We start from the raw sequence: 57,671 nt of genomic DNA on the forward strand, positions 1-57,671 counted from the left end.
TTCACCTTCTCATACAGCCCGTACAGACCCGGGAACTCGGCAACGAACGCCCGCCCACCCTTGATCTGCAACGCATCCAGCAGGTTGGTCAGCCGAATGGCACCTTCGGAGTAATCGCACTGCCCCTCCTGCACCGCATGGGCAATGACCCGCACGCTATCGAGAATCCGCTCGTTGCGAGCGGTTATCGATTGCCACTGCATCGCTTGCTGTCGCCTCAGTCTGGCCAGCAGCATGCCTGCGTAGATGGCCAATCCTGACAAAATCAGGCCGCCCAACAGGGCGGCCAGCATCCATCCACTCATCACTTTTTCTTCGGCTCAGGCTTGGGTTCCGGCTTGAAATCGACCTGGTTGAAACGGTCCCACAACTCCTCTTCGGAGGCTGGTTTCTGCTCGTCGAACTCGGCGTCATCGCCATCATCAAACGGCAGCTCGTCATCTTCATCATCGTCGTTGTCGATGATGCCCAGCTCATCCATCAGCTCCTGATAACGGTCGACGCGCTGATCAACCCAGGCCTGCTCGGCCGCTTCCAGGGTTTCACCGGCATCCAGACGATCCAGCAAATCATTCAAACGGTCATCGTTTTCGATGGAAGCCAGCTCCTGCTCGGGCGTCATCACCAGCTTCTTCTCTTTCACCACCTTGGGTGCTGCCGGCTTCTTCTGTTTGTCATCCACCACCAGTACCACCGGCTTGCGGGAACCGATACGCGGATCTTTGGACTGGCTGTTGCCAGACTTGTTGTTCGATTGTTCAACTTGCTGACGAGAACCAGCCTTCAGGCCCTTGCGCTTGGCAGCCCGTTTACGCTCACGACCTTCCTGAGCACTGACATCAGATTCTTTGCGCTTGCCAGTAGGCTTGCGAGTGGGTTGTTTGGCAGACATGAATGGCTAACTCCGAAAAATAACTGGTTTGACCCGTACCCGGGATGATCTCACCCGGTGGGATACGATGCGAGGAACAGTAAGGCTGGAACAAGAGCAGGATCCGCACCAATCCGGCCTAATCAGGCCACTGAACACCGCAGGATCGGTATCCTCTGGGCATGTTGCTGGTATTTTGACACAGAATGGCTAATCGGGTTAATGACCCAAAAGAAAAAAGGCAGCCGAAGCTGCCTTGATATGTTCATGCGGGTGCCATCCTGAATGGCAAAACAATCTGTTTCGTCCTCTCCGTGACAACTTGTCGCCGCAGCATATCGTTGTGTGGTCATCCTGACCTTATATTGGTCGTTCCTGAATCTGCGTGTGCCTGTTTGACCCGTCGCGACCGCATCCTGCCATCGTGCCGGGGAGTTTGCATCCCGCAACCCCATCCCGCTCCGGAGATGGTCACCATCCTGATCCTTCAATCCTTTGCCAGCTCATCCGAGCCCATGGCATCCCGCCACGCCAGCCATCCTCTGCTCACAACACCCTGTCGGCGTGAAACCGCCACCCAAGCCGTGGGTGAATCCATTAAGCCAACTGTATCAACTCTATGAATCGGCTCAATCCACCCAAAACATTCTCAACATATCCAAAAGCATCAAAACCAAAGTAAACAATTGATAAATAATGATAATTTCATATTTTTTGCAATTACATAAGCCTTGACCTGCCTTGAGAATGGAAAATCTCTTACAGAACGGAGGGATTAAACCGAGAATTATCTGAAAGCCATAAAAACAACGGGGAGCCCAAGCTCCCCGTTTCAACTCGAATCGACCGTATCGACTATATCAGTGCAGACCCGCCACATATTTGGAGAGGGCTTCGATATCCTGATCAGTCAGTTTCTTGGCAACGTCCCGCATCATGCCATTCGGATCGTTGTCACGCGTCCCGGCACGGAATGCGGTGAGCTGAGCCTTGATATAGGCAGGATGCTGGCCGGACAGGCTTGGATACTTCGCCTGTTCGACACCCGAGCCACGGGGACCATGACAAGCCGTACAGGCGGCCAGACCGCGACTCATGTCACCGCCCATATAGAGGGCCTTGCCCGCTTCGACTACGTCGTCAGGGACCGCGATCGGGCTAACCTTCAGGCCGGAGAAATAAGCCGCCAGGTCATCCATGTCCTGTTCCGACAAAGGTAACGCCATCGGCCCCATCACTGGCGCAACCCGGCCAATTTGACCAGAAGCGGCAGCCTTCAGTTCAACTAACTGCTTTTTGATATATGATGCGTGCTGACCAGCAATCTTGGGGTACATATCAACCAGGCTGTTTCCGTCCGGTCCATGACAAGCCGCACACACGGCAGCCTTGGTCTGTCCCGCAGCGGCATCGCCCTTGGCTTGTGCCATCCCCGTTACGCCAACCATCAGAGCAAGAGTAATGACTAGGTTCTTCATGGCGTTCCAACTTTTCGTTATTAGGCTTCCAGATCCCATGCCGCTGAAGGCATGTTAAAATAAACGCGTTTAAGCGACGCTATTTTACACCATTTTACAAAAAAGTAACTCTATAACCCTCTATCTCCATGGGGAATTTACGTTGGATACACAAACTCTGAATTTCAATAAGGTGCATTTTGTGACCAGCGCACCCGACATCCGTCACCTGCCAAATGATGGGGGTGTCGAGATCGCGTTTGCCGGCCGTTCCAACGCCGGTAAGTCATCTGCATTGAACACCTTAACCAAACACAAGAACCTGGCGCGCACCAGTAAGACACCCGGTCGTACCCAGCTGATCAACCTGTTTGAACTGGAACCAGGCAAGCGTCTGGTCGACTTGCCGGGTTATGGTTATGCGCAAGTTCCGCTGGAAATGAAGCTCAAGTGGCAAAAGTCACTGGCAGAGTATCTACAGCGCCGTGAGTCATTGAAAGGTCTGGTGATCCTGATGGACATCCGTCACCCGCTCAAAGATACCGACATGAACATGCTGGAGTGGAGCTCACACCGTCAGTTGCCCGTCATGTTATTGCTGACCAAGGCGGATAAACTGAGTCCGGGCCCGCGCAACAACCAGGTGATCAAGGTGCGCCAGGCCGTTGCCAACCTTGGTTCCCAGATCCAGGTTGAAGCGTTCTCCTCCCTCACCCATATCGGGGTGGAGAAGCTGGCGCAAACCCTGACCGAATGGTACGTCAGTGGTGACGATACCGACCTGCTGGACGCTGACGAACAGCAACCTGTCGAGGAGTAACCCACTCCTCGCTCTCCTTGCAATTGGCGGAGCACTCCTCCGCTGATTGAAAGGGTTTCAGATTGCCGCTTTCACCTACCTCACGACAAACACCCCGCATTCGGCTCCCCTGCTATATCCATTACCGCTTACAGTTCATATAGATAGGCCATTAATTCACACTAACAATTAACTTGAGAAGATGTTGATAGCGTTTTCAAATCCGTTCTTTCAAAACGAACCAGAATTACAAAAAGAGACAAAAATGAAATTTAATTACAGAGCCTAACCGGAAGGGATAAAAATGAGGCCGGACGACAGTGATGCCATCCAGCCAGAAAGAATAAGTTCAAAAAATTGGGAAGAAGCTGAATCTTGAGTACCAGACGACAGGTATTCCTCAAGAAGCAGCCTCATTCTATCAAATGCATCGCCAATTTAAAGCATTTACTCTAAATGGCACACATAAAAAAACACCCCGACGAGAACCTCATCGGGGCAGCTATTCAGCCACATTCAATTACGTGAAATAAAAGGTCTGAAAGATAGAACATCTTACCTCTGTACCCTACGCAGACAACTGTACAGCAAAGCAGCAGAAAGTGAAAGTAATTTATGTAATTTAGTTTCAGCACTTACAGATTAAGAAAAAATCTTTTATTTTCATACAGATAAAAAAATCCCCAGTACGAATACCGGGGAGTTATAAAGGTGACTAGCTAGCACTTCCTCAACTACATGGTTAGTCAGCGCTATTTCAAAATAGTTCCGCTACAAAACAAAAAAACTTAAAAAAATCAGAGGTAGATAGCACCATCCTCAGCAAACTCTTGTTCTTCAATGAGTTTTTCAGCCAGATCTTCTATGTCAAAGCGCACGCTTTCAAAGGCTCTGACGATGTCATCCTCCCTCGTCAGCGCCAGGCCGGTCATTCTCTCCAGTCGCAGCTGGCTGATGTAACAATCAATCAGCGCCCCCATCTGCTGAGCGGGAAAGCGCACCCGCTGTTCGTCAGCCTGCCACTCCATCAGGTCGGGAAACAGAATACCCTGGTTCATATCACCCCCAAGTTACGCTTCAACTCTCTCAATACCTGTTTAGTCCCGGGACGAATTCCGCGCCACACGGCAAACGCTTCGGCAGCCTGTTCCACCAGCATGCCGAGTCCATCCATGGTCTGCCGGGCCCCATGCTGTTTGGCCCAACCGATAAACGCCGTATCCGTGGCGCCATACATCATGTCGTAGATGGCAATATCGGCGTGGATCAGAGCGGGTGACAACGGCGGCAGCTCCCCTTGCAGGCTGGCAGAAGTCGAATTGATGACGAGATCGAACGGCCCAGCCAGCTGCTCATAGGTCTGGGCGGTCACGGGCCCCAGATCGTGGAATTCGGCAGCCAGCTGCTGCGCTTTGGCGTGCGTGCGGTTGGCAATCACCAGCTCGCTCGGCAGCTCAGCCAGCAGCGGCGCCAATGCACCACGAGCCGCGCCACCGGCACCCAGCAGCAGGATCCGGCTATCCGCCAGCGTCACACCATGGGACTTGAGATCGGCTACCAGCCCGGCACCATCGGTATTATCCCCCAGCAACACGCCATCATCGGTCAGCTTGATGGTGTTGACCGCGCCAGCCCGCTTGGCCCTTGGGCTCAAGCGATCGACCAGAGTGAATGCCTGCTCCTTGAAGGGAACTGTGATATTGCATCCCTTGCCCCCTTGGGCAAAGAAGGCACGCAGAGTTTGGGCAAACTCGTCGACGGCGGGTTCAGCCAGTCCATACTCCAGCTCTTGCTGGGTCTGTCTGGCAAACAGGGTGTGAATGAAGGGGGACTTGCTGTGGCGCACCGGGTGGCCAAAAACCAGATAACGATCCATCAAAGAGTTCCATCAGAGGGCAATATTCCGATTTAACGGGTTTTCGCACTCGGGGACAAGCCGAATATCGGCCAGTAAAGAGGGGCCATCATGGCCCCTCGGGTCACAACCACTCTCGCGGCGTGAGGTAGTCGGTGTAGAGCAAGGCCTCAGGAGTGCCCGCCTCCGGCTGCCAGTCATACTCCCAGCGTGCCAGCGGTGGCATCGACATCAGGATCGACTCGGTACGTCCACCGGTCTGCAACCCGAACAGGGTGCCCCGGTCATACACCAGATTGAACTCCACATAACGACCGCGACGATAGAGCTGGAACTCCCGCTCCCGCTCGCCATAGGCCAGTACTTTGCGTCGTTCGATGATCGGCAGGTAGGCATCGAGATAACCCCGACCCACCGCCTGCATAAAGGCAAAGCAGTCGGCAAAGGGCCAGCGATTCAGATCGTCGAAGAAGAGACCGCCCACCCCTCGCGTCTCGTTGCGGTGCTTGAGGAAGAAGTAGCGATCGCACCAGGATTTGAACTCGGGGTAGATCTCATCACCAAATGGCTGGCAGAGATCACGGGAGACCTGATGCCAGTGCTGCACATCCTCGGCAAACGGGTAGAAGGGCGTCAAATCGAAGCCACCGCCAAACCACCAGATTGGATCTTCACCCTCTTTCTCGGCGATGAAGAAACGGACGTTGGCGTGGCTGGTCGGCGCATAGGGGTTGTGCGGATGGATCACCAGCGACACGCCCATCGCCTCGAACTGGCGACCCGCCAACTCGGGCCGATGGGCCGTCGCAGAGGCAGGCATGGCATCGCCATAGACATGGGAGAAATTGACACCGCCCTGCTCAATCACCGCGCCGTGGCGCAATACGCGGGTGCGACCACCGCCGCCGCCTTCACGGCTCCAGGCATCTTCCACAAAGTGTCCACTGCCGTCTGCCTGCTCCAGACCACGGCAGATCTCGTCCTGCAACTGCAACAGGAAGGCCTTGACCTGGGCCACATCCGGTTTGCTCATCTTGTCTCCAGTCAGGCAGGATCGTGAACGCCCTGTCCATTTTTATAGTTAAATCAATCCGGTGAGCTCACCACTCAGCGGGTTGATGGCAAATCATGATATATCCGCCCGCTCAGGAGGGGCGAATAATGGCGCCGGTACGGGCGTCCTTGATCTCGGATGGGTTGGCTTGCCCACCCACTTCACCGGGCAGGATATAGGCCAGCTTGCTTGCCAACCGCTCACCGATATCAGCCACCCGACGGGCAGGCTCCTCACCGGTCAGGTTGGCGCTGGTAGAGACCAGCGGCTTGCCAAAGGCGCGGCACAACGCCTGCACCTGAGGATGGGCCGTCACGCGCACCGCCAGGGTCTCGAACTGCCCGGTCAGCCATGAGGGAGTATCAGGCTTGGCAGGCATGATCCAGGTAAAGGGGCCGGGCCAGCTGGCTTCAACCCGAGCCAGTTGCTCACTGCCAAGCTGGCTCAGGTCGATGTAATCCTGCAATTGCTCTACGTCGGCAGCAATCAGGATCAACCCCTTCTCCACCGGACGCTGCTTGATGGCCAGCAGTCGCTGCACCGCAACTTCAGAGTCGGGATCACAACCCAGACCAAACACGGCCTCGGTTGCATAAGCGATCACCCCTTCCTGCCGGAGGGCGGCAACCGCCTGTTCAAATTCATTTGGCATAGGAAAAATGCGGCAGCCAGGCTGCCGCCTCGTCACTTAGAAGCAAGTTGAACCGATATGGCGGCGATCATGGCGAAGTGACGTGTTGCTGTAGCACAGAAAATACGACACGTCCGGATCACCACCCGTTCACTTACTTGAGTTGAGCCTGCAGGGCGGCATCCTTGGCCATCACCTCTTCGGCATTCTTCTGGCGTTCGGCCCGAACCTTGGCTGCCAGTTCATCATCGGCTACTGCCAGCATCTGGGCTGCCAGATAACCTGCGTTCTTGGCACCGGCCTTGCCGATCGCCACGGTCGCTACCGGTACACCACCGGGCATCTGCACGGTGGAGAGCAGCGCATCCAGCCCCTTGAGCGGGCCACCATCGATAGGCACCCCGATCACGGGACGAGTCGTGATACCAGCTACGGCACCCGCCAGATGCGCCGCCAGACCGGCAGCACAGATAAAGACCTTGCAGCCACGGGCCTCGGCATCGGTCACATACTGATGGGTCGCAGCCGGCGTGCGGTGCGCGGAGGTGACTTTGACTTCCACTGCGATATCAAATGACTTGAGCACCTCGAGGGTGGTCTGCATCACGGGGAAATCAGAATCAGAGCCCATCAATACGGCAACAAAGGGTTTATTCATGGTGGGAATTTCCTTACTCCAAGTGGGGGGTTGAAGTTCACCGAAAACGTTTCAATCCGGTTGCGGCGGCGGGATTATACCTGCTCACTTTGGTGGCCGCATTTCTTTTGCGGACAAACCCAACGCAGCGTTCCCCTCACTTTTTTCTCGACCATGATGCCCCAGCCACACGCGGGACAAGGCATGGGGATCGGTTTGTCGTTCACCACATATTTGCAATGGGGATAGCCATCACAAGAGTAAAACTGTTTGCCGTAGCGAGAGGTACGGCTCACCAGATGGCCCTTGCCACACTCGGGACAGAGGATCTGGGTATCGTCGCTCTCCTGCAGAGATTCGATGTGCTGGCAGGCCGGATACTGGGTACAACCGACAAACAGACCGTAACGCCCCTTCTTGATCGCCAGCGGCTGTCCGCAATCGGGACAGGCAGAGCCTTCGAGCACCTTTTCGATGTCGCGACCGGATGGCGTCAGGGAACGGATGTAATCACAGGCGGGATAGGCAGAACAGCCGAGAAAGGGACCATGTTTGCCCTGGCGGATCACCAGCTCGGCCCCGCACTGCGGGCACGGCTCGCGCTCGAAGGCATGTTCGTGGGCTGAAAAGAGATGATGATCGATCTTTGACATGGGCCGCGCCTTGAAATCCAGATGGTCTGAATTCTACCAGCGCGGCACCGGACTGTCAGTGAATGACGCCGTCTGACTCATCAAACACCAGCTCTTCCATCTGCTGGTAGGCATTTTCACTGCCCGGTACGTTGAACAGCACCATCATGACGACCCACTTCAGGTCATCCAGCTCGATATCCGGCTTGTCCAGCTCGAGCAGACGCTCGATACAGATCTCGCGGGTTTCTGCATTCAGCACCTGGGCCTGTTCCAGAAACAGCAGGAAGCCGCGGCACTCAGTACTCAGACGAGCCAGCTCTTGCGGGGCATAGATACGCATCGAGCCTTGCGCGCTGGCGGTGACATAGACCTCCCGCTCGCTATCGTGCAGATTGGCCAGTCGCTCCAGCCAGTCGAGCGCCTTGTCGATCTCTTCTTTATTGAAACCGGCCCGGCTCAACTCGTCGGTGAGCTCATCCTGCTCGACCATCACATCTGCATCGCTGTGGATGTAGGTCTCGAAAAGGTACATCAATACATCAAACATGATTCGCCCTCCTCGCTCTGACGTATCCACCGGCTACCGCCATCACTGCACCGGCCAGCTCCAGCTCTACCAACCTGCCCAATACTACTTCGACAGGAAGCTGGGCCCGCTCGGCAACGGTATCCACGCTCGTGGTCTCATAATCTACGTTATCCAACAAATCGGCATAAGGCAATTCGCTAATATGCGGTTGCTCAGATGGTGTGACCGACGGATGTGGCCGTACGACCCACTCTGGCAGCTCGTCCACTATATCGGCCGCACTCAGCACAAGTTTGGCCCCCTGCTGAATTAATCTGTTGCACCCTATCGCTTGGGCATTTTGCGGGGCGCCGGGTACCGCAAACACTTCGCGTCCCTGTTCAAGCGCATAGCGAGCGGTGATCAGCGAACCGCTCTGCTCGGTCGCCTCCACCACCAGCGTTCCCAGCGACAGACCACTGATAATACGGTTGCGACGAGGAAAATGTTCAGCCAGCGGCCCTTTATCCGGCGCCAACTCGGATATAAGCAACCCACCCTTTTCCAGAATCTGGCCAGCCAGCCCCTGATGGCGCTTGGGGTAGAGACTATCGAGCCCCGATCCCAGCACGGCGAGAGTAATGCCGCCAGCAGCCAACGCCTGCAGATGGCAAACACCATCGATGCCAAGCGCAAGGCCCGAGGTAATAGCCAACCCACAGGCAACCAGTTCAGCACTGAGGCGAGAGGCATTGTCTTTGCCGGCATAGGTGGGATGGCGTGTCCCTACCATTGCCAGCTGGGGCAATGACAAGGCGGCAAGATCGCCACGGCAGTAAAGCAACAAGGGGGCCGCGGGGATCTCCCGCAGCAAAGAGGGGTAAACAGGGTGATCTTGCGTAATAAGGACGTTGCCAGGTAAAGCGGCCCAAGCCAGGCTCTGCTCAACCACCGGCGAGGGCCAGCGCAGTTGCCTTATCTGCTCTGACGACAGCCCCATACCATGCAGTTGCGTTTCATCGCTCTGGAACAGAGCTTCAATACTTCCCCCGACTCGCGCCAACAAACGCGATGCGGTCACCGGACCAATACCGGTGACCGCATCAAGGGTTAGCCAGAGCGCCAAACGCGCGTCGGGGTAGTTCACGTCAGAAGTGAGTGACCTGATAACCCGAGCTCACCATGTCGTTACTCTGCATGATGAGACCGTAACTCACCTTGTCATACACCTTGAACAACATGACACGGGCAATCGCTTCAGAGGGCAGTGGTGCCTTCTTGTTGCTGCTGTAAAACACCCTGTTGTAGACCGATGAGAGCTCCTTGTACTGCACATCGCCATTTTTGGTCACCAAGGCAGCACCGGGCCGCCTGACATCCAGCACATCCCCGGCGACCAGTTGATCACGGCCACCCCGGTTGAGCAGCACCACATCAAACTTGCCACCGCCCCGGGTCTTGTTTGGCAAATCGATGATATAGCCCGGCGTGATAGCAGGTGCCGCCTTCGGTGTGAAGACGGCGGGCATGTTCTCCTGAGCGGGCAGCGGCATCACCTTGTCGCCCTGCAGCACCTCCCGCTGGTTGTGAGTCAGTGTGACTTCGGTCCGATCGCCATCAAGACGTGCCACGGCCCGTACCACACCGGCAAAGATCGCCTCCTGGCCCAGCTGTTCACCGGTTTCACGATCCTTGTAGACCACTCCGGGATGATAGATGCCATACATCTGGCCCGGCGTCAGGGAGCCCTGTACATAGAGGGTGTCCCCCTCCAGCATGCCGATATGTTTCTGATCCGAACCCAGCAGATAAGGCAGGGTTTTCTGCTGCTGACTGTCAGCCAGAATATGGTCGGTTTGCAAGAAGGGCCCGATCTCGCTGATAGGCAGGGTCGGAATGGGGTTGGCCTTGTTCTCGTAACGGGTTTTTGGGCCGAGACGGATGACTTGCTTGCCCCCCTGCATCGCCTTGCCGAGTCGAGGTTCCCCATTGACCCAGCTCAGATGCAGCACATCACCGGGGTAGATCCAGTGAGGATTGGCAATCTGTGGATTGATGTTCCAGAGCCGGGGCCACAGCCAAGGCTCTGCCAGATATTTGCCGGAGATATCCCACAAGGTGTCGCCTTTTTGCACCACATAACTTTCAGGATAACCCGCTTTCAGCCTTAGCTGGTCGGCCAGAGCGGAGTGGCTCACGGTCACCAGCAGGCAGGCGAGGATGGTTTGCTTCAGATGCATAACACTCCCTGTTACTTCTGCACGCAAAGTGTTGCTGTTTTTTGTCGGCGTAAATGACTAGAATTACGCCAATATTGACTGCATTTATACGAAACTAAAGAAAAAACTATGGCCATTCTAGATGTATTGCGTTTTCCCGATGAACGTCTGCGCACCGTTGCAGCCCCTGTCGAGACCTTTACACCCGAGTTACAACATATTGTAGATGATATGTTCGAAACCATGTACGCGGAGGAAGGCATTGGCCTCGCCGCAACTCAGGTCGACATTCACCAGCGCATCATAGTGATCGATGTCTCTGAAAACCGTGAAGATCCTCTGGTATTGATCAATCCGGAGATCATCGAGCAGTGCGGCAGCACCGGCATCGAAGAGGGTTGCCTCTCCGTGCCCGGCAGTCGTGCTCTGGTGCCGCGCGCCGAACAGGTCAAAATCCGCGCGCTGGATCGTAACGGCAAGCCGTTCGAGCTGGAAGCCGACGATCTGCTCGCCATCTGCATCCAGCATGAGATGGATCATCTGGTCGGCAAGCTGTTTGTGGATTACCTGTCCCCGCTCAAGCGCCAGCGCATTCGCCAGAAGCTGGAAAAGATGGCCCGTGAAGATCGCAAAGTCCTCTGAGGATCTGCCCCATTGAATAAGCTGAAACTGATTTTTGCCGGTACTCCCGACTTCGCCGCCCGTCACCTGGCGGCGTTGTTGTCTTCCGACCACGAGGTCGTTGCCGTTTATACCCAGCCGGACAAGCCCGCCGGTCGTGGTCAGAAGCTCACTGCCAGCCCGGTCAAAGAGCTGGCCCTGAGCCACAATCTGCCGGTTTACCAGCCCGCCTCCCTGCGCAAGGAAGAGGCGCAGGCCGAACTGGCCGCCCTTGGCGCCGACCTGATGGTCGTGGTGGCCTATGGCCTGATCCTGCCCAAGGTGGTGCTCGATACCCCGCGTCTGGGTTGTATCAACGTCCACGGCTCCCTGCTGCCCCGCTGGCGCGGCGCAGCGCCGATCCAGCGCGCCATCTGGGCAGGCGATAGCGAAACCGGCGTCACCATCATGCAGATGGATGTGGGGCTGGATACCGGCGCCATGATCCGCAAGGTGAGCTGTCCCATCGCCGCCGACGACACCTCCGCCAGCCTCTATGACAAGCTGGCCGAGCTGGGCCCGCAGGCACTGGTCGACACCATCAAAGCCATGGCCGCCGGAGAAACCGCTGCCGAGGCGCAAGATGATGCGCAGGCAAACTATGCCGAAAAGCTCTCCAAGGAAGAGGCCCGCATCGACTGGTCGATGGAGGCTGTTGCCATCGAACGCTGCATCCGCTCATTCAACCCCTGGCCCATCAGCTGGTTTGACGTGGCTGACCAGACCATCAAGGTATGGCAAGCCGCAGTGGTGGACAGTGACCACGGCCAACCCGCCGGCACCCTGCTCAAGGCCGACAAACAGGGGATCGACATCGCTACCGGCAAAGGGGTACTGCGCCTGCTGACCCTGCAACCGCCTGGCAAGAAGGCGATGTCCGTGACGGATCTGCTCAACTCTCGCCGCGACTGGTTTGAACCCGGCACGCAATTGAATTGAACTGGATTGAATTGACACAAGCGGGGCCCAGGCCCCGACTTGCGCATCTAAGGTAACGCTATGAAAACACGTGCACAGGCCGCTCTCGTTATTCAACAGGTGCTGGATCAGGGTCAATCCCTCTCCGCTGTTCTGCCTGCTGCCCAGGAGAAGGTTGCGCCCCGCGATCGCGCTCTCCTGCAAGAACTCTGCTATGGCACCCTGCGCTGGCTGCCCCGCCTCGATGCGGCAGTCAACGAGATGATGGACAAGCCGCTCAAGAACAAGAGCCGCATTTTCCACTATCTGATTTTGGTCGGTCTCTATCAGCTCATCTACACCCGCATTCCGGCTCACGCCGCGGTGGCCGAGACCGTCAACGCCGTCAAACTGCTCAAGGGCACCTCCCTGCGTGGCCTCATCAACGGCGTGCTGCGCAACTTCCAGCGCAGCGCCGAAGTGATTCTGCTGCGTATCGACCGCGTTCCCAGCATTCGCCTCGGTCATCCGGAGTGGCTCACCAAGCGCCTGCGTCAGGCCTATCCGGATGAGTGGGAATTCATCATGGAGGCGAACAACCAGCGTCCCCCCATGTGGATCCGCAACAACAGCCAGCGCCAGAGCCGCGATGCCATGCTGGCTCGCATGGCCGACGTTGGCATCAATGCCGTGGCCGGTGAAGAGGGCGAGGATTGCATCCTGCTGGAGCGTCCTTGCGATGTAACCAAGCTGCCCGGCTTCGAGGTCGGTGACTGCTCGGTACAGGATGGTGCAGCACAACAGGCTGCGGCGCTGCTCGACCCACAACCGGGTGAATGGGTGCTGGATGCCTGCGCGGCCCCCGGCGGCAAGACCGCCCACCTGCTGGAACGTCAGCCCAAGCTGGCTGGCGTGGTCGCCGTCGATGCTGACGAAAACCGCCTCAAGCGGGTGCAGGAGAACCTGGACCGCATCGGCCTGATCGCCAAGGTGATCCACGGCGATGCGGCGGCACCGGAACAGTGGTGGCCGGAGGGTCAGTTCGATCGCATCCTGCTGGATGCCCCCTGCTCCGCCACCGGCGTGATCCGCCGCCATCCCGACATCAAGTGGCTGCGCCGTGATCAGGACATTCGCGAGCTGGCCGAGCTGCAGCGTCGCATTCTCAATGCCCTCTGGGGCAAGCTGAAAAGCGGCGGCACCCTGCTCTACGCCACCTGCTCCGTATTGCCGGAAGAGAACCGCGAGCAGATCCGCGCCTTCCTTGCGGCGACCAAAGATGCCAAATTGGTGCCATTGCACGAACAGGACACCCCGGACTGCCCGGGTCGCCAGTTCCTGCCGGGTGAAGCCGAGATGGATGGCTTCTACTACGCCAAACTGGTCAAGCTGTGAGTCTGGCCAGCTTCTCCCGGGGTAGCCGCCATGCTGGCGGCACGCCCCTTTACTGCATCAACGTGAGTAGACGTTCCCTATGAAGATCATCATTTTGGGAGCCGGCCAGGTCGGCGGCACCCTGGCCGAGAACCTGGCCGGGGAGAACAACGACATCACCATCGTCGATACCGACAGCGAACGGCTGCGCGAGCTGCAGGACAAGTTTGACCTGCGGGTGGTCAATGGTCACGGCGCCCACCCCAGGGTGCTGCGCGAAGCGGGGGCCCAGGATGCCGACATGCTGGTCGCCGTCACCAACAGTGACGAGACCAACATGATCGCCTGTCAGGTCGCCTACTCCCTGTTCAACACCCCGAACAAGGTGGCGCGGATCCGCTCGCCCGCCTATCTGACCGAGCGGGATCGCCTGTTCCTGCCGGAATCGGTGCCGGTGGATCACCTGATCGCGCCGGAGCAGCTGGTGACCGACTATGTGCGTCGTTTGATCGAATATCCGGGCGCCCTGCAGGTAGTTGATTTTGCAGGTGGTCGTGTCGGTCTGGTCGCGGTCAAGGCCTACTACGGTGGCCCGCTGGTAGGCAATGCCCTCTCCACTCTGCGCGAGCACATGCCCAACATCGAAACCCGGGTTGCGGCCATCTTCCGTCAGGGCCGTCCGATCCGTCCGCAAGGCACCACCATCATCGAAGCGGATGACGAGGTCTTCTTCGTCGCCGCCGCGGGTCATATTCGCGCCGTGATGTCTGAGCTGCAGCGCCTCGAGAGCCCCTATCGCCGCATCATGATCGTCGGTGGCGGCAACATCGGCGCCGGCCTCGCCCGCCAGCTGGAGAAGCGCTACAGCGTCAAGCTTATCGAGCGCAACCAGAAGCGGGCGGAGCAGCTCTCCGAACTGCTGGAGAACACCATCGTCTTCTGCGGCGATGCGGCGGATCAGGAGTTGCTGGCCGAGGAGCACATCGATCAGATCGACGTCTTCATCGCCGTGACCAACGAGGACGAGGCCAACATCATGTCGGCGCTGCTCGCCAAGAAGATGGGCGCCAAGAAGACCATGGTGCTGATCCAGCGCGGCGCCTACGTGGATCTGGTGCAGGGTGGTTCTATCGATATCGCCATCTCGCCGCAGCAGGCCACCATCTCGGCGCTGTTGACCCACGTGCGTCGGGCCGATATCGCCAACGTCTACAGCCTGCGCCGCGGTGCGGCCGAGGCGATCGAGGCGATCGCCCACGGCGACGAGAACACCTCCAAGGTGGTCGGCAAGACGGTGGGCGAGCTCAAGCTGCCGCCGGGCACCACCATCGGCGCCGTGGTGCGCGGGGATGAGGTGCTGATCGCCCACGATCGCACCAAGATCCAGCAGGATGACCACGTGGTCATGTTCCTGGTGGACAAGAAGTACATCCCGGAAGTGGAGCGGCTGTTCCAACCAAGCCCCTTCTTCCTGTAACGTCTTCATGCGCACAGGCTGTCAAACCAGACCCGGCTCAGCTCCCCCAAGGGGAGGGGTCGGGTCTTTTGTTAATCAACGACCAGGTTATCGAACATGATCAAGCTGCGTCCCATTATCTTCACCCTCGGGCTGGTGCTCTCCAAGCTGGCGCTCTTCATGTGGCTGCCCACCTTGCTGGCACTACTGACCGGGTCAGAGGGCTTTGTCGCATTTCTCAAGTCCGTGCTGATCACCCACGGCGCCGCCCTGCTCTGCCTCCACTATGGCCGCAAGGCAGTATTTCATCTGGGGGTGCGGGAGATGTTCCTGCTCACCACCTCGGTCTGGGTGGTGGCCTGCGCCTTCGGTGCGCTGCCTTTTGTTTTCATCACCCACATCAACTTCACCGATGCCTATTTCGAGACCATGTCTGGGGTGACCACCACGGGATCGACCGTGCTCTCCGGCCTCGACAACATGGCCCACAGCATCCTGTTGTGGCGATCCATCCTGCAGTGGCTGGGCGGGGTCGGCTTTATCGTGATGGCGGTGGCGGTGCTGCCCTACCTCAACGTCGGCGGCATGAAGCTGTTCCAGACCGAGAGCTCGGACTGGTCAGACAAAAGCGCGCCACGAGCCAAGACGGTGGCCAACAACATCGTCGTGGTCTATCTGGTGCTCTCCATGCTCTGTTTCATGGCCTACTGGGCCAGCGGCATGAACATGTTCGAGGCGATCAACCACGCCATGACCACTCTCAGTACCGGCGGCTACTCCACCTCCGATCAATCCATGTCCCACTTCTCCAACTCGGCCCACTGGATTGGCACCCTGTTCATGTTCCTCGGCGGCCTGCCCTTCTTGCTCTATGTGCAAAGCCTCAACCACAGGGACAACAGCCTTTTCAAGGATGCCCAGGTGCGCGGCTTCTTCTGGCTGGTGGTGTGGGTCACCGTCATCATGACCTTCTATCTGTGGGAGAGAGACCTGTTCGGCTTCTGGGATGCCCTGCGCATCAGCTGCTTCAACATCGTCTCGGTGCTCACCACCACCGGCTACGGCCTTGGTGACTTCGGCACCTGGGGGCCGCTCGCCAGCATCGTCTTCATCGTACTGCTGGCTCTTGGGGCCTGCTCAGGCTCCACTGCGGGCGGCCTCAAGATCTTCCGGGTACAGGTGGCGTTTGCCCTGTTCAGAAAGCAGATGCGCCAGCTGATGCACCCTTCTGCCGTATTTCCCCAGAAGTACAACGGCCGGACGGTCAATGACGCCATCATCCGCTCGATGATCTCCTTCGTACTGGCCTACTTCGCCATCATTCTGGTGATAGCCGCACTGCTGGGCGCCATCGGGCTTGACCCCCTGACGGCCATATCCAGCTCCATCACCGCCGTGGCCAACGTCGGCCCGGGCATGGGCCCGGTGGTCGGCCCCAGCACCAACTTTGCCAGCCTGCCGGAATCGGCCAAATGGCTGCTGTCATTCGGCATGCTGCTGGGACGACTGGAGATCCTGACGGTCGCAGTGCTCTTCTTCCCCTCCTTCTGGCGCCAGTAACCCCTTACTGCATGCCAGCAAAAAGCCGCAGCGTTCACCCGCTGCGGCTTTTTTATCTCACTCATCCCCACAACTTTCGTTCGCCGCTTATCAGCCCACTCATCATCCATTGCTGATGGCCTGAACGAGCTCATCAGGATGGCCAGAGCGGATCACAAGCATAAAAAAAGGTTCATCGCGTCTTTCCGGGGAAGGCGGCCTTGATTTTCAGGAAAAAGTATTCTGAGTCCCGAAATCCATAAGCCATGCGTTTGATCACCTTGATCCGATTATTCACGCCCTCCAGCAGGCTGGTGTGCATGGGAAAGATTGCGCTGGCCAAAATCCCCCGGGTGTAACGGCGAAGGTTTTTGGCAAAACGCTCTAAGGGCTCCAGGCCACTTTCCTTCGCTTGTCGCATCCAGGCCTTCCATCGTCGCCAACCTTCCCGTAACTGTTCACCCGCAGGGTATTGACAGGCAAATAATGATACGATCGTCTCTTGATCCACATTTGCTTCTTGTTTGATCCTGCCCATCAGGCAACCTTGTCTTCATGAACAGGAACAACACGCCTCCACCAGGATTGCCGCTCACGCTGGAGCAGGCCAATGAGCTGATTTACAAGCTACTCGACCGTATTGCCGAGCTGGAGGATCGCCTTAATCAACACAGCGGCAATTCATCCAAGCCGCCATCCAGCGATGGCGCAGCGGCCCCACGCTCTGAGCGCAAACGGCCTGCTTCTGGCAAGAAGCGGGGGCACAGCCCGGCCACAAGGGGAGCCGGCGCGAACTGCATCCCCATGATGCCCGGCTGACGACAACGGCTCACTATCCGGCGTCGGAGTGCCTCTGTTGCGGTGGCAACGTCTTGCCTCATGCCAAACCCTACCGCGTGCATCAGGTGTTTGAACTGCCCGAGGTAAGCTACTTCGTCACTGAGCATCGGCTGTTTCGGGGCACCTGCACTCACTGCGTGACCAGTGCCCAGGCTGAGCTGCCCGAGACGATCAGCAGCTGCCAGATGGGCACCCATTTACTCAGTTACATTGCCCTGCAAAGTGGCCAGTTCCATCAGAGCATCAGCCAGATACAGCAGCAGCTTAAACAGCACTTCGGCCTGACCTTCAGTCGCGGTGCCATCAGCGAGGCGCAGGGCCGGGTGAGCGCCATGCTCACCCCCACGCACCAGGCCATCAAGCGGCAGGTGCAGTCGGCAAGCCATATCCATGCCGATGAGACCCGGCACCAGCGCGGTGGCGAGCGGCGCTGGATGTGGTTGGCGCTGAGCAAGATTGCGGTCTGCTTCATGACCGCCTACGGGCGTGGTCAGGATGCCGCCAAGCGGTTGCTGGGTTCTGAACTCGATGGCGTGTTGGTGACAGATCAGTACGCCGGTTACCGCTTCATCGATGCCAGTCAGCGTCAGCTGTGCTGGGCCCATGTGGCGCGCAATGTGGCCGCAATAGCCGATAGCAGTGATGACGTTAATCAGCTAATCGGAGCCCGCCTGGTCCTGCTGGCAGACAGCGTGTTCAGGGCCAGGCACCGATGGGAAAACGGTCTGCTGAGCAAAGAGCGTTATCTGCGAAGGCTCAGGCGATACAGGCAAAACTGGCGCAAGCGGTTGGAATTGGGAGCGTTATGGTGCACCAAGCGTTACCGTGGGCGCTGTGAACTCTTGCTCCGGGATGACGAGATGCTGTGGCGGTTCATGAACGATGATGAGCTCGCCTTGACTAACAACGAGGCGGAGCGAGCCCTGCGCGGTTATGTGCTGTGGCGTAAGGGAAGCTTTGGCGTTTGGTCTCATCGAGGGGAACAATTTCGCCAGCGCATCCTGTCATTGGTGGAGACCGCCAAAAAACTGGGTCGTTGTCCTCAGGAGTGGTTGCGAGCAGTTGTTCGTGCTTGCATCGAGAAAACAGATTACCCCATTCCTGTCGAATTGTGTGTGTCAAGCCCCTGTCGGTGAACGCTTACACCTTCCCTGACACTCGGGGCGTACCAGATTTCCTTCAGGGCCTCCTTGAGAACATATGCTGTCGCCAAGGGCTTATTGGCTTCCAATAGCTCTTGTAATTTCACCGCCTGGTCTTCCTTGAGATTTTCTCGATTGCGCAGGAGTAACCAACGCGCCAGCTTGACGACCTTGCGAGCCGGCTTGTCATGCTTTAATGCATTGGCTTGATCCACCCGAATTCGGTCGAGCACTTTGCGGCCATAACCGGCCACCACATGGAACAAGTCATACACCACCTCCGCCTGTGGACAGTGCTGTTTCACTTCCAGATCGAAGGCGGAGTTCATGTCCATGGCCACCGCTTCAATCTGTTGGCATCGTTCGCCCATCAGCTCGAAAAAGGGGCGAATAGCCTCTCGGCTGTTGCCATGCACCACCCACAAAACGCGAGTCCGTTCAGCATCCATGATCACTGTGGCATAGCGGTGGCCTTTATGCAGGGCGAATTCATCCATCACCAGGCGCCGCACCGAGCCGGGCTCAAAGGTGCCAACACTGGCCTGTAGCCGACGCTTGTCGATGGCCTTGATGGTATGCCAGTGCAGTCCGGTGAGCTGGCTGATATGACTGATAGGCATCAACTCAAGCAAGGCCTCTACCCAGCGCAGCAATCGCTGTGTCAGCCGGGAGCTGGGGGTAACCAATCGATATGCTCAGAAACCCGACCACAACGCAGGCAGTCAACCCGACGGACGGGGACTTGCAGATGTACGCGAAGTTCAAGGAGGTCACGGTCACGAACTGTGCGCATTCGGCGGTCATGGATGAGTGGACAGGGTTGATGGCACTGACCACAGAGCGGTAGATGATTGGCGAGAGGCTCAAGAGCCAATGTGATTTGTGTGGCAGAGCGGCGATGGACAGAAACGTCGTAACCTGGCCAGAACGAGGCAAAATCAATATGATGCATAGCGACAGCAGGGTAAGGGAGTCCGGTTGTTTGGCGACTACCAGTTTACCCGAACCCTGTCTGTCAACTTACTCTTCCCCACGCTTCCGCGAAGAACCTAAAAAAACGGACCCAAACCAGAGGTTTGGGTCCGTTTATCAGTGAACCGTCAGCGGCCGCAAGGGCTGCCGAGACTCAACACATGGTATTAACCACGGCCAGAGCGCTTACGATCCAGCTCAGTCAGCAATTTCTTGCGGATACGGATGTTCTTCGGAGTCACTTCTACCAGTTCGTCGTTGTCGATGAACTCGAGAGCCTGCTCCAGAGTCATGCGGATCGGCGGAGTCAGAACCTGAGCTTCGTCGGTACCGGAGGCGCGCATGTTGGTCAGCTGCTTGCCTTTCAGGCAGTTAACAGTCAGGTCGTTGGAACGGGAGTGAATACCGATCACCTGGCCTTCGTAGACTTCGGTCGCGTGACCGATGAACAGACGACCGCGGTCTTGCAGACCGAACAGGGCGTAGGTCAGGGCCTTACCGGTAGCGTTGGAGATCAGCACGCCGTTCTGACGCTCGCCGATGCTGCCACCCTTGTGCGGACCGTAGTGGTCGAAGGTGTGGTACAGCAGACCAGTACCGGAGGTCATAGTCATGAACTCGGTCTGGAAGCCGATCAGACCACGGCTCGGGATCATGAAGTCCAGGCGGACACGACCCTTGCCATCCGGCGTCATGTTGGTCATTTCGCCCTTACGCAGACCCAGTTGCTCCATCACGGAACCCTGGTGCGCTTCTTCAACGTCCACAGTTACGGTTTCGAACGGTTCTTGCAGAACGCCATCAACGGTACGCAGGATGACTTCCGGGCGGGACACAGCCAGTTCGTAACCTTCGCGACGCATGTTTTCGATCAGGATGGAGAGGTGCAGCTCACCACGACCGGATACGCGGAACTTGTCCGGATCATCCGTCTCTTCCACGCGCAGGGCCACGTTGTGGACCAGCTCCTGGTTCAGACGCTCCAGAATGTTACGGGAGGTCACGAACTTGCCTTCTTTACCGGCGAACGGTGAGGTGTTGACCTGGAAGGTCATGTTCACGGTCGGCTCGTCAACGGAGAGCGGCGGCAGGGCTTCAACAGCACCGTTGTCACAGATGGTGTCGGAGATTTTCAGCTCGCCCAGACCGGTGATGGCGATGATGTCACCCGCTTGCGCGTCGGTCACTTCAGTACGGGACAGGCCCAGGTAACCCAGCACCTGGCCGACTTTACCGTTACGGGTTTTGCCGTCAGCACCAACGATGGTGACTTGCTGGTTGGTCTTGACGCGACCACGGGTGATACGGCCGATACCGATAACACCGACGTAGGAGTTGTAGTCCAGCTGGGAGATCTGCATCTGGAAACCACCGTCGGCATCCGCCGCCGGGGCTTCTACGTTGTCAACGATAGCCTGGAACAGCGGCTCCATGTTCTCGGACTCGACGTCCTGATCCATGGTGGCCCAACCGTTCAGTGCAGAGGCGTAAACAACTTTGAAATCCAGCTGTTCGTCAGTCGCGCCCAGGTTGTCGAACAGGTCGAATACCTGATCCATTACCCAGTCAGGACGAGCACCCGGACGGTCGATCTTGTTGATGACCACGATCGGCTTCAGACCCTGAGCGAACGCTTTCTGGGTCACGAAACGGGTTTGCGGCATCGGGCCATCTACGGCGTCAACCAGCAGCAGCACGGAGTCAACCATGGACAGTACGCGCTCAACTTCACCACCGAAGTCGGCGTGACCCGGGGTATCAACGATGTTGATGCGGTAGTCGTTCCAGCGGATCGCAGTGTTCTTGGCGAGAATGGTGATGCCACGTTCCCGTTCCAGATCATTGGAGTCCATGATCCGTTCCTGACCTTCGCTGGTGCGATCCAGAGTACCGGATTGCTGCAGCAGCTTATCAACCAGAGTCGTTTTGCCGTGGTCAACGTGCGCAATAATCGCAATATTGCGTAAATTCTCTAACATTCTCGCCTCAAATCACCGGGTAAAATTGGGCGCTAATTGTACTCTTGCCTTTGTGATCTGCCTAGCAGAATTGCAGTACATTCGCGCATAACAACGGATCTGGATCATAGACCTCCCCGACAAACCCTGCTTAGATGGACGGTGACCGTATTTCGCGCACCATCACAGTGCACCAAAACGATCCATGGTTGCACTAAATTGATGCAATACGAGTCGAGATCGCCTGATTTTGGGGAGCCTCTTCAGCGGGATTGCCCTGAAATCAAGCTGTCACAAACTTGGCACGATACTGGCTTATGTGAATACGACGACGCATTCACCCAGAGAGTTTTAACACCGGAGGTTACTTAGCATGTCAGCCCAGAACGTTTTGGCCCTGATCCAGGAACACGAAGTCAAGTTTGTTGATCTGCGCTTTACCGACACCAAGGGTAAAGAGCAGCATGTATCCATCCCTGCTCACCAGGTTGATGAAGATTTCTTCGAAGACGGCAAGATGTTCGATGGTTCCTCCATCGGCGGCTGGAAAGGCATCAACGAATCCGACATGGTACTGATGCCGGACGCTGCCTCCGCCAAGCTGGACCCGTTCACCGAAGAGACCACGCTGAACATCGTTTGTGACGTGCTGGAGCCTGCCACCATGCAGGGCTACGACCGCGATCCGCGCTCCATCGCCAAGCGTGCAGAAGATTTCCTGAAATCCAGCGGCATCGCTGACACCGTGCTGTTCGGGCCGGAGCCGGAATTCTTCATGTTCGACAACATCACTTTCTCCAACACCATGGGTCACAGCTTCGTGAAAATCGAATCTGAAGAAGCCGCATGGAACTCCGGCACTGCCTATGAGCATGGCAACAAGGGTCACCGTCCGTTCGTGAAAGGCGGTTACTTCCCGGTTGCGCCGGTCGACTCCTCTCAGGATATCCGCGCCGCCATGTGCCTGGTGCTGGAAGAGATGGGCCAGGTCGTTGAAGCTCACCACCACGAAGTGGCCACTGCTGGTCAGAACGAGATCGCCACCCGTTTCAACACCCTCACCCTGAAAGCGGATGAAGTGCAGGTGCTGAAGTACGTGATCCACAACGTGGCCCATGCCTACAACAAGACCGTCACCTTCATGCCGAAACCCATGTTCGGTGATAACGGCTCCGGCATGCACTGCCACCAGTCTCTGGCCAAGAACGGCGTCAACCTGTTCGCAGGCGACCTGTATGGCGGCCTGTCCGAGATGGCTCTGCACTACATCGGCGGTATCATCAAGCACGCCAAGGCCATCAACGCCTTCGCCAACCCGACCACCAACTCCTACAAGCGTCTGGTTCCGGGTTATGAAGCACCGGTCATGCTGGCTTACTCTGCCCGCAACCGCTCTGCCTCCATCCGTATCCCGGTGGTACCGAGCCCGAAAGCCCGTCGTATCGAAGTGCGCTTCCCGGATCCGGCTGCCAACCCGTACCTGGCCTTCGCAGCCCAGCTGATGGCCGGTCTGGACGGTATCATCAACAAGATCCATCCGGGCGATGCCATGGACAAGAACTTGTATGACCTGCCGCCGGAAGAAGCCGCAGAAGTCCCGACCGTTGCCGGTTCTCTGGACGAAGCACTGTCCGCTCTGGATAGCGATCGCGAGTTCCTGACCCGTGGTGGAGTGTTCAGCGATGACTTCATCAACTCCTATCTGGAACTGAAACAGCAGGATGTTGACCGTGTGCGCATGACCCCGCACCCGCTGGAGTTCGAACTGTACTACTCCGTCTAAGTCGCAGCAGACTGTCCGTTTAAATCCGGTCATCTTGCTTAATCGTGACAAAACCCGCCATCTGGCGGGTTTTTTCTCTGATAGGATTAAGCAAAATACTGTCAAGGAGAGATGGATGAACAACAAGCGTGGTATAGGGGTGCTCACCCTCCTGTTGCTGACCTCGTTCGGTGCGGATGCGGCCAAGGTCTACTCCTGGGTCGATGGCAATGGCATCACCCACTACTCGGATGCACCACCACCCGGCAAAAACGCCAAAGAGGTCGATCTGCGGGTCGCCCCGCTGCTGGGCAGCAGTGCGCCCAGATCGGTGCAGGTGGATAACTTCAACAGCCTGACCGGCGCCGATGCCAAGAAGGAAAAAGAAGCCGCCAAGCTGGCCATCGAACTGCTCTCCCCGGAACAGGGCAGCACCCTGCGCGACAACACCGGCAACATCGTCTTTCAGGGCAATATCAGTCCGAAACCACCGACCCAGTATGATGTGCGCCTGATCCTGGATGGCAAGGCCGCCCCCATCGTCAACAACAGCCTGTCGATCCGCGTCGAAAACGTTGATCGCGGCGCCCACGAGGCGCAGCTCGAGCTGCTCGCCAAAGACGGTACGATCCTTGCTAAATCCAGTGCAGTCACCTTTTACCTGCATAGAGCGAGCGTGACGCCGGCTCCCAAACCCACCCCCAAAGCCGACTAGGGGTGATATAGCGCACCGATGCGGGTAAACTCTATGCACCATATCGGTGCATAACAGGTGTGTAGCACCGTTTTAGGGAGAAACCTGTGCCAACCCGCTCGGACAACGCCAAAACACTCTTGGATAATTTGCTGACCGCCGTGATCCTGATGGATGAGCGGCTCTGCATCCAGTTCGTCAACCCGGCAGCTGAACAGCTGCTCTCCCTCAGTGAACGCCGGCTGATCGGCATCGAACTGCCCCATCTGCTGGAACATATCTCCCTCGATCTGCAGCGGCTCAAGCAGTGCCTCGTGTCAGGCCAAGGCTTTACCGACAGCGAAGTGACCCTGGTGGTGGAAGGAGAACCGCGACTGGTGGAACTGAGCGCCACCCCGATGGCCGACCACGAACAGCGCCTGCTGGTGGTGGAGCTGCGCAAGATCGACCAACAGAAGAAGATCAGCCAAGAGCAGCAGCAACATGCCCAGCAGTTGGCAGCCAAGGAGCTGGTGCGCGGCCTTGCCCACGAGATCAAGAATCCCCTCGGCGGACTGCGCGGCGCGGCCCAGCTGCTGCAAAAAGAGCTGCCGGACCCGGCGCTGCGCGAATATACCGGCATCATCATCGAGCAGGCCGACCGGCTGCGGGTACTGGTCGATCGGCTGCTCGGCCCCCAGCGCCCCGGCCGCCACCAGATGCACAATGTCCATTCGGTGCTGGAACAGGTACGCCGACTGGTGGAGCTGGAGCTGCCGCCCTCGGTTCGCATTGAGCGGGATTACGATCCCAGCATTCCCGAATTTGAGATGGAGCCGGATCAGCTGCAGCAGGCGTTTCTCAACATAGTGCGCAATGCCGCCGAAGCGCTGGGCGAGCAGACCGGGCTTATCCGCATCAAGACTCGCACCGCGTTCCAGATCACCATCCACGGCCAGCGTTACCGGCTGGCAGCGGAGATCAAGATTATCGACAACGGCCCCGGCATTCCCGATGCCATCCGCGACACCCTGTTCTACCCGATGATCACCGGCAAGGAGGGGGGGACCGGGCTCGGCCTCTCCATCGCCCAGAACCTGATCGACCAGCACAAGGGGCGGATTGACTGCATCAGCTGGCCGGGTCACACCGAATTCACCATTTTTCTACCGCTTCGCAAGTAAGGGAACCCCATGACCGCCAAAGTGTGGATCGTCGATGACGACAGTTCTATCCGCTGGGTGCTGGAGCGCACTCTCGGCAGCGAAGGTTTCAACTGCGAGAGCTTTGCCGATGGCGAAGCGCTGCTGCACGCCCTTGAGCTGCGCTCGCCCGATGTGATCCTCTCCGATATCCGGATGCCGGGCATCGACGGCCTGAGCCTGCTGGAGCAGATCCACCGCCGTCAGGCCGATCTGCCCATCATCATCATGACCGCCCACTCGGATCTCGACAGCGCGGTCAACGCCTACCAGCGCGGCGCCTTCGAGTACCTGCCCAAGCCGTTCGATATCGACGAGGCGGTGACCCTGGTGCGCCGCGCCGAGAATCACCTCAAGGAGCAGCGCACCAAGCGCAAGTCTCGCCAGCAAGAGGCCACCGCCACGCCCGAGATCATCGGTGAGGCACCGGCGATGCAGGAGGTGTTCCGCGCCATCGGCCGCCTGTCGCGCTCCAGCATCTCGGTGCTGATCAACGGTCAGAGCGGTACCGGCAAGGAGCTGGTCGCCCATGCGCTGCACAAGCACAGCCCGCGCGCCCACAAGAACTTCATCGCCCTCAACATGGCGGCCATCCCGAAAGATCTCATCGAATCCGAGCTGTTCGGTCACGAGAAGGGGGCTTTCACTGGCGCCAACAACATCCGCCATGGCCGCTTCGAGCAGGCCGACGGCGGCACCCTGTTTCTCGACGAGATCGGCGACATGCCGCTGGATGTGCAGACCCGGCTGTTGCGGGTGCTGGCCGATGGCCAATTCTACCGGGTCGGCGGCCACCAGCCGGTGCAGGTGGATGTACGAATCATCGCCGCCACCCACCAGAATCTGGAGAAAAGAGTGGCCGATGGCGAGTTTCGCGAAGATCTGTTCCACCGCCTCAACGTCATCCGCATCCACATCCCCGCCCTCAAGGAACGTCGTGAGGATATCCCCCAGCTGGCCCGCCACTTCCTGCTGCGCGCCGCCAAGGAGCTGAACGTCGAGGCAAAGAGCCTGCACCCTGATACCCAGGCCTATATCAGCCGCCTGCCCTGGCCGGGCAACGTGCGCCAGCTGGAGAACGTCTGCCGCTGGCTCACCGTGATGGCTTCGGGGCAAGAGGTGCTGGTCGGCGACCTGCCTGCCGAGCTGCTCACCCCCATCACCAACAGTGCCGAACCCGGTCAACCGGCGATGCCTGGCTGCTGGCAGCAGCAGTTGCAGGAGTGGGTGGCCAGCAAGTTGGCGCTGGGCGAGATCGATATCCTGGCCGATGCCATGCCCCAGTTCGAGCGGATCATGCTGGAAACCGCGCTGGAGCACACCCACGGCCACAAGCAGGAGGCAGCGCGCCTGCTCGGTTGGGGTCGCAACACCCTGACCCGCAAGCTGAAGGAACTCGATCTATCCTGAGTCCCCGGGAAAAACGATTCCCATCACGCCCTGAAAAATCACCACCCGCAAGCACCCCGTTTAGCTGTAAACGGGGTATCTTTTTTGAAAGCCCCGCCTAGAATGGCAGGCTTTCAAACCTGACTCGACGAGGGCGCCCCCATGATTGACAGATCTCTCCCCCTGACCGACCTGCACCGCCATCTGGACGGCAACATCCGCCCGCAAACCATCCTCGAGCTGGGTCGCCAACACAATATCGCGCTGCCCGCCTTCGAGCTGGAGGCGCTGCGCCCCCACGTACAGATCGTCGAAAACGAGCCAAGTCTGGTTGCTTTCCTGAAGAAGCTGGACTGGGGTGTGGCGGTGCTGGCCGACTACGATGCCTGCCGCCGGGTCGCCTACGAGAACGTGGAAGATCTGCTACGCGCCGGGATCGATTATGCCGAGCTGCGTTTCAGCCCGGCCTATATGGCGATGGCTCACAAGCTGCACCCGCAGGGCGTGGTGGAAGCCATCATCGACGGCGTAGCCGCTGGCAGCCGCGACTTCGGCATCAAGACCAACCTGATCGGCATCATGAGCCGCACCTTCGGCACCGAGCAGTGCAATCAGGAACTGGCCGCCTGTCTGGCTCACCGCGACAAGCTGGTGGCCATCGATCTGGCCGGTGACGAGCTGGGCTTCCCGGGCGAACTCTTTGTCGACCACTTCCGCAAGGTGCGCGATGCGGGCCTGCGCGTCACGGTGCACGCCGGTGAAGCCGCTGGCCCCGAGAGCATGTGGCAGGCCATTCGCGAGCTGGGCGCCGAGCGTGTCGGCCACGGCGTCAAAGCGATTCAGGATCCGGCCCTGATGGCCTATCTGGCCGAACACCGCATCGGCATCGAATCCTGCCTCACCTCCAACATCCAGACCACCACGGTAGCGAGCCTGACCGAACATCCGATCCGCCAGTTCCTGGCCGCCGGTGTGCTGGCCTGCCTCAACACCGACGATCCGGCGGTGGAAGGGATCGACCTGCCCCACGAATATGAGGTGGCCGCTCCGGCCGCCGGCATGACCGCCAGCGAGATCCGCACCGCCCAGCAGAACGGCCTGACCCTGGCCTTCCTGAGCGATAGCGAGAAGGCCGAGCTGAGCGCCCGTGCCGCCAGCCGCTGAGCCACACCGGCACTGCAAATAACAACGGCCCACTTCGGTGGGCCGTTTGCTTTGCGGATTTCTGATGATGGGTAAGCACTCGGCCAGCTGGCAGATAGCAAAAGGCCCAAACAGGGTTTGGGCCTTGGCTGATGGCAGTACCGGGGAAAACTACTCCCGCTCCTGGTCACGCTCCAGCGCCCGCTCCACCAGCGGCTCGGGCAGGCTCTTGGTCACCTCTACCCCCAGTTCGCGGAAACGCTCGACCTGCGCAATCAGGTTGCCACGGCCGTTGACCAGCCGTCCCATCGCCTTGTCGTAGCTCTCCTGCGCCTTGTGCAGGCTGCCGCCCATCTGCTGCATCTCCTCGACAAACAGCCGCAACTTCTCGTAGAGGCGACCGGCCCGCTCGGCAATCTGGCGGGCATTCTGGTTCTGCCGCTCGTAGCGCCACAGATTCTCGATGGTGCGCAGCGCCACCATCAGGTTGGTGGGACTAACCAGCAGGATGTTATGGTCGAGGCCGTAACGCACCAGCGAGGGATCGGCCTCCATCGCGGTGAGGAAGGCGGGCTCCACCGCCACGAACATCAGCACATAGTCGAGGGTACGCACCCCGGGCAGCTGCTGGTAATCCTTGCGGCCCAGCTCGCGGATATGGTTGCGCACCGAGGCGACGTGCTCTTTCAGCGCCACCGCCTTCTCCAGCTCGTCCTCGGCGTTGTACCAGCGCTCGTAGGCGGTCAGCGACACCTTGGCGTCGATGATGATGTCTTTCTCCTGCGGCAGGTGGACGATCACGTCGGGCTGGTAGCGCTTGCCCTTCTCCACCTCGATATTGACCTGGGTGTGGTACTCGTGGCCCTCGCGCAGGCCGCACTCGCTGAGGATCCGTGCCAGCACCACTTCCCCCCAGTTGCCCTGCTGCTTGCTGTCGCCCTTGAGGGCGCGGGTCAGCGCCGCCGCCTCCTCGGTCATGCGGGCATTGAGCTCGGCGAGGCGCTCCAGCTCGAACTTGAGACTGTGGCGCTGGGCCGTCTCCTGGGCGTGGGTCTCCCCCACCTGACGGCGGAAGCCCTCGAGCTGCTCCTTGAACGGCGTGAGCAGCAGATCGAGGCTGTTCTGGTTCAATTCGCGGAAGTTACCGGAGTTTTGCTCGAAAATCCGGTTGGCGAGGTTCTCGAACTGCTGGCTGAGGCGCTGCTCCGCCTGCTGTTGCAGTTGCAGCTTCTCGACGGCGGCCAGCCGCTCGCTGCGCAGGGTCGCCTCCGCATCCTTGAGGCGGGCGGTGAGCTTGATTAGCAGGGTCTGCTGCTGATCCAGCTTCTGCTGGCCTTGCATCCGCTCATCCTGCAACTCGTCGAAGCGATCCTGCAGCGCCTGATGCCGCTCCTGCGCCAGCATCAGCTCTTGAGCTTGCGCCGTGGTCGCCCGCCGCCCAATCAACCAGCCAAGTCCGAGGGCCAGCACGGCGGCGGGCAGCAAGATCCCCCAGAGCCCGGGGTCGATCATTTGCGGCTCCGCTGACGCAGGAACAGTTCGAGATAGCGGTTAACCAGAATCCAGATCACCACGTAGATGAGGTAGGCGGCCAACACCACCCACTTGTGGGTGTTGACGCCGGTATCGAGCTCGGCGAACTCGATATCCTTGATGCGGCAGTAGGCCCACATCAGCAGGGGAAAGACATAGAGCAGGGACGCACGCCAGAGAAATAGCCACATATGTTTTCATTCAACCACGTAAAAAGACCCGCCTAGCTTACACAAGGGCAACTGCGCTTGCGATCCTGACGGCCGCTATTCTCTGGCCTGCTTGCCGAAACTTCGATAAAATTAACCCCTAATAGGTATCAGGGGCGAGCATGACTCACTATTTCCTCCGTTGGCTGACACAAGGTTGGCAAGCTTCCCGCAAACCCGCCGTGGTTTGCCATGAAGCGCGCCCGCCGTGGGCCATCGAGGAGTCCCAGTACCTCTCCCTCTGCAGCCGCTGTGGCGAGTGCTTCAAAGCCTGCCCGCGCGGTCTGCTCAAACCGGCCACCCTGGAGGAGTACGAGGGGAGCCCCATCGCCGGCACCCCGGTACTCGATCTCGCCTGCGGCCAGTGCAGCTACTGCGGCAGTTGTGCCAGAGCCTGTCCCACCGGCGCCCTCGACCTGCAACTGGGTCGGCAGGTGCAGACCCGGGTCCAGATCGAGGAGAGCTGTCAGGCACGGCAGGGCTTCTACTGCCTGCTCTGTGAAGATGCCTGCCCGCAGCAGGCGATCAAGGCCACCGCCGACGGCATCAACGTCAATATGGATGCCTGCAATGGCTGCGGTGCCTGCGGCCTCGCCTGCCTGCACGGCGCCATCACCCTGATCCGCCAGCCTGGCAGTCGTTAAAAACCAGCTGCGTACAAAAGCAAAAGGGGCCATCAGGCTGTCTCTTGATCACAACTATTGGTGCTCAAGAGACTGCGCCAGTTCGTAGCCTTCCAGGAGGGTCTGGAGTCGAAACCAGCCCTCCCATAATGCCGCTATTGAAGCCCGCCCCGTTCGTTTAGTGTCCTTCCAGCCCCCCAGCTTGGCCAGGCTCCGGTACGCCCATCTCATATCCGGCACCTTGGTTGGCAACGGCGTTTTCCCTACCTTTCGCCAAAGCAGCTTCCACCCCGTCGGGCCTATCACCGTTTCGCAGCTTTGATTCTGTGCCGATGACTCCTCGTTGATAAACCTCAATTGCAACAGACGCACCGCGATAAACGACAAGATGACGCACATCCGCTTCAGGTTATCCATGCTCTGCATCCTTAAGGTTTCTACCCGAGTGCCGGCACTCTTCCAGACCTTGTGATAATCCTCGATAAGCCAGCGCCGCTCGTAATAGCCGATAACCTTGCGGGCCTGTGCATCGTCGGTCACGGCTTCACTAGTCAGCAGGTGCCACTCCAGCCGGTCAGAGGCATCGCCCTGCTCAATGCATCCCACGTAGTAGAGCGGGATATCCGGCTCGTTACGCTTGTTGGCCGGAGCCTTTAGGGTGACTTTGGTAAACTTGATGTCGAGCACGGCCTCTCTGGCTTTTCTGCCGCCCCGCTGCGGTATTTTGACGACCTTGGTGCCGGCAGAGTGGCACTGCCGGGCATAGTCGTAGAGCTTGTGGTCATGCTCTTCGATACAGCGACTTTGCATCGAGCGCACCACAAAGCGTTGTTGGTTGCTCTGCTTGTAATGCAGATATTCGTAGATATCCGCTTCCCGGTCACAGACCGAGATAACGTTGGCCATCTGAGTGCCGAGACGGGCGGCAAAGGCCACGGATGCCTCCTCCCACTTGCGACTCTCTTTCTCCTTGTAAGGCCGGGTGGCATGCCGGTGGCTCTCTCCCCGCTTGCTGACATCACGGGTCCAGATACGCTGTGCAATCATGCCGACCACCTGCGATTTATGCGGAGCAAACAACAAGACGGAGTGAGCCAGCAGAGCGCGACTACTGCCTTGATTGGTGTGCCCCAGCTCATCATGGACGCTGGCATGGTTGAAGGTCAGGGCCGTGGTATCTTCCAGTGCCAGCAACAGGTCGTAGTCCCTGGCTAGGGCTGCGGTGGTGGCAAAGCCTGCATCAGCAATGGCATCGGCATTGACATGGTGGTTGCGAATAAAGCGATATGAGCCTTCCATGTCGGCGGGTGAGAGGGGAAGTTGTGACACGCAATCTCCGGGTTGTTGAGCAAGGGCGGTGGCGAGTTTGACGAGACGTTCAGTGCGTCTGGGGTCCTTGAGATTGGCATGGCCAAACTGGTCGAATGCCCATTGTTCGAGTTGGGTGAGATGCATATTAGAGCCGTGATAAGGGATGGCAAAAGAGTCAGATCACGGAGAAGGGAAAAGGTTCAAAAAAATCCCCAAGCGATGCTTGGGGATTTGTGTATAAGAGACAGCCATCAGGCCCCTTTCACATCTTGTTCGGTATTCCGCGCCTTGTCAGGCCATGGTCACAATAGTCTCTTGCTCGATACCCAGCAGGTGGCAGAGACGGTTGGGATCGCGCACCGCATCGGCTAGCGTGTACTCGCCCAGCACTTCGAGGAAGGCGTTCATGGCGCGGCGCAGGATGCCCTGAATGCGGCAGCCGCCGGAGAGACGGCAGTTCTCGCGTTTGCAGTCGACCGGACAGAGCACATGCTCCATGTCCATCACCACATCCCGCAAATTGATGGAGACCGCAGAGCGACCGAGGCGGATGCCGCCGTGCTTGCCGCGTACCGTCTCGATGTACCCCTTGATGCCAAGCTGGTGCACAATTTTGACCACATGGTTGCGAGAGATGCCGAAGGTATCGGCCACTTCGGTAATGGTCGACAAACGATCGCCCGGCTGAACCGCCAGGAAGGTCAGGGTACGCAGGGCGTAGTCGGTAAATCGTGTCAATTGCATGGTCGCACTTGCCTCTTACTACAAGCCAGGAATCAGGACGACAACATTGAGCTAAGAGGCAGGAGACAACCGGCTTGCCTCTGTTTGCCCCTCTGTTTGCCAGAGAGGGCCTGTCTCTTAATCCGAGTTGCGGAGTGACAGGTTAAGAGCAGCACCACCGGGTGTCGATAAAGATGCACATAAATCGACACTTTCTTTGATTGATCGCAAACTTGCCGGGTTAGCCCGGCATTTACCCGCTTTATAGCGGGTAAATCTCCTGACCCACCCCCTCGCCAAACCCCTGCGACAAGCCGCCATATGGCCCGCGATCCGACCCTCAATCGACCGTCAAAGAGGTGGTTCAATGGGGCTGTTTCAGCCAGTTTTTCAGGGCGACCGAGGGAATGGAGCTCTCGGAGGCGACGGCAAACGCACCCCAGTCCACCGCGCACTGTAGCGCATCCTTGATCGCCATGCCCCGCGCCAGTCCGTGGATCAATCCGCCAGCGAAAGCATCTCCCGCCCCCGTGGTATCGACTACCGAGACGGGCCGGGCGGCGACCCGGATCTGCTCGTCACCGTGGATGGCCACGGCCCCCGCCTTGCCCTCGGTCAGCACCAGCCATTCGAGCTGCTCCCCCGCCAGCTGGCGGGCATGCTGCCAGGGGTCACTCACCTCGCCGAGATCTGAACGGGAGGCCACCAGCACATGGCACGGGCGGCGCGCCTGCCCTCCTTTGGGATACTGGGCCACCACGAAACTCTTGCCGAGCATCTGGCGCATGTAGCTGATGATGGCGGTGCCGGGATAGTTCACATAGAGACAATCCACCCCCTCCAGCGGCAGATCGCCGGGCTGATCGGGACGCCGCGGGCGGCGCAGTATGGTGCGCTCGCCGGTGGAGTCCACCAGGATCAGCAGCTCGCCGGTCTCGCCGCCAAAGCGTTCCACATGGCTGCAATCCAGCCCGTAACCGGCCGCTTGCTCCAGCAGCCAGTCACCGGTCTCATCCAGCCCGATGCGAGAGGCGATGGTCACCTCGTGGCCCGCCCACACCAACCCGATGCCGGTGTTGGCCGCGCCGCCTCCCAGCCTGCGCCCCTGATCCACATATTGCAGCCGGGCCCCTGCCACCAGCGGTTCGGAGAGCGAGAGCACATGATCACAGTTGAGATTGGCAAGCAGCAAAATGCGGGACATAGAGACCTCGGACGATGGAGATAGCCCAGAACAGACAGGCTGAACCCCGAGTAGAGCCCAGCCTGACAGAAGAGACAACCGGCAGCGATCGGGAATCCGATCGGGATCAATAGATGGGCAGCTCCACCCCGGCCAGCAGCTCGTCGATGCGCGCCTGACTCGGCTGCTGCATCACGCTCTGGATCACCTCCTTGGTGAGGTGGGGCGAGAAGGAGCTGATGAAGTCATACATGTAGTTCTGCAGCAGGATGCTCTTACTGAAACAGATCTGCGCCGGGCAGGGCTTGAACAGGTGCTCCAGATTGATGGAGACCAGCCCGGGGGTGTCATTGTCGTTGGCCACCAGCGAGGAGATGATGCCGATGCCAAAGCCCAGCTCCACGTAGCGCTTGATCACCCCTGCGTCCATCACCGTCATGTAGTAGCTCGGGGTGAGACCAGCGGCATGGAATACCTCGTCCTGCACCTGACGGCCGGTGGCACCACTCTCGTAGCTGAGGATCGGATAGTGGCAGAGCTGCTCCAGGGTCGGCTTCTTCACCTTGGCCAGCGGGTGATCCTGTGGCACCACCAGCGAGAGAGTCCAGAGGTAGGCGGGCAGCGCGATCAGCTCCTTGTCGAAGCCAATTTCGTGGGCAACGATGGAGAAATCGGAGTAACCCTTGCTGATCTGCTCCTTGCTCGCCGACATCACCGGATGGAGGTGGAACGAGATCTTGGGGTACTTCTTGGTGAAGTAGGTGACCGACTTGGGCAGCAGGTAGCGGGCGATGGTGTGGGTGGTGTGAATATTGAGGGTGCCCACGGTCGGGTCCAGATACTCGCGGGAGATCGCCTTAATCTTGCTCTCGATATTGAGCATCGCCTCGGCACACTTGATGATCTCTTCCCCCACCGGCGTAATGCGGTGCAGGTGCTTGCCACGGCGCTCGAAAATCCGCACCCCCAGCTCGCTCTCCAGCAGGCCAATCTGTTTGCTGACCCCCGGCTGACTGGTGAAGAGCGCATCAGAAGCCACGGACACATTGAGGTTGTGGTCCCGGATCGCGATCAAATACTTCAATTGCTGTAGTTTCAAGGCGTCACACTCTCACACTGGTTTGGCTCAGACAGCTTTGGCTCAGGCCGGGACGGCAATCAAGCCATACAAACAGGCCGCCACATGGGCGGCCAGTGTACCATCCGATCCCGACATCTCAGCGCTTGATCCTTCATTTTGCTACAAAATCTAGCATCCGAAGGGGTGGCTGACAAACCGGGCTCAGGCCGCGCCAGCCCGCAGCGGCAGGATCCCCAGAAACTGCAGCAGCCACTGCATCATGGTCGCCGAATCCACCTCCCCCTCCAACGAGGAGAGGCTGCTCTGGTAGCGCTCGTCGGGCAACAGGCCACGGCGCCGCTCGATCAGCGCCCGGTTGTACTCCACCGAGAACTCCGGATGCCCCTGAATGGCGACGATGTGATCACCCTGCAAAAACATGAAGTTGGGACAAAAATCGTTGCCCGCCAGTCGGGTCGCCCCCGGCGGCAGCAGCGCCACCTGATCCTGATGGCTGGCCAGAATGCGGATCTGATCCCGCGCCGGCGCCATCCAGGGGGCATCCGCCAGCATGGGATGAACCGCTACCCCCAGCCCCCACCCCTTGGTGGACTTCACCACCTCGCCACCCAGCGCCTGGGCGATCACCTGATGGCCGAAGCAGACACCGGCCAGCTTGACGTCGGCATCGTGCGCCTGGCGGATCCAGGCTCGCAACGCCTGTATCCAGGGGATATCGCTGTAAGCATCGTGGCGCGAGCCGGTGATAAGCCAGGCATCGCACTCGTGCAGATCCTCCGGCAGTTCTCCATCGAGAGCCGACCAGACCCGAAATTCCAGTTCGGGGGCCAGGGCTGCAAAGCCCCTGATAAACATCTCGGAGTAAACGGGGCCAAAACGATCCGCCAGATCGGGATCGAGCCGGTCACAATCGAGAATTCCCAATCGCATCTGTTGTTCCTTTACAGAGTTCGCCCCCGCCAATCAACGACCGGCGGGGGCAAGAGGTTAGGCCATGAGCACACGCCAGCGCGTCACTTCATGGTCGGCATGGAGAACTCGGCACCACTGCGCAGGCTCTGGGGCCAGCGCGCCGTGACCGTCTTCATCCGGGTATAGAAGCGAACCCCATCCGGCCCGTGCATGTTGAGCGGCCCGAAGATGGAGCGCTTCCAGCCGCCAAAGCTGTGAAACGCCATCGGCACCGGAATGGGAACGTTCACCCCTACCATACCGACCTGCACCCGCGCCGTGAAGTCCCGCGCGGTGTCGCCGTCACAGGTAAAGATGGCGGTGCCGTTGCCGTACTCGTGTTCGTTGATGAGGCGCAGCGCCGTCTCGTAATCCGGCACCCGCACGATGGAGAGCACAGGGCCAAAGATCTCCTCGCGGTAGATGCGCATCTCTGGCGTCACCTCGTCAAACAGGCAGCCCCCGATGAAGTAACCCTCATCGTGGCTCAGCGTGCGGCCATCGACCCGCAGCGCGGCCCCTTCGGCCACCCCCTGATCCACGTAGCCGCGCACCTTGGCCAGATGCTCCTTGCTGATGAGCGGCCCCATCTCGTTCTCCGGGCTCTGGCCCAGCCCCGGGCCCACCCGCAGTTTTTCCACCAGCGGTGTCAGCTTGGCCACCAGCGCATCGGCGGTCTCGTCACCCACCACCACCGCCACCGAAATGGCCATGCAGCGCTCGCCCGCCGCCCCATAGGCTGCCCCCATCAGGGCGGAGACTGCCTGATCGAGATCCGCATCCGGCATCACCACCATATGATTCTTGGCGCCGCCCAACGCCTGCACCCGCTTGCCGTGCGCCGAGGCGGTGGCGTAGATGTACTGGGCGATGGGGGTAGAGCCGACAAACGACACGGCACCGACCCGTGGATCGGTCAGCAGCACATCCACCACCTCCTTGTCACCGTTCACCACGTTGAGCACCCCGTCCGGCAGACCGGCCTCCTTGAGCAGCTCGGCCATCCGTAGCGAGAGGGAGGGATCCTTCTCGGAGGGTTTGAGGATAAAGGTGTTGCCGCAGGCGATGGCGACCGGGAACATCCAGAGCGGCACCATGGCCGGGAAGTTGAACGGGGTGATACCGGCGCAAACCCCGACCGGCTGCATCATGGAGTAGCTGTCCACCCCGCGGCCGACGTTGAGGGAGTGCTCCCCCTTGAGCAGATGGGGAATGCCGCAGGCAAACTCCACCACCTCCAGCCCACGGGTCAACTCACCCTGCGCATCGGAGAAGACCTTGCCATGCTCGCGACTGATGAGCTGGGCCAGCTCGTCCCTGTGCTGCTCCATCAACGCCTTGAAGCGGAAAAAGACCCGGGCCCGCACCAGCGGCGGGGTTTGCGACCAGTCGGCAAAGGCGCGCTCGGCGATGGCGATCGCCTCCTGACACTCGGCGGCGCTCGACAGCCCCACGCTCCCCTGCTGCTTGCCGCAGGCGGGATTGAAGATGGCACCCTGGCGCTCGCTGCGACTCTCCTGCAGCTGGCCGTTGATGAAGTTGCTGACCCTGTATGTCATGTATCCTCCGTGATCACTGATGCGGTAAATGCGCTGAGCAAATCAACGCAAGGCCCCGCCAGTGCGGGGCCATCAAATGGGTTAAGGTTGTGCCTGCAGGACATCCTGCAGCAGGGTGAAGAGATCGTCGATCTGACTGCGCTCAATAATGAGCGGTGGCGACAGGGCGATGATGTCGCCGGTCACCCGGATCAGTGCCCCCTTCTCGAAGCAGCGCACGAACACCTCATAGGCGCGCTTGCCCGGCGCATCCGGCATGGACTCCAGCTCGATGCCCGCCACCAGCCCGTAGTTGCGCACATCCTTCACATGCTTGCAGCCCTTCAGCGAATGGGCCGCCTCCTCCCAGTAGCCCGCCAGATCGGCGGCGCGGCTGAGCAGGTTCTCATTGCGATAGATCTCGAGGGTCGCCAGACCCGCAGCCGCCGCCACCGGATGGCCGGAGTAGGTGTAGCCGTGGAACAGCTCGATGGCCCCCTTGCCTGCCGCCATCATGTCGTCATAAATGTGCTTCTGCACCAGCACCGCCCCCATGGGGATGGCGCCGTTGGTGAGCCCCTTGGCGCAGGTGATCATGTCGGGGATGACATCGAACTCCTGCGCGGCAAAGGGGGAACCGAGACGACCGAAACCGGTGATCACCTCGTCAAAAATCAGCAGGATGCCGTGTTTGGTACAGATCTCCCGCAGCCGCTTGAGGTAGCCTTTGGGCGGCATCAGCACACCAGTGCTGCCGGCGATGGGCTCGACGATCACCGCCGCGATATTGCTGGCATCGTGCAGAAAGACGATCTTCTCCAGCTCGTCGGCCAGCGCCACATCCTCCTCGGGCAACCCTTTGGTGAAGGCGTTCTTGGCGATATTAAGGGTATGCGGCAGATGATCCACCCCGGTCAGCAGGGAGCCGAACCACTTGCGGTTGCCGGGAATCCCCCCCACCGAGATGCCGCCAAAGCCGACGCCGTGATAGCCACGCTCTCGGCCAATCAGCCGGGTGCGGGTGCCCTGACCGCGAGCCCGCTGCCAGGCCAACGCGATTTTCAGCGCGGTATCGACCGACTCGGAACCGGAGTTGGTATAGAAGACGTGGCCAAAGCCCTTGGGTGCAATCTCCACCAACCGGTTGGCCAGTTCGAACGGCAGGGGGTGGCCCATCTGGAATGTGGGGGCAAAATCGAGGTGGGAAATCTGCTGGGAGACCGCCTCGGCAATCTCGCGCCGACCATGGCCCGCGTTGCAACACCAGAGCCCGGCTGTGCCATCCAGTATCTTGCGGCCATCCTCTGAGTGATAATACATCCCCTCTGCCGACTTCAGGATACGCGGCGCCGCCTTGAACTGCTGGTTGGCGGTGAACGGCATCCAGAACGCAGACATGTCGGAGGGCGTATTGATGTCGCTGATCGGTTTCATGGTCACCTCATCCTTAAGGTGTTTAGCAACTGTCGGCCAATGCCTATTAAATTAAACACCTGAATCCATAAAAAAGGGCCCGTTATCGCCCTGTCTGTTGCCACCCCTAGCTAGACGCATCAGCAGGGTGGTATAAGATATTTAACACAATTTTAATAATAGTAAACAGTCAAGGAGTGTCTATAGATGGATATCGGTCACCGCCTCAAGGCGGTTCGCACCAAGGCAGCCCTCTCCCAGCGCGAGCTGGCCAAGCGCTCCGGTGTGACCAACGGATTTATCTCCCAGATCGAGAAAAATCAGGTGAGCCCCTCTGTTGCCTCCCTGCGCAAGGTGCTGGAAGGCATCCCCATGTCGCTGGCCAGCTTCTTCACCGAAGAGACCGAAATGGGCAGCGAAGTGATCTTCCGCGCCGCCGATATGCCGGATCTCGGCACCCACCCCATCAGCTACCGGCTGGTCGGGCACAGCCGGGCCAACCGCGCCATCGGCATGTTGCAGGAGGTGTTGCCACCAGGTGCCGACACCGGCGACGACATGCTGAGCCACGAGGGTGAAGAGTGCGGCATCGTCATCAAGGGCGAAGTTGAAATGACCGTCGGCGAGCAGATCTACCTGCTGGGCGCCGGGGATGGCTACTACTTCGACAGCCGCACCCCTCACCGTTTTCGCAATAGCGGCGAGCAGGAGTGCGTGCTGATTTCGGCCAATACCCCCGCCAGTTTCTAACATTCAGATGCGTGTCGGCAGAGGGGCAATGTTTAATGAATTGTTACAAAGTGGATTTACAAGCGGCAGAATGTTTAGCATATTGATACGCGGAAACTGACTTTTGCCGGTTCAAGGAGTGAACATGAGTGACCTGACCCTGGCCCAGTGGCAACACAAGGCCGCCCACCTGACCCTGCCCTCGCAAGCCTTTATCAACGGTAGCTACCGGGACGCCATCAACGGCGCTACCTTCGATTGCATCAACCCGGCCAACGGCAAACTCCTGGCCAAGGTGGCGGCCTGCGATGCCGCCGATGCCGAACTGGCGGTGCAGGCCGCGCGTGCCGCTTTCGAGGACAAACGCTGGTGCGGGCTGGCCCCGAAACAGCGCAAGCAGATCATGCAGCGTTTCGCCGAACTGATGCGCCTCAACAAGGTGGAGCTGGCACTGCTGGAGTCGCTCGACATGGGCAAACCCATCGGCGATGCCATGGGCTATGACGCCCCCGCTGCCGCCAACTGCATCGCCTGGAACGCCGAGGCCATCGACAAGATCTACGATCAGGTCGCCCCGGTGGAGGAGTCAGCGCTGGCGCTGGTGACCCGCGAAGCGCTCGGGGTAGTGGCCGCCATCGTGCCGTGGAACTTCCCGCTGGTGATGGCCTGCTGGAAGCTGGGCCCGGCGCTCGCCACCGGCAACTCGGTCATTCTCAAGCCTTCCGAGAAGTCCCCCCTGACCGCCCTGCGCATCGCGGGTCTGGCCAAGGAGGCGGGCATTCCGGACGGCGTATTCAACGTGCTGCCGGGCTTTGGCCATACCGTGGGCGAGGCGCTGGCCATGCACATGGATGTGGATTGCATCACCTTCACCGGCTCCACCAAAATCGGCAAGCATCTGGTGGAGTGCTCCGGCAAGTCCAACCTCAAGCGCGCCTTTATGGAGTGCGGCGGCAAGAGCCCCAACATCATACTGGCTGATGCGCCGGATCTGGACGCCGCGGCCAAGAGCGCCGCTGGCGCCATCTTCTACAACCAGGGCGAGGTGTGCACCGCCGCCTCCCGGCTGCTGGTGCAAAACAGCATCAAGCCGCAGTTTATGGAGCGACTGCTGGCCCATGCCCGCGAGTGGATCTCGGCCAACCCGCTCGATCCCGCTACCCGCATCGGCGCCATGGTGGATCACATCCAGATGGAGCAGGTGCTGCGCTATATCGAGATTGGCAAGCAGGAGGGGGCCAAACTGCTGCTGGGCGGCAACCGCACCAATATGGAGAGTGGCGGCTTCTATATCGAGCCCACCATCTTCGACGGCGTGACTCCGCAGATGCGCATCTTCCGCGAGGAGATATTCGGCCCGGTGCTGGCTGTGACCGGCTTCGATACGCTGGAAGAGGCCATTGCGCTGGGCAACGACACCGACTACGGGCTGGCGGCGGCGATCTGGACAGCGGATCTCAACAAGGCGGTGAAGGGTTCCCGCGCCCTGCGCGCCGGCACCGTGTTCGTCAACAACTGGGACGGTGGCGACATGACCATGCCATTTGGCGGCTTCAAGCAGTCCGGCAACGGCCGCGACAAGTCGCTTCACGCACTGGAGAAGTACACCGAGCTGAAAAGCACCTGGATTCAGCTGGAATAACACGACAAAGCAGCACTATCGGATCCAAAAGGGGGAGAAATCCTGTCTCTTATACACAAATCCCCAAGCATCGCTTGGGGATTTTTTTGAACCTTTTCCCTTCTCCGTGATCTGACTCTTTTGCCATCCCTTATCACGGCTCTAATATGCATCTCACCCAACTCGAACAATGGGCATTCGACCAGTTTGGCCATGCCAATCTCAAGGACCCCAGACGCACTGAACGTCTCGTCAAACTCGCCACCGCCCTTGCTCAACAACCCGGAGATTGCGTGTCACAACTTCCCCTCTCACCCGCCGACATGGAAGGCTCATATCGCTTTATTCGCAACCACCATGTCAATGCCGATGCCATTGCTGATGCAGGCTTTGCCACCACCGCAGCCCTAGCCAGGGACTACGACCTGTTGCTGGCACTAGAAGATACCACGGCCCTGACCTTCAACCATGCCAGCGTCCATGATGAGCTGGGGCACACCAATCAAGGCAGTAGTCGCGCTCTGCTGGCTCACTCCGTCTTGTTGTTTGCTCCGCATAAATCGCAGGTGGTCGGCATGATTGCACAGCGTATCTGGACCCGTGATGTCAGCAAGCGGGGAGAGAGCCACCGGCATGCCACCCGGCCTTACAAGGAGAAAGAGAGTCGCAAGTGGGAGGAGGCATCCGTGGCCTTTGCCGCCCGTCTCGGCACTCAGATGGCCAACGTTATCTCGGTCTGTGACCGGGAAGCGGATATCTACGAATATCTGCATTACAAGCAGAGCAACCAACAACGCTTTGTGGTGCGCTCGATGCAAAGTCGCTGTATCGAAGAGCATGACCACAAGCTCTACGACTATGCCCGGCAGTGCCACTCTGCCGGCACCAAGGTCGTCAAAATACCGCAGCGGGGCGGCAGAAAAGCCAGAGAGGCCGTGCTCGACATCAAGTTTACCAAAGTCACCCTAAAGGCTCCGGCCAACAAGCGTAACGAGCCGGATATCCCGCTCTACTACGTGGGATGCATTGAGCAGGGCGATGCCTCTGACCGGCTGGAGTGGCACCTGCTGACTAGTGAAGCCGTGACCGACGATGCACAGGCCCGCAAGGTTATCGGCTATTACGAGCGGCGCTGGCTTATCGAGGATTATCACAAGGTCTGGAAGAGTGCCGGCACTCGGGTAGAAACCTTAAGGATGCAGAGCATGGATAACCTGAAGCGGATGTGCGTCATCTTGTCGTTTATCGCGGTGCGTCTGTTGCAATTGAGGTTTATCAACGAGGAGTCATCGGCACAGAATCAAAGCTGCGAAACGGTGATAGGCCCGACGGGGTGGAAGCTGCTTTGGCGAAAGGTAGAGAAAACGCCGTTGCCAACCAAGGTGCCGGATATGAGATGGGCGTACCGGAGCCTGGCCAAGCTGGGGGCTGGAAGGACACTAAACGAACGGGGCGGGCTTCAATAGCGGCATTATGGGAGGGCTGGTTTCGACTCCAGACCCTCCTGGAAGGCTACGAACTGGCGCAGTCTCTTGAGCACCAATAGTTGTGATCAAGAGACAGGAGAAATCCCCCTTTTGGATTTTTGGCCTTCCATCAACGATCTCAATCCTTATAATGATAAAAAAGCCAACATGTTAAATATAAAGATAAAAATGCTATTTTTTCTGGGAAGCGTACTTTTTCTGGTGATCGGGTTGCCCCTGCTGTTCTTCGTGCTGGGGCACGGCGAGGCCTACGTGACCTGGGGTCCCTGGATCTCCGCTATCGCCCTGATGCTGTGGCTGTTGATGGACGTCGACAAGATCCGCCGCGGTAAAGGCTGACCGGCGTAACTGTTCACCCGCAGGGTATTGACAGGCAAATAATGATACGATCGTCTCTTGATCCACATTTGCTTCTTGTTTGATCCTGCCCATCAGGCAACCTTGTCTTCATGAACAGGAACAACACGCCTCCACCAGGATTGCCGCTCACGCTGGAGCAGGCCAATGAGCTGATTTACAAGCTACTCGACCGTATTGCCGAGCTGGAGGATCGCCTTAATCAACACAGCGGCAATTCATCCAAGCCGCCATCCAGCGATGGCGCAGCGGCCCCACGCTCTGAGCGCAAACGGCCTGCTTCTGGCAAGAAGCGGGGGCACAGCCCGGCCACAAGGGGAGCCGGCGCGAACTGCATCCCCATGATGCCCGGCTGACGACAACGGCTCACTATCCGGCGTCGGAGTGCCTCTGTTGCGGTGGCAACGTCTTGCCTCATGCCAAACCCTACCGCGTGCATCAGGTGTTTGAACTGCCCGAGGTAAGCTACTTCGTCACTGAGCATCGGCTGTTTCGGGGCACCTGCACTCACTGCGTGACCAGTGCCCAGGCTGAGCTGCCCGAGACGATCAGCAGCTGCCAGATGGGCACCCATTTACTCAGTTACATTGCCCTGCAAAGTGGCCAGTTCCATCAGAGCATCAGCCAGATACAGCAGCAGCTTAAACAGCACTTCGGCCTGACCTTCAGTCGCGGTGCCATCAGCGAGGCGCAGGGCCGGGTGAGCGCCATGCTCACCCCCACGCACCAGGCCATCAAGCGGCAGGTGCAGTCGGCAAGCCATATCCATGCCGATGAGACCCGGCACCAGCGCGGTGGCGAGCGGCGCTGGATGTGGTTGGCGCTGAGCAAGATTGCGGTCTGCTTCATGACCGCCTACGGGCGTGGTCAGGATGCCGCCAAGCGGTTGCTGGGTTCTGAACTCGATGGCGTGTTGGTGACAGATCAGTACGCCGGTTACCGCTTCATCGATGCCAGTCAGCGTCAGCTGTGCTGGGCCCATGTGGCGCGCAATGTGGCCGCAATAGCCGATAGCAGTGATGACGTTAATCAGCTAATCGGAGCCCGCCTGGTCCTGCTGGCAGACAGCGTGTTCAGGGCCAGGCACCGATGGGAAAACGGTCTGCTGAGCAAAGAGCGTTATCTGCGAAGGCTCAGGCGATACAGGCAAAACTGGCGCAAGCGGTTGGAATTGGGAGCGTTATGGTGCACCAAGCGTTACCGTGGGCGCTGTGAACTCTTGCTCCGGGATGACGAGATGCTGTGGCGGTTCATGAACGATGATGAGCTCGCCTTGACTAACAACGAGGCGGAGCGAGCCCTGCGCGGTTATGTGCTGTGGCGTAAGGGAAGCTTTGGCGTTTGGTCTCATCGAGGGGAACAATTTCGCCAGCGCATCCTGTCATTGGTGGAGACCGCCAAAAAACTGGGTCGTTGTCCTCAGGAGTGGTTGCGAGCAGTTGTTCGTGCTTGCATCGAGAAAACAGATTACCCCATTCCTGTCGAATTGTGTGTGTCAAGCCCCTGTCGGTGAACGCTTACTGACCGGCCAACCGCTTCCTTCCCCTTAAACTTCGTTTATTCGCTTCTGTCCCCGCAAAAGGATCGCTACACTGATTTTTTGCGATGTTTTCCCGCATCCAACGCTTCAGTAAAGGTCATCCGCATGCAGCAACAGATCCAGCGTCAGGGCGTCATCTACGCCCTGTGCGCCTATACCCTTTGGGGCATAGCCCCCATCTATTTCAAGACCATCTCTGCCGTTCCGGCCGCCGAGATCCTGACCCACCGGATGATCTGGTCCTGCGTGCTGTTGATGGTGCTCACCCTGGCAGGCCGTCAGTGGCACAAGGTGCAGGCGGTGTTGCGTCAGCCAAAAGTGTTGCTCACCTTGGCGTTTACCTCGGTCACCGTCGGCGGCAACTGGCTGCTGTTCATCTGGGCCATCAACAACGGTCACATGCTGGATGCCAGCCTCGGCTACTACATCAATCCGCTGTTCAACGTACTGCTGGGGATGGTGTTTTTGAGCGAGAAGCTGCGCCGCCTGCAGTGGTGGGCGGTCGCGCTGGCCTTTGCCGGGGTGGCGATCCAGCTCATCGCCTTTGGCTCTTTGCCCTGGATTGCGCTGGTGCTGGCGTCGAGCTTCGCCATCTATGGGCTGGTGCGCAAAAAACTGGCCCTCGATGCCCTCACCGGTCTGCTGATCGAAACCATGATCATGCTGCCACCGGCCGCCATCTATCTGTGGGGCTTTGCCGACAGCCCCACCAGCCATCTCACCCAGAACGACTGGCATCTCAACCTGCTGCTGATCGCCGCAGGCGCCGTCACCACGGCCCCTCTGCTCTGCTTCACTGCTGCCGCGACCCGGCTCAAACTCTCCACCCTGGGCTTCTTCCAGTACATTGGCCCCAGCATGATGTTCATCCTTGCGGTCACCCTCTATGGCGAGGTGCTGGCGATGGACAAACTGCTCACCTTCGCCTGCATCTGGAGCGCGCTGGTGCTGTTCAGTCTGGATGGTCTGCGCAATGGCAAGAGCTCCGCTGCGACGCGCAATATAAAGCATTCAGAATCAAGTCAGTAGATAACAAAATCGTCAGAAGCGATATGCCGTTTTCTCGCCTCCTGACCTGTTAAACCGGTAGTCTTGGACTCAATGTGGGAATAGGATCCGCACTCCCTATTTTTCATCCAGCTATAAGGATTAACGGTTATGAATCGAAAATGGTCGCTCCCCATCGTGGCACTCGCGGGGGGAGCGTTACTCTGGCTAGGCAACACCTTTGGTATGAAATGGGCTCTGATGGCCCTGATCGGATTCGGCTTCGGCTTCACCCTCTCCTTCAGCCGCTTCGGCATCGTATTCGGTTGGCGCGAAATGCTGACCAAGCGCAACAGCTACTATGTGCGGGTTCACCTGCTCACCATCGCCATCGAAATTCTGCTGTTCACCTGCTTCCTCTCCTTTAGCCACGCCCTGTTTGGCGGAGCCATGGTGGGCAACGTGATGGCTATCGGCATTCCTTTCATCGTCGGTGCCTTCCTGTTCGGCATCGGCATGCAGCTGGCGGGCGTCTGCGCCACCGGCACGCTCTATTGCTGCGGCGAGGGACAACCCCGCTTCTGGCTGGTGCTGATCTGCTACGGCATCGGCACCCTCATCAGCAACCAGTTCCGCCCCGAACTGGAGGCCACCTTCTCCAGCCATGTGGTATTGGCCCGGGATCTGACCGGTAATATCTGGAGCGGCATGCTGCTCAATCTGGCGCTGGTCGCCGTGCTGTTCATGCTGTTTCGCAACAGCGAACTCAAGCGCACCGGCGAGCTCAAGCCCCTCTTCAGCGGCGGCAACCTGTTCTGGCGCGATGGCCGCTTCACCGTGCTGACCGGCGGCATCATCATCGCCCTGCTCAACTCGTCCGTGGTCGCCCTGCACGGCTCGGCCTGGACCATCACCGGCGCCGTCTATGACATGGCGCTGCGCGGTGCCTCCCTGTTCGGCCTGTTCGAGGGCAACCCGAAACTGGCCCAGCCGCTCTTTATCAACCCCATGGTCGGCATGTTCTGGCTCGGCATTCTGGGGGCCATGCTGGCGCGCTGCCTGAGCGGTGGCGGCAACTTCGCCCCGATGCGACTCGGCAACAGTCTGGCATCCATCATTGGCGGCCTGTTGATGGGGATGGGGGCCATGTACGCCGCCTGCAACCTCGGCGGTTTCTTTGATGGCACCGCCTCCGGCAGCCTGCACGGCTGGGTCTGGATGTTGATGGCCCTCGCAGGTAGCCTGATCGGCATTCGCCTGCGCCCGCTGTTCGGGCTCTGAGGCACGACATCATAAACACCCCACAAGAAACGGGAGGCCAAGCCTCCCGTTTTTGCATTTATCGATCCCGTCGCTCGGCTTATTGGGCGGGTTGGGAGACCCCTTCCAGATGGATTTCCACCCGGCGATCCGGTGCCAGACAGGCGATCAGCTCCTGCTTGGAGCGGCTGGCGCAGCGGTTGCCTGTGACCGGATTGGCCTTGCCACGCCCCTCGACCCGCACCTTGTCGGCATACAAGCCTTTGGATACCAGATAGCTGGCCACACTCTGGGCCCGTTTCTCGGATAGCGCCAGGTTGTAGTTGTCGGAACCGATGCGGTCGGTATAACCGACCACGGTCGCGACGCCATCTTTCGGATTGGCCGCCACAATCTGGCTGAACAGGGCATCGAGCGCCTGATTGGCAGCCGGTTTCAGGGTCGCCTTGTTGAACTCGAACAGCACATCGGAACTCAGACTGAAGGTCTTGGGCTCAACCACGGCTACAGGTGCCGGTTCGGCGGCCGGAGCGGGCGCCGGTGCAACGACCTCGCCACCCTGCTGACCGAAGCGATAGAGCATGCCGAACGAAATCAGACCGTTATCCAGCTCGATGCCGGAGCGATCGAGCGAGGCATCTCCCAGCGGCGTGGTGTACTGGTACTCCAGACGGGCAGCCCAGTCACGATCGATGGCATATTCGGCACCCAGCGCCCCAACGAAGGCGGCGCCATGCTTCTTGCCGGTCTCGCTGGTATTGGCGAAGCTGATCTCGCTATCCGTCCAGGCATAGGCGCCGCCCAGTCGGCCATAAAGATCGAGCACATTCGTTGCCGGGAAGCTGATCTTCATGGTGGCCTGAATCATCTGGCTCTTGGCTTCGGTATTGAGGGCCTTGGTGCCTGTGCCCGAAGTGGTGTCGTATTTGCCAAGCCAGTCATAACCCAGCTCGAAGCCCAGATTGGGGTTGAGCTGATAACCGGCGAACAGGCCCAGCCCCAGATCATCCGTGTTCTCGCTGGTATTGCCCAGAGATTGGGCAATCGACTCGGCATACTGGTTGTGATCAACGCCGTAATAGTTCGACCAACCGGCCTTGCCACCGACATACCAGGTATTGTCCTGAGCGGCGGCCTGCACGGCCCCGGCCGCCAGCAAACCACTGACCAATACCGCAAGCATGGATTTATTCATATGTTCGCCTCTGCAATAAGTCGTTAGGGCGCCTGAGTGCGCACTCTCCCTGTGTGAAGCCGTCAGGCAGCTTCCCGCATTCCAGAGTACCCCATCCGCAGGCAGCCTCAAATGACCAGCAGGTCAGGAGTGTGAGCTTGCCAGCAATATCCGGTGTAAAAATCACCGGTGTACCTACTCATACCGTTTTGCCAGTTAAACCATGACCTTGCGTCGTACGGAGTGGACCTATCCACACGCAGCAATAGAAAAGGGAGGCATAACGCCTCCCTCCTGATGAGTTGTTGAAGCCCCCTTGCTCAACTGGCCAGGAACAGTCGGTAGGCGGGGTCGTCACTCACCTCTTTCCAGCCGTAGCCAATCTCGTGCAGGTAGTCGTGGAAGGCGGCCACGTCCTCGTCCGGCAGCTCGAAGGCGCACAGCACGCGGCCGTAGTCGGCACCGTGGTTACGGTAGTGGAACAGGCTGATGTTCCAGCGACAGCCGAGGGTCTCGAGAAAGCGCATCAAAGCGCCCGGCTGCTCCGGGAACTTGAAGCTATAGAGACGCTCACCGAGGGGCCGGGCCGGGCGGCCGCCAATCATGTAGCGCACGTGGTTCTTGGCCAGCTCGCTCTCGGTCATGTTGACCACCGGATAGCCGTTGCCACCGAGCTGATCGATGATCTGGCCCAGCTCCTCGTCACCACCGGTGAGGCGCACCGAGACGAACAGCGATGCCTGCTCCGCATCCGAGTAGCGGTAGTTGAACTCGGTCACCATGCGGGGCCCCAGCTGACGGCAAAAGTCGAGGAAGGCCCCCTTGCGCTCAGGGATGGTCACCGCCAGCATGCCCTCGCGCTTCTCGCCAATCTCGCAGCGCTCCGACACATAGCGCAGGCTGTGGAAGTTGACGTTGGCGCCGGACAGAATGGCCGCCATCCGCCCCCCCTTGACCTGCTCCCGCTCGCTGTAGGTTTTCAGACCCGCCAGCGACAATGCCCCCGATGGCTCGGCGATGGCGCGGCAGTCGTCGAAGATGTCTTTGAGCGCGGCGCAGATCTGGTCGTTGGAGACGGTCACCACCTCGTCCAGATACTGGTTGCAGAGGCGGAAGCTCTCCTCGCCGATGCGCTTGACCGCCACCCCGTCAGCAAACAGCGAGACTCGCTCCAGATTGACCGGCTCGCCCGCGGCCATGGCCGCCTTGAGGCAGGCGGAACCCTCCGCTTCCACCCCGATCACCTTCACATCCGGCAGCAGCTGCTTGATGTAGACCGCCACCCCGGCAGCCAGACCGCCGCCGCCCACCGGCACAAACACGTGGGTGAGGTGAGTATCCTGCTCCAGCAGCTCCTTGCCGATGGTGCCCTGCCCGGCGATCACCTCGACGTCGTCAAACGGCGGGATCAGGGTGTAGCCCTCCAGTTCGGCGAGGCGGCGGCTCTCGCCATAAGCCTCATCGAAGCTGTTGCCAAACAGCATGACGTTGCCGCCCTGACGGCGCACCGCATCGATCTTGATGTCCGGCGTGGTCTTGGGCATCACGATGATCGCCTTGATACCCAGCTTGGCGGCAGACAGGGCGACCCCCTGTGCGTGGTTGCCGGCAGAGGCAGCGATAACGCCGTGATCCTTCTGCTCCTGGGTCAGGGTGGCGATCTTGTGGTAGGCACCGCGCAGCTTGAAGGAGTGAACCGGTTGCAGATCCTCCCGCTTCAGACTGACGTGGTTGCCGAGCCGCTCGGATAATTTTTTAAGGGTCTGCAAGGGAGTGACGCGCGCCGCCTCGTAGACGGGAGAGAGCAACACCTTGCGTAGATAATCAGCCGCAGAGACCATGACTTATTCCCCCAGCAGGGTGCGATCACGCACCGCACCTTTATCGGCGCTGGTGGCGAACATGGCATAGGCGCGCAGGGCAAAAGAGACCTGACGCTGGCGATCGAGCGGCTTCCAGCCACGAGCTTCCACGGCGACACGGCGCGCGGCCAGCACGCTGTCGGCCACCTCCAGCACCATGCTGCGGGCCGGGATGTCGATATTGATGATGTCGCCATCCTCCACCAGACCGATAGTGCCGCCTGAAGCGGCCTCCGGCGAGACGTGACCGATGGAGAGACCCGAAGTACCGCCGGAGAAGCGGCCGTCGGTGATCAGCGCACACGCCTTGCCCAATCCCATGGATTTCAGATAGGTGGTGGGGTAGAGCATCTCCTGCATGCCGGGGCCCCCTTTCGGCCCTTCGTAGCGGATCACCACCACCTCGCCCGCTTTCACTGTGCCGTCGAGGATACCGTTCACCGCGCTCTCCTGACTCTCGAACACCCGGGCCGGGCCACGGAAGGTGAGGTTCTCCTCATCCACCCCGGCGGTCTTGACGATGGCGCCGTTGACCGCCAGGTTGCCGGAGAGCACGGCGAGGCCGCCCTCTTGGCTATAGGCGTTATCCAGCGAGCGGATGCAGCCTTCTGCTCTGTCCAGATCCAGCTCCGGCCAGCGACAATCCTGACTGAACGCCTTGGTGGTGCGGATACCGGCCGGGCCAGCGCGGTAGAAATCCACCACCTCCTGACTCGGCTGGCGGCTGACGTCATATTCATTGAGCTGTTCGACGAGGGAGCAACCCAGCACGGTACGGGTATCGCCATGCACCAGACCCGCTTTTTCCAGCTGTCCCAGAATCGCTACCACACCGCCGGCGCGATGCACGTCTTCCATATGGTACTTCTGGGTGGAGGGCGCCACCTTGCACAGTTGCGGCACCTTGCGCGACATGCGGTCGATATCGGCCATGGTGAAGTCGACCCCCGCCTCCTGCGCCGCCGCCAGCAGGTGCAGCACGGTATTGGTGGAGCCGCCCATGGCGATGTCGAGCGCCATGGCGTTCTCGAACGCCGCCTTGGTGGCGATATTGCGCGGCAGGGCGCTCTCGTCATCCTGCTCATACCAGCGTTTGGCCAGCGTCACGATGCGCTGGCCCGCCAGCTTGAACAGCTGCTCGCGGTCGCTGTGGGTCGCCAGCATCGAACCGTTGCCCGGCTGGGAGAGGCCAAGTGCTTCGGTCAGACAGTTCATGGAGTTGGCGGTAAACATGCCGGAGCAGGAGCCGCAGGTGGGGCAGGCGCTGCGCTCCACCTGTTCACTCTGAGCGTCCGATACCTTGGGATCGGCGCCCTGGATCATGGCGTCTACCAGATCCAGCTTGATGATCTGGTCGGAGAGCTTGGTCTTGCCCGCTTCCATCGGGCCGCCGGAGACGAAGATCACCGGGATGTTGATGCGCAGAGCGGCCATCAGCATCCCCGGGGTGATCTTGTCGCAGTTGGAGATGCAGACCATGGCGTCGGCACAATGGGCGTTAACCATGTACTCCACCGAATCGGCGATCAATTCACGCGATGGCAGGGAGTAGAGCATGCCGCTGTGGCCCATGGCGATGCCGTCATCGACAGCTATGGTGTTGAACTCCTTGGCAACGCCGCCCGCGGCTTCGATCTCGCGCGCCACCAGCTGGCCCAGATCCTTGAGATGGACGTGGCCCGGCACGAACTGGGTGAAGGAGTTGACCACGGCGATGATGGGTTTGCCGAAATCCTGATCGGTCATTCCGGTAGCACGCCACAGGGCGCGAGCCCCGGCCATGTTACGCCCGTGGGTGGTGGTGGCGGATCTCAACTTCGGCATTGTCTCTACTCCCTGAATGCCCAACGGGCTCATTATCTTTGGAAATGAAAAAGTGACTCTCGGATCGGGAATCGATCCTGGTGAGGGCACCGCGCAGTGCCCTGACCGGAAGCGACTCGGGGAGGCATGGCCCCCCCTCTGCAATCAGTCGTTGACTGGCGTCAGCCAGCCCCACTTGTCCTCGGTCTGGCCGTTGAACAGGCCAAAGAAGGCGTTTTGCAGTTGCTCGGTCACCGGGCCACGGCTGCCAGCGCCCACCTTCATCCGGTCGACGGAGCGCACCGGGGTCACTTCGGCGGCGGTACCGGTCATGAAGATCTCGTCCGCCACATAGAGCGCCTCGCGGGGCAGCGCCTGCTCGCGCACCTCGTAACCGAGATCCCGCGCCAGCGTCATGATGGTGTCGCGGGTGATGCCGGGCAGGATGGCGGCGGTAGCGGGCGGGGTGAACAGTACGCCGTTCTTCACCAGAAACAGGTTCTCCCCCGCCCCTTCGCTCAGATAGCCGTTCACATCCAGCGCCAACCCCTCGGCAAAGCCGTTGCGCTTGGCCTCGCGGCTGATCAGTTGGGAAGAGAGGTAGTTACCGCCCGCCTTGGCGCCGGTGGGGATGGTGTTGGGGGCGAGCCGGCTCCAGGAGGTGACGCAGACATCCACCCCGTTTTTTAGCCCCTCTTCCCCCAGATAGGCGCCCCACGGCAGGGCTGCAACAATGAGATCCGCCTTGGCATCCAACGGCGGATGCAGCCCCAGCCCCACGTTGCCGACAAAGGCCAGCGGGCGCAGATAGCCGCTCTTCAGGCCGTTCTCGCGCACCACGGTGCGGCAGGCTTCATTCACGTCGGCCTCGCTGTAGGGAACGTCCATCCAGTAGATCTTGGCGGAGTCGAACAGGCGGCGGGTGTGCTCCTGCAGACGGAAGATGCAGGTGCCCTTGGGGGTATCGTAGGCGCGCACACCCTCGAACACCGAGGAGCCGTAGTGCAGGGCGTGGCTCATCACGTGTACCTGGGCATCCTGCCAGGGCACCAGTTTGCCGTTGAACCAGATGTATTGCGGGTGAGTGGCGGATTGGGAAGGCTGTGACATTGGCTTGGCTCCTTAAGCGCTGATCCGGGGTTGCTGTTCCAGTGCATCGACCCGGGAGACGTCCACCAGCTTCACCAGCTGGCTCCACAACTGCTGGATGGGACGCGCCGACTCGACAGTAACCGTGATCCGCAGCTGTTGGCAATCCTGCTCCATGTTCAGAGCGCAGAGAGCGAAGCCGCGGTGACGCACCACCCGCAGCACCCGCTCCATCACTTCAGGTCTGGGCTGGGCGTGGATATGCAGGGTGTGTTGTGCAAATGCTGGCTGGGCAAGGGTGTACGGATTCATGGGCGTTGCTCCATCATCTTGTGGTTGGCGACTCCCGGCGGAACCAGGGGCCAGACGTTTTCTTCCTCTGAAGTGGCCACATGCAGCAGATAGGCGCCTTCACTCTTCAGCAGGCGATCGAGGGCACCGGCTATCTGCTCCTTGCATGTGATGGTTTCGCCTGGAATGCCGAAAGCGGCGGCCAGGGCGACAAAATCGGGGTTGTCGGTGAGGATGGTCTCGCTGTAGCGGCCATCGAAGAACAGCTCTTGCCACTGGCGCACCATGCCGAGGCGCTGGTTATCCAGCAGCACCATCTTCACCTTGAGCTGGGCGCGGCGGATGGTGCCGAGCTCCTGCACGTTCATCATGAAAGAGCCGTCACCGCTTACCAGCACCACTTCATCCTGCGGGCGCGACATCTTGGCGCCGATGGCGGCGGGCAGACCGAAGCCCATAGTGCCGAGACCGGCGCTGGAGAGGTGGTTGCGCGGGCTGGTGAAGCGCATATGCTGGGCCACCCACATCTGGTGCTGACCCACGTCGCAGGCCACCACGCTGCTCTCCGGCAACTTGGCAGAAAGCTGCTTGAGCAATGCCGGCGCATAGATGGCCTGCCCCGGATGGTCGTAGCGAAAGGTATATGCGCGGGCCATGGCGGCGCAGTGTTCACGCCAGGGATCGATGGAGAGGGTCATGGCAAGGGCGGGCAACACCTGTTTGAGATCCTGGGTGATCCCCACCTCGGCGGCGCGGCGCTTGCCGAACTCGGCGGCGTCCACATCCAGGTGGATCACCTTGGCCTCGGGAGCGAACTCCTCCAGCTTGCCGGTCACCCGATCATCGAAACGGGCACCCACCACCAGCAGCAGATCGCACTGCTGCACCGCGTAGTTGGCCGCCTTGGTGCCGTGCATGCCGAGCATGCCGAGGTAAACGGGGCTATCGGGGTCGAGCGCGCCAATCCCCTTGAGGGTGGTGACCGCAGGCATGCCGGTTGCGGCAGCAAAGTCGCGCAACTGCTGCTCGGCATTGGCCATGCCCACCCCGCCACCGACGTAGAGCACCGGTCGCTCGGCGGCAGCCAGCAGGGTACGGGCGGCCGTCAGTTCGGCCTGGCTCAGATGCTCGGGCTCTGCCACCGCAAACAGCGGGCTCTGGATCGGCGCATTGGCCAGTTGAATATTGGCCAGCTGCACATCTTTGGGCAGGTCGATCAGCACCGGGCCTGGGCGCCCTTCACTGGCAATGGCGAAGGCTTCGGCGATGACCTGCGGCAGATCGGCCACATCGGTCACCATGAAGGAGTGTTTGGTGCAGGAGAGAGACATGCCGAGCACGTCGACCTCCTGAAACGCATCGGTACCGATGACGGAACAGGGCACCTGACCGCTGATGGCCACCAGCGGCACCGAATCGAGCAGCGCCTCCGCCAGCCCGGTCACCAGGTTAGTCGCGCCGGGGCCGGAGGTAGCGATGCAGACCCCCACCTGCCCGGAGGCGCGGGCATACCCCACCGCCGCCATGGCGGCACCCTGCTCGTGGCGGCAGAGCTGATGGGCCAGACCGCCGTCATACAGGGCATCGTAGACCGGCATGATGGCCCCGCCCGGGTAACCAAACACCTGGGTCACACCCTGTTTCTTGAGAGCCTGTACCAAAAACTGCGCGCCGTTCATCTGGAAAATCCTGTCCTTTGGTCGAAAAAAAACCCCCGAGCGGTGAGGCTCGGGGGTCGCTTGTTTCGTTCTGTCCGGTGGTGGGTCTATCCCTTGTTCCGTGCAGCTAAACGAGCCCCGAGCGGTGAGATAATAATCACCACTAGGACCATAATAATGCTGACGAAACGGGAGGCCATGTTCATAGTTACAACCGGAAATCCTGTCAAATGGGGGCGGTGTGTACCGCGAATGGCTATTAGAACTAGCACAATGATTGTTGCTGGGCAAGCCTTTTTTTTTGTGACAGCCAACTGATTTTGGCTGTTCCCCAGCCGGAATTCTGGAATAAAAAAACCAACGACAAGCAGTTAGTCAGAACATATATCAACTCAAGGACGGGATTTATGTCATTAGCTGTGGTTTATAGCCGTGCCAGCCTCGGGATCGCTGCCCCGCAAGTTACAGTGGAAGTTCACCTCTCCAACGGCCTGCCCGCCTTCAACATGGTGGGCCTGCCGGAAACCTCGGTGAAGGAGTCGCGGGATCGGGTGCGCAGCGCCCTGCTCAACGGCAATTTCGAGTTCCCGAGCAAACACATCACCGTCAATCTGGCCCCCGCCGATCTACCCAAGGAGGGCGGCCGTTTCGATCTGGCCATTGCCATCGGCATTCTCGCTGCTTCCAAGCAAATACCGGCAAAATACCTGCTCAATCATGAATTTTTAGGGGAGTTGGCCCTGACCGGCGAGATCCGGCCCGTGCTCGGGGTGCTGCCCGCCGTATTGGCCTGCCGCGATGCCGGACGCACCCTGCTGGTGCCGCGAGAGAACGGCCCGGAAGCCTCGCTCATTCAAGATGCCGAGGTGCGCACCGCCCACCAGTTGCTGGCCGTCACCGCCTGGCTGGCGGGCCAGTACGCGCTGCCACTGCCGGACCCACAAAGCGCGGAGAGCCTGCCCGATGTACCGGATCTGCAGGATGTGATCGGCCAGTCACAGGCCAAGCGGGCACTGGAGATTGCCGCCGCCGGCAGCCACAACCTGCTGTTCATCGGCCCGCCCGGCACCGGCAAGAGCATGCTGGCCAGCCGATTGCCCGGCATTCTGCCACCGCTGAGCGAGCAGGAGGCGCAGCAGACAGCCGCCATCCACTCCATCGGCGGGCTCACCCCGCGCGCCGGTCACTGGCATCACAGACCCTATCGCACACCCCACCACAGCGCCTCGTCGGTGGCGCTGGTGGGCGGCGGCAGCCACCCAAGACCCGGCGAAATTTCGCTGGCCCACAACGGGGTGCTGTTTCTGGATGAATTGCCCGAATTCGAGCGCAAGGTGCTCGACTCCCTGCGCGAGCCGCTAGAGACCGGCCACATCACCATCAGCCGGGCCGCCCGTCAGGTGGATTTTCCCGCCCGCTTCCAGCTGATCGGCGCAATGAATCCCAGCCCCTGCGGCCACTATGGCGACGGCCAGACCCGCTCCAGCCCGGATCAGATCCTGCGCTACCTCGGCAAGCTCTCCGGCCCCTTTCTCGACCGCTTCGACCTGACGGTGGAGGTGCCGCTGCTACCCAAGGGGAGCCTGACCGGCAAGGCGGATCGGGGCGAGTCGAGCCAGCAGATCCGCGAGCGGGTGCTGGCGGCACGGGAGCGCATGCTGAGCCGCAACGGCAAGCTCAACAACCTGTTGGATAGCCGTGAAATCGAAGAAATTTGCCGATTATCAGCGCAAGATGCCGAATTTTTGGAGAACGCCATCCAGAAGCTGGGGCTCAGCATCCGGGCCTGGCACCGCATTTTGCGGGTGTCACGCACCATCGCCGATCTGGTGGGACAGCCCGCCATCGGCAAGGAGCATCTTATCGAGGCGCTCGGTTATCGCGCCATGGATCGGCTGCTGTCGCGGTTGCGCAGCGGCTGAATGAGAGGAATGGGAGATCGCCATACCACAGATGGCCCTCTGCATGGTCTAGCACGCCATCGGCTGATATTATGGCCACAGATCTGACCACTTGATGGCCCTTTATCGACAGCAAGACGGACCCGAACTCATGCCCAACAAGCTGATAGAGCGACTGCGCGGCAGCCTCTCCACCCTGCTCTATTTTTTCAACACCCTCTTCTGGTTTGTTCCCATCTTCTCGCTGGGTCTGCTCAAACTCCTGCTCCCCTTAGAGGGGTGGCGAACCCTCTGCAACGCCCTGCTGGATGGCTGTGCCAGCTGCTGGATCGGTTTCAACAATCTGATCCAGAAAACCATCATCAGAACCCCTTTCGAGGTGGTCGGAGTGGACAAAGGGCGCCGGAATGAGTGGTATATGGTGATTGCCAATCATCAATCCTGGGTCGACATACTGGTACTGCAGCGGATTTTTAATCAAAAAATTCCCTTCCTGAAGTTTTTTCTGAAGAAAGAGCTGATTTGGGTACCTTTTCTCGGGCTGGCCTGGTGGGCACTCGATTTCCCCTTCATGCGGCGATACTCCAAGAAATTTCTGGAAAAATATCCCCATCTGAAGGGAAAAGACATAGAAACAACCCGTAAAGCCTGTGCCAGGTTCAGCCATATTCCGGTCAGTGTGATGAACTTCGTCGAGGGCACCCGCTTCACCAAGGGCAAACATCAGAAGCAGGGATCGCCCTATCATCACCTGCTCCACCCGCGGGCTGGCGGCATCGCCTTCACCCTGGCGGCCATGGGTGACCAGTTGCATCAACTGGTAGATGTCACCATCGCCTATCCGGACGGCATCCCCAGCTACTGGGACTTCATGTGCGGCCGGGTCGGACAAATCAAGGTTCAGGTCCGCTATTTGCCGATCGACCACAAGCTGGTGGGGGATTACTTCAATGACCCCGAGTTCCAACAAGAGTTTCAACAGTGGTTGAACGGGATCTGGCACGAGAAGGACCAGACCCTGAGCCAACTGCTGGCAACCAAGGCGCAGTAGACATCCATGCTATCTCTGCTTCCCGGCCCGCTGGTACTGATCATCAGCGCGGGCCTGACCATACTGTTCACCGCCTTGTGCGCCAGCCTGATCCTGCTGGTGTCGCTGGCCAAACTGCTGCTGCCAATTCCGGCCTTTGGTCGCGCCTGCAGCCGCCTCAACAACCGCTTCATGCGTCTGTGGCTGGCCTGCAATGCGCTGGTGATCCGTCTCACCACCCGCATCGACTGGCAGGTGGAGGACGACACCCGGCTGCGCAAGGATGGCTGGTATCTCATCATCAGCAACCACATGAGCTGGACCGATATCGTGGTGCTGGGTCATCTGTTCCGGGATCGACTGCCGGTGCCCAAGTTCTTTATGAAGCACGAGCTCATCTACATCCCGCTGCTGGGGCTCGCCTGCTGGGGGCTCGACATGCCCTTTATGCGCCGTTATTCGAGAGAGTTTCTGTTAAGAAATCCGCACCTGCGCGGCAAGGATATCGAGACCACCCGCAATGCCTGCGAGAAGTTTCGCCACATCCCCACCACTGTCATCAACTTCGTGGAAGGGACCCGCTTCACCGAGCAGAAACGGGATGCGGCCCACTCCCGCTATCGTCACCTGATGCCGCCCAAAGC

The 57,671-nt window shown here is 59.6% G+C and carries 48 protein-coding genes and 5 pseudogenes (2 of these 53 only partly in view); 23 read left to right on the forward strand and 30 right to left on the reverse strand.

Features of this window, described 5'->3' with window-relative positions:
* The 3 genes from NMD14_18480 to NMD14_18490 all read right to left on the reverse strand — a co-directional run.
* Positions 1-293, reverse strand: the 5' portion of a protein-coding gene (locus NMD14_18480) for a DUF2489 domain-containing protein (GenBank protein ID XEI34800.1). 148 nt of this gene lie to the left of the window's left edge; 293 of the gene's 441 nt are visible here — the first part of the coding sequence; the start codon lies at positions 291-293; its stop codon lies beyond the left edge, outside the window.
* Positions 294-304: 11 nt separating this feature from the next.
* A complete protein-coding gene (yihI, locus tag NMD14_18485; GenBank protein XEI32659.1) occupies positions 305-892 on the reverse strand; it encodes a Der GTPase-activating protein YihI in 588 nt (195 codons plus the stop codon).
* Between the two features lie 839 nt (positions 893-1,731).
* Positions 1,732-2,349 carry a cytochrome c4 gene (locus NMD14_18490; protein ID XEI32660.1) on the reverse strand — a complete coding sequence of 206 codons (618 nt, stop codon included), beginning with the start codon at positions 2,347-2,349 and terminating at the stop codon, positions 1,732-1,734.
* Positions 2,350-2,491: 142 nt separating this feature from the next.
* Here NMD14_18490 and yihA point away from each other — a divergent pair, with 142 nt between their 5' ends.
* The gene (gene yihA, locus NMD14_18495; GenBank protein ID XEI32661.1) at positions 2,492-3,148 is read left to right on the forward strand and encodes a ribosome biogenesis GTP-binding protein YihA/YsxC; all 657 of its coding nucleotides are present in this window, start codon (positions 2,492-2,494) and stop codon (positions 3,146-3,148) included.
* 776 nt (positions 3,149-3,924) lie between these two features.
* Here yihA and NMD14_18500 read toward each other — a convergent pair.
* The 9 genes from NMD14_18500 to NMD14_18540 form a co-directional block, all read right to left on the reverse strand.
* The gene (locus NMD14_18500; GenBank protein XEI32662.1) at positions 3,925-4,185 is read right to left on the reverse strand and encodes a DUF1488 domain-containing protein; all 261 of its coding nucleotides are present in this window, start codon (positions 4,183-4,185) and stop codon (positions 3,925-3,927) included.
* Positions 4,182-5,003 carry a shikimate dehydrogenase gene (aroE, locus tag NMD14_18505; GenBank protein ID XEI32663.1) on the reverse strand — a complete coding sequence of 274 codons (822 nt, stop codon included), beginning with the start codon at positions 5,001-5,003 and terminating at the stop codon, positions 4,182-4,184. Before aroE ends, NMD14_18500 begins: the two co-directional genes overlap by 4 nt.
* 103 nt (positions 5,004-5,106) lie before the next feature.
* Entirely contained in the window at positions 5,107-6,015 is a 909-nt protein-coding gene (gene hemF, locus NMD14_18510) for an oxygen-dependent coproporphyrinogen oxidase (GenBank protein XEI32664.1), read from the reverse strand.
* A 112-nt stretch (positions 6,016-6,127) separates the two neighbouring features.
* Positions 6,128-6,688 (reverse strand): L-threonylcarbamoyladenylate synthase, encoded by a 561-nt coding sequence (locus NMD14_18515; GenBank protein ID XEI32665.1) that lies wholly within the window; start codon positions 6,686-6,688, stop codon positions 6,128-6,130.
* Positions 6,689-6,821: 133 nt separating this feature from the next.
* Entirely contained in the window at positions 6,822-7,325 is a 504-nt protein-coding gene (gene purE, locus NMD14_18520; GenBank protein XEI32666.1) for a 5-(carboxyamino)imidazole ribonucleotide mutase, read from the reverse strand.
* A 74-nt stretch (positions 7,326-7,399) separates the two neighbouring features.
* Positions 7,400-7,957: a topoisomerase DNA-binding C4 zinc finger domain-containing protein gene (locus tag NMD14_18525; protein XEI32667.1), complete on the reverse strand. Its 558-nt coding sequence runs from the start codon at positions 7,955-7,957 to the stop codon at positions 7,400-7,402.
* Between the two features lie 55 nt (positions 7,958-8,012).
* Positions 8,013-8,486 (reverse strand): DUF494 family protein, encoded by a 474-nt coding sequence (locus tag NMD14_18530; protein ID XEI32668.1) that lies wholly within the window; start codon positions 8,484-8,486, stop codon positions 8,013-8,015.
* The gene (gene dprA / locus NMD14_18535; protein ID XEI32669.1) at positions 8,479-9,594 is read right to left on the reverse strand and encodes a DNA-processing protein DprA; all 1,116 of its coding nucleotides are present in this window, start codon (positions 9,592-9,594) and stop codon (positions 8,479-8,481) included. The genes NMD14_18530 and dprA overlap by 8 nt, the downstream gene beginning before the upstream one ends.
* Before the next feature lies 1 nt (position 9,595).
* Complete coding sequence (locus tag NMD14_18540) at positions 9,596-10,687, reverse strand: LysM peptidoglycan-binding domain-containing protein (protein ID XEI32670.1); 1,092 nt, start codon at positions 10,685-10,687, stop codon at positions 9,596-9,598.
* 108 nt (positions 10,688-10,795) lie between these two features.
* Between NMD14_18540 and def the strand changes: the two genes are divergently transcribed.
* The 5 genes from def (at position 10,796) to NMD14_18565 (ending at position 16,613) form a co-directional block, all read left to right on the forward strand.
* Positions 10,796-11,308, forward strand: a complete 513-nt coding sequence (def, locus tag NMD14_18545; GenBank protein ID XEI32671.1) for a peptide deformylase — start codon at positions 10,796-10,798, stop codon at positions 11,306-11,308.
* Between the two features lie 12 nt (positions 11,309-11,320).
* Positions 11,321-12,265 carry a methionyl-tRNA formyltransferase gene (gene fmt / locus NMD14_18550; GenBank protein XEI32672.1) on the forward strand — a complete coding sequence of 315 codons (945 nt, stop codon included), beginning with the start codon at positions 11,321-11,323 and terminating at the stop codon, positions 12,263-12,265.
* Positions 12,266-12,325: 60 nt separating this feature from the next.
* Entirely contained in the window at positions 12,326-13,618 is a 1,293-nt protein-coding gene (rsmB, locus tag NMD14_18555; protein ID XEI32673.1) for a 16S rRNA (cytosine(967)-C(5))-methyltransferase RsmB, read from the forward strand.
* Between the two features lie 79 nt (positions 13,619-13,697).
* Complete coding sequence (gene trkA / locus NMD14_18560) at positions 13,698-15,074, forward strand: Trk system potassium transporter TrkA (GenBank protein ID XEI32674.1); 1,377 nt, start codon at positions 13,698-13,700, stop codon at positions 15,072-15,074.
* A gap of 96 nt (positions 15,075-15,170) precedes the next feature.
* Entirely contained in the window at positions 15,171-16,613 is a 1,443-nt protein-coding gene (locus tag NMD14_18565) for a TrkH family potassium uptake protein (GenBank protein XEI32675.1), read from the forward strand.
* Positions 16,614-16,785: 172 nt separating this feature from the next.
* Here NMD14_18565 and NMD14_18570 read toward each other — a convergent pair.
* Positions 16,786-17,040 (reverse strand): annotated as a pseudogene (locus NMD14_18570) (transposase).
* Between the two features lie 107 nt (positions 17,041-17,147).
* On the opposite strand from NMD14_18570, the pseudogene NMD14_18575 reads away from it, so the two are divergent.
* Positions 17,148-18,568: pseudogene (locus NMD14_18575) on the forward strand (IS66 family transposase).
* 8 nt (positions 18,569-18,576) lie between these two features.
* Here NMD14_18575 and NMD14_18580 read toward each other — a convergent pair.
* Positions 18,577-19,526: pseudogene (locus tag NMD14_18580) on the reverse strand (ISL3 family transposase).
* Between the two features lie 187 nt (positions 19,527-19,713).
* Positions 19,714-21,525, reverse strand: a complete 1,812-nt coding sequence (gene typA, locus NMD14_18585) for a translational GTPase TypA (protein ID XEI32676.1) — start codon at positions 21,523-21,525, stop codon at positions 19,714-19,716.
* A 352-nt stretch (positions 21,526-21,877) separates the two neighbouring features.
* Here typA and glnA point away from each other — a divergent pair, with 352 nt between their 5' ends.
* The 5 genes from glnA to add all read left to right on the forward strand — a co-directional run bounded on the left by glnA (position 21,878) and on the right by add (position 27,694).
* On the forward strand, positions 21,878-23,287 hold the full coding sequence (glnA, locus tag NMD14_18590; GenBank protein XEI32677.1) for a glutamate--ammonia ligase: 1,410 nt from the start codon (positions 21,878-21,880) through the stop codon (positions 23,285-23,287).
* A gap of 115 nt (positions 23,288-23,402) precedes the next feature.
* On the forward strand, positions 23,403-23,981 hold the full coding sequence (locus tag NMD14_18595; protein XEI32678.1) for a DUF4124 domain-containing protein: 579 nt from the start codon (positions 23,403-23,405) through the stop codon (positions 23,979-23,981).
* An 86-nt stretch (positions 23,982-24,067) separates the two neighbouring features.
* Positions 24,068-25,123, forward strand: a complete 1,056-nt coding sequence (glnL, locus tag NMD14_18600; protein XEI32679.1) for a nitrogen regulation protein NR(II) — start codon at positions 24,068-24,070, stop codon at positions 25,121-25,123.
* A 9-nt stretch (positions 25,124-25,132) separates the two neighbouring features.
* Positions 25,133-26,551, forward strand: a complete 1,419-nt coding sequence (glnG, locus tag NMD14_18605; GenBank protein XEI32680.1) for a nitrogen regulation protein NR(I) — start codon at positions 25,133-25,135, stop codon at positions 26,549-26,551.
* A gap of 141 nt (positions 26,552-26,692) precedes the next feature.
* On the forward strand, positions 26,693-27,694 hold the full coding sequence (gene add / locus NMD14_18610) for an adenosine deaminase (GenBank protein ID XEI32681.1): 1,002 nt from the start codon (positions 26,693-26,695) through the stop codon (positions 27,692-27,694).
* Positions 27,695-27,844: 150 nt separating this feature from the next.
* Here add and rmuC read toward each other — a convergent pair whose 3' ends face one another.
* Positions 27,845-29,185: a DNA recombination protein RmuC gene (rmuC, locus tag NMD14_18615; GenBank protein XEI32682.1), complete on the reverse strand. Its 1,341-nt coding sequence runs from the start codon at positions 29,183-29,185 to the stop codon at positions 27,845-27,847.
* Complete coding sequence (locus NMD14_18620) at positions 29,182-29,397, reverse strand: hypothetical protein (protein XEI32683.1); 216 nt, start codon at positions 29,395-29,397, stop codon at positions 29,182-29,184. Before NMD14_18620 ends, rmuC begins: the two co-directional genes overlap by 4 nt.
* Before the next feature lie 140 nt (positions 29,398-29,537).
* On the opposite strand from NMD14_18620, the gene NMD14_18625 reads away from it, so the two are divergent.
* Entirely contained in the window at positions 29,538-30,059 is a 522-nt protein-coding gene (locus NMD14_18625; GenBank protein XEI32684.1) for a ferredoxin-type protein NapF, read from the forward strand.
* 54 nt (positions 30,060-30,113) lie between these two features.
* Here NMD14_18625 and NMD14_18630 read toward each other — a convergent pair whose 3' ends face one another.
* From NMD14_18630 to NMD14_18660, 7 genes are all read right to left on the reverse strand, one after another.
* Complete coding sequence (locus NMD14_18630) at positions 30,114-31,493, reverse strand: IS4 family transposase (GenBank protein XEI32685.1); 1,380 nt, start codon at positions 31,491-31,493, stop codon at positions 30,114-30,116.
* 147 nt (positions 31,494-31,640) lie between these two features.
* Positions 31,641-32,093 carry an Rrf2 family transcriptional regulator gene (locus NMD14_18635; protein ID XEI32686.1) on the reverse strand — a complete coding sequence of 151 codons (453 nt, stop codon included), beginning with the start codon at positions 32,091-32,093 and terminating at the stop codon, positions 31,641-31,643.
* A 343-nt stretch (positions 32,094-32,436) separates the two neighbouring features.
* The gene (locus NMD14_18640; GenBank protein XEI32687.1) at positions 32,437-33,276 is read right to left on the reverse strand and encodes a PfkB family carbohydrate kinase; all 840 of its coding nucleotides are present in this window, start codon (positions 33,274-33,276) and stop codon (positions 32,437-32,439) included.
* A gap of 106 nt (positions 33,277-33,382) precedes the next feature.
* A complete protein-coding gene (locus NMD14_18645) occupies positions 33,383-34,354 on the reverse strand; it encodes a LysR substrate-binding domain-containing protein (protein XEI32688.1) in 972 nt (323 codons plus the stop codon).
* A 183-nt stretch (positions 34,355-34,537) separates the two neighbouring features.
* Complete coding sequence (locus NMD14_18650) at positions 34,538-35,266, reverse strand: glutamine amidotransferase (protein ID XEI32689.1); 729 nt, start codon at positions 35,264-35,266, stop codon at positions 34,538-34,540.
* Between the two features lie 83 nt (positions 35,267-35,349).
* A complete protein-coding gene (locus NMD14_18655; GenBank protein ID XEI32690.1) occupies positions 35,350-36,846 on the reverse strand; it encodes a CoA-acylating methylmalonate-semialdehyde dehydrogenase in 1,497 nt (498 codons plus the stop codon).
* Between the two features lie 81 nt (positions 36,847-36,927).
* On the reverse strand, positions 36,928-38,259 hold the full coding sequence (locus NMD14_18660; GenBank protein ID XEI32691.1) for an aspartate aminotransferase family protein: 1,332 nt from the start codon (positions 38,257-38,259) through the stop codon (positions 36,928-36,930).
* A gap of 186 nt (positions 38,260-38,445) precedes the next feature.
* Here NMD14_18660 and NMD14_18665 point away from each other — a divergent pair, with 186 nt between their 5' ends.
* The 7 genes and pseudogenes from NMD14_18665 (at position 38,446) to NMD14_18695 (ending at position 46,240) form a co-directional block, all read left to right on the forward strand.
* The gene (locus NMD14_18665; protein XEI32692.1) at positions 38,446-38,988 is read left to right on the forward strand and encodes a cupin domain-containing protein; all 543 of its coding nucleotides are present in this window, start codon (positions 38,446-38,448) and stop codon (positions 38,986-38,988) included.
* Between the two features lie 124 nt (positions 38,989-39,112).
* Entirely contained in the window at positions 39,113-40,609 is a 1,497-nt protein-coding gene (locus tag NMD14_18670) for an aldehyde dehydrogenase (GenBank protein ID XEI32693.1), read from the forward strand.
* Positions 40,610-40,755: 146 nt separating this feature from the next.
* Positions 40,756-42,134: pseudogene (locus tag NMD14_18675) on the forward strand (IS4 family transposase).
* Entirely contained in the window at positions 42,121-42,414 is a 294-nt protein-coding gene (locus NMD14_18680) for a hypothetical protein (protein ID XEI32694.1), read from the forward strand. Before NMD14_18675 ends, NMD14_18680 begins: the two are co-directional and overlap by 14 nt.
* A gap of 110 nt (positions 42,415-42,524) precedes the next feature.
* Positions 42,525-43,945, forward strand: a pseudogene (locus NMD14_18685) (IS66 family transposase).
* 132 nt (positions 43,946-44,077) lie between these two features.
* Entirely contained in the window at positions 44,078-45,001 is a 924-nt protein-coding gene (rarD, locus tag NMD14_18690) for an EamA family transporter RarD (GenBank protein XEI32695.1), read from the forward strand.
* A 129-nt stretch (positions 45,002-45,130) separates the two neighbouring features.
* Positions 45,131-46,240 carry a YeeE/YedE family protein gene (locus tag NMD14_18695; protein ID XEI32696.1) on the forward strand — a complete coding sequence of 370 codons (1,110 nt, stop codon included), beginning with the start codon at positions 45,131-45,133 and terminating at the stop codon, positions 46,238-46,240.
* A gap of 79 nt (positions 46,241-46,319) precedes the next feature.
* Here the strand turns inward: NMD14_18695 and ompA are convergent, their stop codons facing one another.
* From ompA to ilvG, 6 genes are all read right to left on the reverse strand, one after another.
* Positions 46,320-47,414, reverse strand: coding sequence for a porin OmpA (gene ompA, locus NMD14_18700; protein ID XEI32697.1), 1,095 nt, complete (start codon positions 47,412-47,414; stop codon positions 46,320-46,322).
* A gap of 299 nt (positions 47,415-47,713) precedes the next feature.
* The gene (gene ilvA / locus NMD14_18705; GenBank protein ID XEI32698.1) at positions 47,714-49,234 is read right to left on the reverse strand and encodes a threonine ammonia-lyase, biosynthetic; all 1,521 of its coding nucleotides are present in this window, start codon (positions 49,232-49,234) and stop codon (positions 47,714-47,716) included.
* 3 nt (positions 49,235-49,237) lie between these two features.
* Positions 49,238-51,079, reverse strand: a complete 1,842-nt coding sequence (gene ilvD, locus NMD14_18710; protein XEI32699.1) for a dihydroxy-acid dehydratase — start codon at positions 51,077-51,079, stop codon at positions 49,238-49,240.
* Positions 51,080-51,223: 144 nt separating this feature from the next.
* On the reverse strand, positions 51,224-52,168 hold the full coding sequence (locus tag NMD14_18715; protein ID XEI32700.1) for a branched-chain amino acid transaminase: 945 nt from the start codon (positions 52,166-52,168) through the stop codon (positions 51,224-51,226).
* A gap of 12 nt (positions 52,169-52,180) precedes the next feature.
* Entirely contained in the window at positions 52,181-52,459 is a 279-nt protein-coding gene (gene ilvM, locus NMD14_18720) for an acetolactate synthase 2 small subunit (protein XEI32701.1), read from the reverse strand.
* Entirely contained in the window at positions 52,456-54,117 is a 1,662-nt protein-coding gene (gene ilvG, locus NMD14_18725) for an acetolactate synthase 2 catalytic subunit (protein XEI32702.1), read from the reverse strand. Before ilvG ends, ilvM begins: the two co-directional genes overlap by 4 nt.
* 386 nt (positions 54,118-54,503) lie before the next feature.
* Here ilvG and NMD14_18730 point away from each other — a divergent pair, with 386 nt between their 5' ends.
* From NMD14_18730 to NMD14_18740, 3 genes are all read left to right on the forward strand, one after another.
* Entirely contained in the window at positions 54,504-56,018 is a 1,515-nt protein-coding gene (locus tag NMD14_18730; protein ID XEI32703.1) for a YifB family Mg chelatase-like AAA ATPase, read from the forward strand.
* Positions 56,019-56,148: 130 nt separating this feature from the next.
* Entirely contained in the window at positions 56,149-57,048 is a 900-nt protein-coding gene (locus NMD14_18735) for an acyltransferase (GenBank protein ID XEI32704.1), read from the forward strand.
* Between the two features lie 6 nt (positions 57,049-57,054).
* Positions 57,055-57,671 carry the 5' portion of an acyltransferase gene (locus NMD14_18740; GenBank protein XEI32705.1) on the forward strand. 349 nt of this gene lie beyond the right edge of the window, so the window shows 617 of its 966 coding nt (coding positions 1-617); it begins with the start codon at positions 57,055-57,057; its stop codon lies off the right edge, out of view.

The sequence above is a fragment of the Aeromonas veronii genome (assembly GCA_041319085.1).
Classification (GTDB): Bacteria; Pseudomonadota; Gammaproteobacteria; order Enterobacterales; family Aeromonadaceae; genus Aeromonas; species Aeromonas veronii_F.

What these genes read in the sequence shown, in the direction of transcription:
- yihI (XEI32659.1), bottom strand. Translation starts at nt 892, where the DNA reads ATGTCTGCCAAACAACCCACTCGCAAGCCTACTGGCAAGCGCAAAGAA.
- NMD14_18490 (XEI32660.1), bottom strand. Translation starts at nt 2,349, where the DNA reads ATGAAGAACCTAGTCATTACTCTTGCTCTGATGGTTGGCGTAACGGGG.
- NMD14_18500 (XEI32662.1), bottom strand. Translation starts at nt 4,185, where the DNA reads ATGAACCAGGGTATTCTGTTTCCCGACCTGATGGAGTGGCAGGCTGAC.
- aroE (XEI32663.1), bottom strand. Translation starts at nt 5,003, where the DNA reads ATGGATCGTTATCTGGTTTTTGGCCACCCGGTGCGCCACAGCAAGTCC.
- hemF (XEI32664.1), bottom strand. Translation starts at nt 6,015, where the DNA reads ATGAGCAAACCGGATGTGGCCCAGGTCAAGGCCTTCCTGTTGCAGTTG.
- NMD14_18515 (XEI32665.1), bottom strand. Translation starts at nt 6,688, where the DNA reads ATGCCAAATGAATTTGAACAGGCGGTTGCCGCCCTCCGGCAGGAAGGG.
- purE (XEI32666.1), bottom strand. Translation starts at nt 7,325, where the DNA reads ATGAATAAACCCTTTGTTGCCGTATTGATGGGCTCTGATTCTGATTTC.
- NMD14_18525 (XEI32667.1), bottom strand. Translation starts at nt 7,957, where the DNA reads ATGTCAAAGATCGATCATCATCTCTTTTCAGCCCACGAACATGCCTTC.
- NMD14_18530 (XEI32668.1), bottom strand. Translation starts at nt 8,486, where the DNA reads ATGTTTGATGTATTGATGTACCTTTTCGAGACCTACATCCACAGCGAT.
- NMD14_18540 (XEI32670.1), bottom strand. Translation starts at nt 10,687, where the DNA reads ATGCATCTGAAGCAAACCATCCTCGCCTGCCTGCTGGTGACCGTGAGC.
- def (XEI32671.1), top strand. Translation starts at nt 10,796, where the DNA reads ATGGCCATTCTAGATGTATTGCGTTTTCCCGATGAACGTCTGCGCACC.
- rsmB (XEI32673.1), top strand. Translation starts at nt 12,326, where the DNA reads ATGAAAACACGTGCACAGGCCGCTCTCGTTATTCAACAGGTGCTGGAT.
- trkA (XEI32674.1), top strand. Translation starts at nt 13,698, where the DNA reads ATGAAGATCATCATTTTGGGAGCCGGCCAGGTCGGCGGCACCCTGGCC.
- NMD14_18565 (XEI32675.1), top strand. Translation starts at nt 15,171, where the DNA reads ATGATCAAGCTGCGTCCCATTATCTTCACCCTCGGGCTGGTGCTCTCC.
- typA (XEI32676.1), bottom strand. Translation starts at nt 21,525, where the DNA reads ATGTTAGAGAATTTACGCAATATTGCGATTATTGCGCACGTTGACCAC.
- glnA (XEI32677.1), top strand. Translation starts at nt 21,878, where the DNA reads ATGTCAGCCCAGAACGTTTTGGCCCTGATCCAGGAACACGAAGTCAAG.
- NMD14_18595 (XEI32678.1), top strand. Translation starts at nt 23,403, where the DNA reads ATGAACAACAAGCGTGGTATAGGGGTGCTCACCCTCCTGTTGCTGACC.
- glnG (XEI32680.1), top strand. Translation starts at nt 25,133, where the DNA reads ATGACCGCCAAAGTGTGGATCGTCGATGACGACAGTTCTATCCGCTGG.
- add (XEI32681.1), top strand. Translation starts at nt 26,693, where the DNA reads ATGATTGACAGATCTCTCCCCCTGACCGACCTGCACCGCCATCTGGAC.
- rmuC (XEI32682.1), bottom strand. Translation starts at nt 29,185, where the DNA reads ATGATCGACCCCGGGCTCTGGGGGATCTTGCTGCCCGCCGCCGTGCTG.
- NMD14_18620 (XEI32683.1), bottom strand. Translation starts at nt 29,397, where the DNA reads ATGTGGCTATTTCTCTGGCGTGCGTCCCTGCTCTATGTCTTTCCCCTG.
- NMD14_18625 (XEI32684.1), top strand. Translation starts at nt 29,538, where the DNA reads ATGACTCACTATTTCCTCCGTTGGCTGACACAAGGTTGGCAAGCTTCC.
- NMD14_18630 (XEI32685.1), bottom strand. Translation starts at nt 31,493, where the DNA reads ATGCATCTCACCCAACTCGAACAATGGGCATTCGACCAGTTTGGCCAT.
- NMD14_18635 (XEI32686.1), bottom strand. Translation starts at nt 32,093, where the DNA reads ATGCAATTGACACGATTTACCGACTACGCCCTGCGTACCCTGACCTTC.
- NMD14_18640 (XEI32687.1), bottom strand. Translation starts at nt 33,276, where the DNA reads ATGTCCCGCATTTTGCTGCTTGCCAATCTCAACTGTGATCATGTGCTC.
- NMD14_18650 (XEI32689.1), bottom strand. Translation starts at nt 35,266, where the DNA reads ATGCGATTGGGAATTCTCGATTGTGACCGGCTCGATCCCGATCTGGCG.
- NMD14_18655 (XEI32690.1), bottom strand. Translation starts at nt 36,846, where the DNA reads ATGACATACAGGGTCAGCAACTTCATCAACGGCCAGCTGCAGGAGAGT.
- NMD14_18660 (XEI32691.1), bottom strand. Translation starts at nt 38,259, where the DNA reads ATGAAACCGATCAGCGACATCAATACGCCCTCCGACATGTCTGCGTTC.
- NMD14_18665 (XEI32692.1), top strand. Translation starts at nt 38,446, where the DNA reads ATGGATATCGGTCACCGCCTCAAGGCGGTTCGCACCAAGGCAGCCCTC.
- NMD14_18670 (XEI32693.1), top strand. Translation starts at nt 39,113, where the DNA reads ATGAGTGACCTGACCCTGGCCCAGTGGCAACACAAGGCCGCCCACCTG.
- rarD (XEI32695.1), top strand. Translation starts at nt 44,078, where the DNA reads ATGCAGCAACAGATCCAGCGTCAGGGCGTCATCTACGCCCTGTGCGCC.
- NMD14_18695 (XEI32696.1), top strand. Translation starts at nt 45,131, where the DNA reads ATGAATCGAAAATGGTCGCTCCCCATCGTGGCACTCGCGGGGGGAGCG.
- ompA (XEI32697.1), bottom strand. Translation starts at nt 47,414, where the DNA reads ATGAATAAATCCATGCTTGCGGTATTGGTCAGTGGTTTGCTGGCGGCC.
- ilvA (XEI32698.1), bottom strand. Translation starts at nt 49,234, where the DNA reads ATGGTCTCTGCGGCTGATTATCTACGCAAGGTGTTGCTCTCTCCCGTC.
- ilvD (XEI32699.1), bottom strand. Translation starts at nt 51,079, where the DNA reads ATGCCGAAGTTGAGATCCGCCACCACCACCCACGGGCGTAACATGGCC.
- NMD14_18715 (XEI32700.1), bottom strand. Translation starts at nt 52,168, where the DNA reads ATGTCACAGCCTTCCCAATCCGCCACTCACCCGCAATACATCTGGTTC.
- ilvM (XEI32701.1), bottom strand. Translation starts at nt 52,459, where the DNA reads ATGAATCCGTACACCCTTGCCCAGCCAGCATTTGCACAACACACCCTG.
- ilvG (XEI32702.1), bottom strand. Translation starts at nt 54,117, where the DNA reads ATGAACGGCGCGCAGTTTTTGGTACAGGCTCTCAAGAAACAGGGTGTG.
- NMD14_18730 (XEI32703.1), top strand. Translation starts at nt 54,504, where the DNA reads ATGTCATTAGCTGTGGTTTATAGCCGTGCCAGCCTCGGGATCGCTGCC.
- NMD14_18735 (XEI32704.1), top strand. Translation starts at nt 56,149, where the DNA reads ATGCCCAACAAGCTGATAGAGCGACTGCGCGGCAGCCTCTCCACCCTG.